Raw genomic sequence first — 46,991 nt, 5'->3', positions numbered from 1 at the left:
CTTTTGAGTATCTATATTATATCTATTAGTATCTATATTATTAGTATAGTCTAGATCTTGTCTCTTTTTGAGAAGTCCGCTTGTACCAAGAGATTCAGACGTATCAGAAACGGTATCATACGGGTTTCTCTTTTTGAGAAGTCCGCTTGTACCAAGGGGTTCAACGGTATCATACGGGTTTCTCTTTTTGAGAAGTCCGCTTGTACCAAGGGGTTTAGGCGATTTTATTGGCTCTCGCTTAATATAAACGTCTTTTGCTGTTACTTCCAAATCTGCCAAATATAATCTATTTGGTTCGTTTTTGCCTGATCTTGGATTAAAACCCATATGTTTTTGATACAAAAGGTTTGCGTCCATTAATTCGTGTTTAATCTTATTGATTTTATTATTTGACCAGTTTCGTAAATCTTTTAGTTCATTGTTTGTGTATATGAAATATACGTTGTTATTTTCGTCAACCCAATTATTGCTTAGTGAGTAACTTAGACGATCGCGTAACACCGAATAAAGTAAAATGGCACTATCGCTAAGATCCTTATATTTTTCTCCTTGGAGTAAGATCTGCGGCAAAGCGTAGAACTTTACTTCATAGGCTCTTTTAGCATTTGTAAAGTTAAAGTTTGATTGATCCATAATAAAAGCTCCCTTTCTTAACTGACACAGGCCGTCTTAAAAGAGAGTTGCTAAAACATCTGACTTGTTTTAAAATACAAATCTGATATGCTTTAACTGAATTACAAAGCGAACATTGGACGTGATCGGCTTTGTAAATTCACCGGCATGTGTCTATTCGGGTTGCCTATACGGCAACTTTTTTAATTTCTAACAACAAAAATGGACTAAATAGCATTGGTTAGCTACTTAGTCCATTGGATTTAATTTGTTTTTAACTATCCTTCACTTGTCCCATAGGACTGGTTTGCGGTATAATTAGCCTACAAATTAAGAACAATGTTCAGACGATTTTAACTTGGCGGTCTAAATTGTCTGAATCTAAGTAGCTCTCTATTAGCTACTTGTTAAACCTAAAATCCCCGATTCCTCGTGAATCGGGGATTTTTCTGTTTAGCTTGATCTCTTTATTTGGTTGTCAAATTAATCTTAGTCTAGCATAGCGCTTACTTACAGGCAACCGTATTTGGTTCAGTGCACTTTACTAGCTTTTACCTAAGCGCAAATTAATCAAACAAATAAATTGTGAATTTGCTTGTTTGATTAATTATTTATTTAATTACTAAATTGCATCTATGATTGAAGCTAAGAATTCTGAACGATTTTTAAATCCGTTTTTTCGGGCAGCCGTATCCATTTTTTTTAGTTGGCTTTCAGTAATTGAGAAGGTAACTGATCGCTTACGCTCTACTTCCTTTCGGCTGATATTTTTCAAAAATGCGACTGCATCTTTCTTGTTGTCTTTCAATGTAGTTTCGTAACTTTCTCTCATTTCTTCGTCTTTTTTATGATTGAATGAATCTAAACTCATAATCTAACTCTCCTTACTTGGTTTTATTTGCTAATTCTTGAAAAAGATGATCGGCGTGTTCTATGAACTTTTGATTTTGCTTTAAAATGGATTCATCATGATTGGCTAATTCAAATATTGAAGCGTGTCTTGCAGTAGCTTTATTAAAGAGCTCTCTTTCAGGAAATATAGTTGCGACTGTTTCATCGCCTTCTATGTGTTTTAGCAAATCGCGAGACATGCTTGTATTATGTCTAATCATATTACCGATAAAGAAAAGCTTTGCGTCAACGTAAGTTTCGCCAGTTCGATAATCAAAAAGTGATTTTCTGAATTTTTCGAGTCGTGTTTCTAGGTCAAACTTGGCATTGTAGCCATGTTCACTGGGTGTAATGGGACTAAGCAGGTAATTACTGATAGCAATAGCGTTTTTAGTGATGGTGCTAAAATCTGGGTGCGTATCAATTAAGATATAGTCATAGTCGGTTAAGCTTAATGAATCAGAGTTGTTTTTAACCCACATGAACAACATCATTTCTTTGTTACTGTTATTTTCTAGATAACTTCCTAAAACATCTAGGTCTATAAAACCGGCTATTAAATCTAGATTCGGTCCGACACTGTCAATTTTTACTTTTTGAGCATTGTCATTTTCTTTAAACGCTTCAGCGATGGTATTGTTTCGTCGTGTCTTTTCAAAAACGGTTGTTAAATTGCACTGATGGTCTAAATCGATTAATAGAACCTTCTTACCATGTTTGGCTAACCAATCACCATAATTTAAAGTCAAGGTTGTTTTACCAACACCACCCTTGATAGCAGTAAAAGTAATAATCTTCATCTTGATACCTCCTTCATCTAGCTTAATTATATCATTAGTAGACAAACAAATAAACAATTTATTAAATAATTAATTCAATGGCTTTGGCCGGCTTAATCACGTACTTCGGCAATATCAACATCACTCATTCTCGGCTGATAAGGCTTAAACTAGTCTGATATGCTTAATACTTCTTTACTGTATATTGATTTAAGAGAGCGTAAAATATCTTGTGTAAATGCATAAAAGATTTCTGAATTGTATAGAAATAGGGAATGCCTTCCCTTATGATATTTAGTAACCACAGAAAACATCACAGGAGGCATTCCCCATGAATGAACTTACCACAGAAATTATCGCTGCACTAGCCCAAAAGCAAGATTTGGACGAAGTTTTTCGTCACCACCTCGAAATTGCGATTAACCAGCTGCTTCAAACCGAATTGGCAGAGTTTTTGGGTTACGAACGCTACTCATACGCTGGGATTAACACTGGTAATAACCGCAACGGCAGTTATGAGCGCTCGTTTGATACGAAGTACGGCCAACTTAACTTAACCATTCCTCGAGATCGCAATGGCCGGTTTGAAAATCATACCTTGCCAGCCTACGGTCGGCACAGTGATAATTTAGAAACAACGGTCATTCAGTTGTATACCAAGGGAATTACCACTGCTGAAATTGCCGAACTCATTGAGAAAATGTACGGTGCTCACTACTCCCAAGCCACGGTTTCCAACATGACTAAAGCCGTCAATGAACAGGTTCAAGCTTTCCAGCAACGTCGACTGGCTTCACAATACAGACCTATCCCAAATTAATCAAAGATCTGCTTAAAATGCCGAATTTACTCACTTTCATGGACTTTCCACCAGCTATCCGGCAATCACTATACGCCACTAACCTGATTGAGAACTTTAATAAGCATCTCAAGCGCACCACCCACCACAAAGAACAATTTCCAACGGAAGATTCACTGGATCGCTTCCTGGTTTCTCAGTTTAATGTTTATAACGAGAAGTCTCTGAAGCGGATCCACCGAGGGTTCAAAGGACTCCAGGACACCTTGGAAGCATCATTTATTTAAGTTAGATACATATTATATGTACGAAGGCATTTCATTTACACAAGATTCTTGACGCTACCAATGATTTTCAAATTTATAATAATTAATAGTATTGTTAGCCATTGGTAGCCAAGCCGCACTCAACCCGAGAAATAACCCTGAAACAAGCTCTAATTCCAAAAATGACACCCCAACTAAACCAAATAATGAACCTAAAAGGCCACAATAGATAGCTAGTTTTAGTAGTATATAGCTATTTATCTTAGTTCTTATGCCACGAATAAAAAAATTCCGGTTGTTCTAAACGTGTAAAAGATGACAAATGGAAAAACTGCAACAACAATATGACTACTTACCCATTTCAAAAAAATCATAGATGATAATACAACAACTGTACTACTGATAATACTGAGCATAGTATTTCCGATAGACTGAATATTTCGTTTCATAATTTTCCCCGCATTATTTCAAAAAATAGTTACTTGATACTTGTCAAAACTTAAGGCTTGTAAAAAATACACCTATTGGTTTCAAGGCTGTCTCAATAGTAAAACTATAAAATTTGAATCCTGGCCGTTTTCACATATGTTATTGTTCAATACCCAACTGCTCTACGTGATCAAAACAACAATTTTCTAATCAGTGACTAGTAGATTATAGCCGTTTTTTCATATTAAAACGGCTATTAATTTTTATTCTTTACTGTGCTGCCAATTAACATGGTATCTTTTGCGTTGATAACTAAAGCCCTCTCCAACCACTTCATGGGTATCCAGTACCGTCACAAATGCCCGTTCATCAATCGCTTTAATTAATTGCTTCAATTGTGGAATTTTCCGCGGTTGAACCACCAAATAAATCACTTGCTTTTGATCATGCTGATAACCACCTTCAGCTTGCAAATATGTCAATCCTCTATTTAAAGAAACATCAATTAATTGGGAAATTTTTTGTCTTTTGGTAGATTGTGAAAACAACTTTCATTTTCGATTTCCTGTAACGATCATATGCAGTCAAAAATGATCGAAAAAATAAAATATTATAGAAACAGGTTTAGAGGTTAACATAATGTGACTTATCCCAAGTAACCCGCTCACTCCCTGATAAAACAACGATCCGTTATTTGGCCTTTGTGAAATTTGACAGTAGAGGAGTGGTCTAGATGAAAAATCCCCAAAAAATCAGTAAACTCACTTTGTGAATTTAACCGCCTAAACTCCTAGACCATTGCGCCAATCGTGCCTGACACCAGTCCAAAAAATCCCGTTCTGAAATCGTTGGTGTTCCCGTCAATAACTTTTTTGTGATGGGCTCCTCACCTAAAGCCGTCTCAATTAACCCAACCACTAAATAATCTGTCTGTTTCGTAACCCAATTTTGTGGTTTCGCCCCAAAGACTTTCGCCAAACTAAAAGCTTGATCCCGAGTCATGGTAGTTAGACGTCCGGTAAAAGCAATCTCACAATCTCTTAAATCAAGCATTTTAAATCATCAACTTTCTTGATTCTAATGTTGGTTTTGACTTGACGGGTTATGGTTTTCCATTCAGTTTAGAGGGAGTGACGTTTTGAGCGCAGAATTGTTCCCTGGAAACAGCTATTTGGAATAACTGAACCAGAGTGCAATTCTACGCTAAGGTTTCCCCCTAGTTCGTCGGTCGTTAACGCCCGTCGCTTGTCTGTACAATTGCGGTATTGCTACCACCACTCATTATAAACCTACGTTTTCGGTTTAGCCTACTAAAAAACGCCCTAGAAGGCGTTGATGATACGTATTTATTTTTGTTCGATCACCAACTAATCAATGGCACCAAGCCGAAGCTTCGTTTTACCACCCGCGCCGTTAATGGTCGCGCTCACCATTCACCACCCAGCCGTACAGATAGCCTTGTTGTGGTATAGCCAGACTTATTGAAGTCGCACTGGCAAACGTGTCCCCTTGGATTTAGACCCCAGCTTGTCCCCTAGGGCTTTAAAAATCGCACCGGCCATGATATAATAGTCAGTAACTTAGATGACTTTTATGTGGCGCTCACCGATTCCAGTCGGTGGGTGTTTTTTTATGTTCTATTTTATGAATTAACCATACCACTATTCAGCTTGTTTATAAACAAAAATCGCAAAAATAACAAAAGTAATTTGTAACAAGTTTCATGTAATTTGATACTTGTAATTTGTATCTTTATATTTACGTTGAATTGCTATGCTCGTTGCATTACAATGACTATGAACTAATAAGTTCAAGTCTGGAGGATCCTGTATGACCACATCGATCACGATAGGAAACTTTAAAGGTGGAGTTGGAAAAACAACAACTTGTGTAACCTTTTCTTATCTATTAAATAAAGCCCATAGAAAAACCTTATTAATTGATTTTGATCCACAAGGAAATGCTAGTGAAATTATAGAAAAAACATTTCCTGTATTCAAACAAAAAAATTCCAAAAGTTTAACTGATGGTATTAAGAATCTGGATTTATCTGAGTCCATTGCACACGTCACAGATTACCTTGATCTGATGCCTAGTGATTGGAGCTTATCTTTGCTTCCTGATATGCTTGAAGATTATAAGAAAAGTGACCGACCACTATTTTTAAAAACTTTGCTAACAAAAATTAGAAATGATTATGATTATATTTTAATAGACGTTCCGCCAACGCTATCAGCATATACAAATAATGCCGTTTTAGCCTCAGATTACGTAATTATGGTTATGCAGACTCAAGAGCAATCTTACTCAAGTTCTTTAAAATTTGTAAGCTATCTTCAAGGGCTTAGAAAAGACTATGACAAATCATTTGATTTGCTTGGCATTATTGCCTATCTGGTTAAAAAAGACGGACCTGTCGATCATGAAGTGTTGAAAGCCGCTAATCAAGCCTTTGGAAAAGCCCTATTTCATGGGAACATATTTCAAAGAGAACGTGTTAAACGTTTCGGAAAAAGTGGAATTAGAGATGAGGATATGTGGGACAAAAGGGCTTTATATATGTATCAAGTAGTATTAGATGAAGCTCTATCACGAATTAATCTGTTGGAGGGGTAGAATATGCCGGAAAAGAAAAGTCTTTTAGATCAGATTGATGCAGAGAGTCAATTAAAAGATGGCGACTCTCCTTTTAAACGAAAAGAAAAAACAAAACCATTACGAGTTAGAGAATCATTTTACAATGATATTCGAAAAATTGCCTTCGAAGAAAATACAAAAATGGTTGAGATTTTAGATGACATAATAAAGCGTGGGCTTCGAAGCTATAAAAAGAGTCACCCAGATACAGATTACAAGTAACTTGTAATCTGTAACTTGTATCTTGTAATAAGTAACTTACAATTTTAATTTAATCTGAACAAAATACGCTTACGACTCAAATGCAGGCTTTGGAATCCAGCGATGCTAACAAAGAAAAAAGTAAATAATTACGCGCTCTCAGACAATACGTTCACCTTTTAGATGTATACTTGTCCGTTTAAATTAAGCAAAATGCGTTTATATCACGTTATAAAATCAAAATTTTATTAGACAATAAAAAAACACCACTCAAATTAATGAGTAGTGCTTTTTGATATGCAATTGGCATAAAGATCTGAATAAATGGTAGATTGTAAAATTAATCCGAACGCTGTTCGGACAAAAAAGATCAGCCTTCCTTTAAAATGGTGTTTACCACAAACCCATCTTTTAGGAGCTGATCTTTTGTCTAGTATAACCTATTCCGAACGAATTAAAATCGAAACCTTTTGTGAACTAGGGCTGTCCAATATTCAAATGGGCGTTCGGCTGAACCGATCACCGTCAACAATTTCTTATGAATTATCTCGATGTCAACCTTATCAGGCTGAATTAGCACAAACAGATGCCGAATACAAGCGATCACGATGTGGTCGGAAAACTAAGCTGAGCGATGAGTTAAAGCAAAAAATTCTCAACCATTTACGTCTAAGCTGGTCACCAGGAATGATTGCTCACGAATTTAAACTAGCTACTAAATCTATTTATAATTGGCTAAATCAGGGGAGAATTGGTTTCTCCTTGAATGATCTACCTGAACGTGGCGTACGCCAACGGCGTAACGTTGACCAACGATCCAAATATAATCAATCTTTGGGGCGATCAATTGAACAGCGTCCCATGATGATTAATCAACGTAATCGCATCGGCGATTTTGAACTAGATACAGTCGTTGGTCCTCGTGGGCATAGTAAGGCAGTTTTATTAACTTTAATCGATCGCAAATCACGGTTCCTTTGGGCATACCGGTTAAAAGATCGGACGACTGCGACTGTTAATGAAGCACTAACTAAGTTCCTAACCACTTTTAATGAGAGCGTAAAATATCATCATAATTCAATGTCTAGTTCGAAATTTATAATTAGAAACCTTTTTGGGGCAAATTACATGGATACTATTTCTTAGTTAAAATATGAGTCTAGTGACTATCGGTTGAAACTAAAGCAACTTTTTTGACAACGCTTACCAACATGCTGTAATCTTATTTAATATATAACAAATAATCTATATACTCTTTTCCATATCTAAAATCATATGAATGGAGGTTATTGAAATGCCTTGGAATGAACAAAATTACCCACCATCAATGAAAAATTTGAAAAAAGTGGTTCGAAAAAAAGCTATTGAGATCGCAAATGCGCTTAAAGAAAAAAATTATGACGATAAGCGGGCCATTTCAATTGCTACGGAACAAGCGGAAAAATGGTATCAACATCGCTCTGATTTAAAAGACGACACTCCATTCAAGAAGAATTTAAGGAGGCATAGCTAATGATATCACTTTTGGAAAAACACCCAAACAAAATTACTCCTCATATACCAATAGAAAAGCCTAAAAAGCAATTACCACAAAGATTTCCAGTAAAGACTCCACCTGAAAACCCCAAAATAAATCCAGAAAAAATATACCCTGAAAAACAACCTGAAGAGCCGGTTAGGCGTGATTAATAAGCCGTTTATGTTAGATTACAAATTCCAATTTGAAGGGGGCCACATAAATCAGAGTGAATTCCCATGAGGCATACTAAATACAATATTGGAGACTACGTTTTAAATTGCAAATAATTCGGATTAAATTTGTAATCTACCTTAATCTATTTCGTTTAGTATCCTTTACTATATATAATAAGGAGGTCTCTAATGCTAGTTTTTCTGTCAACATCATTCATACCATCCAATGATAAGATGTGGTCACGAGTTGGCATAAATAAAAATCAACAATTCCCGCCATTGGCAATAGATTTAGGATGACGTTCCCTTAATTTTGAATGGTGTCCATGGTCTTAGTTAAATTTTTCTTGTTTCTGCCCAATTGATTCAATTCAGTAACTATGACAACACCACCTTAACAAATCATAATTTGGATAATAGTATGTTCCATTTGAAAGCTAAGCCTTATAATTAGCATAGGGTTAATAGCTCTAATCAAAATACCCACAAAAGGCCTGCTCAACTAACAATTGAGTAGGCCTTTTGTAGTACAAATTAATCCTTATCACAACTAACCTCAATAGCACAACAGGTATAAATAGTGCCTAAAATCCCTAAATAAATTTCTCTCACAACTGTTTAATAAAGCGGCAATCCCCGTTGTACGTGATTAATTAAACATTCAATTCTTAAAACACCTATTTTTAAATCGACTTAAACCTTCGCTGTTGCGTGCGTTTACTAATCCCCGTCTTTCGTTCAATCATCTTATAAGTCATGCCTTGTTTTCGCAACTCATAAGCAAATCTGATCTGTTCATCAGAATACGTTTTCGGTCGCCCTTCCCGAAACAACGGATCATGTTGCTTGGCATACAATTTACCTTCTTGTGTGCGCGTGACAATCATATCGCGTTCAAACTGCGCAAAGGCGCTAAATATTGTAAAGACTAATTGGCCAGTCGGCGTATTGTCAATTAAGCCCATATTCAAAATGTTGACTTTGACATTTTCTTTAAACAACTCTTGGATAATGGCTAATGCCTCGCGCGTGTTCCGTGCAAACCGATCCAACTTAGTTACAATCAAAGTATCGCCTGTTTTTAGAACGCGCAACAATTTTTGAAACTCCGGTCGTTCAGTAGTTGTGCCGGTAAACTTTTCTTGAAAGATTTTTTCTGCTCCTGCCAATTTTAGTAACTCAATTTGATTTGCTAATTTTTGATCAGTGGTACTGACCCGCGCATAGCCATATTTCATCTTTTTATCTCCTTACTTATGTCATTAAGTAATGACACGGTTCTAACCCTTTAATTATACAGTATCAAAAAAGAGGCCACAACTGTTAAGTTGTGGCCTGGCTAGTTCTATTAATTATAAAATTTGTTAGTAAACAATCAAAAATCATTGTGAAGTGAACCTAATTTATTTTGTACGAACAGCATTCAGATTAATTTTACAATCTAACTTAGTAGCTAGTTTAAATTCGTGAGCAATCATTCCTGGTGACCAGCTTAGACGTAAATGGTTGAGAATTTTTTGCTTTAACTCATCGCTCAGCTTAGTTTTCCGACCACATCGTGATCGCTTGTATTCGGCATCTGTTTGTGCTAATTCAGCCTGATAAGGTTGACATCGAGATAATTCATAAGAAATTGTTGACGGTGATCGGTTCAGCCGAACGCCCATTTGGATATTGGACAGCCCTAGTTCACAAAAGGTTTCGATTTTAATTCGTTCGGAATAGGTTATACTAGACAAAAGATCAGCTCCTAAAAGATGGGTTTGTGGTAAACACCATTTTAAAGGAAGCTGATCTTTTTTGTCCGAACAGCGTTCGGATTAATTTTACAATCTACCGAAATCCTAAAAAAAGCCCTGGGCTTCCTTGCGCAGAAGTAACCAATATCTTTGATTACATTCACCAAGAAAGCCATCACCACCAGGTAACCAAGATGTGCCGAATCCTCGGTGTTTCCAGAGCTCAGTATTATCGTTATCGATCCCCCAAACCTTCAAAACGCCGGGCCGAAGATGCGGGCTTGAAACAACGGATTCTGCGGATCTTTGCGGAATTTAAGCAGCGATACGGTGTTATGAAGATCCACCATGAATTGAATCTGGAACTTCAACCACTGCAGCTTCGGTGCAGTCCACGACGGATTTCCCGGCTCATGAAGGAACTGGATATCCACTCCGTTACCGTCAATAAGTGGAAAGCGGCTTCGGCTTCCAAAACCAAGGTTGAACAGCGTCCCAACTTGCTTAAGCAGGATTTCTCGACCACTGGTTTAAATCAAAAATGGACCGCTGATATGACCTATATTCAAACGAAGCGTGATGGCTGGTGTTACTTATCAACCATCATGGACCTGCACTCACGACGGATTATCGGCTATTCGTTCTCAAAAAAGATGGCTACTGATTTAGTCTTAAAGACCCTTGAAAGCGCGGTTAAAAATCGAACCATTACTGGGGACCTGATTATCCATACGGATTTAGGATCACAGTATACCAGCGATGATTACAATCAACGTTTAACTGAGCTATATATCCGCCACTCATACAGCCGTAAGGGTTGTCCGTATGATAATGCGCCAATGGAATCCTTTCACGCTTCCCTCAAAAAGGAATGTGTTTATCCAGTGCCGGTCTTTGAAGATTATGAAACTGCCGCTGCCGTCCTTTTTGAATATGTGCATGCTTTCTACAATAGGAAGAGAATTCATAGTTCACTGGGCTACCAGACCCCCTTACAAGTTGAAATTGCAACACTTACGAGCCAAATGGCCGCCTGATTTAATGCTTTCCAGGGTTCAAATAAGTTATTAATCGCGATTAATGATTTATTTGAGCTGTGGAAGGTAAACGCGGTTCTGAATGTCTCTTAAAATCTGTCTCAAATATTGACTTCAATCCATGTGATTTAAAGGATTCCTTAAAAACACTTTCTGGGCTACTTCATTGAAACTTATTGGGACTTTTCTTCTTCCAATAAGTCTTTGAGGACTATCACTAAATTCAGCAATCTGACTTCCAACGACCGCAATATCCTGGTTTTTATCCTCATTCATATAATTAAGCATAACTTCCATACGTTCAGGATTATTTAAATCGTCCGAATCGAAACGTCCGATATACTCGTAACTACATGCTCTAAGTCCCTCTGCAAGTGAGATTCCTAAACCACAGTTCACTGGATTTTTCACGAAAACTATTTTAATATTCCGATTACTACATTCGGATTTAAACCACTTCACCACTTCCGTCAAGTTTAGGCCAATTGGTCCATCTAATACACACACAAACTCTTTTGGAAGAATTGTCTGAGCTAATATACTATCAAAAGCGTTTCGTAATAAATCAGGACTTTCCTTACTATAAATTGACATCAGTCCTGAATAATCTTCTACCATTAACGCGCACCATCCCCAGTAAACACAACTTTGACTGTTCCTAATAACATCTTAATATCGAACCAAACCGAAAAATGTTCAATATAGTAATTATCCAGCTTACATTTCTCGTCTGGCGTAATATCGTAGCCACCATTAATTTGTGCATACCCTGTAATACCAGGAATAATACGTAACCGTTTAGGGAAATCTGAAAATTGCCGACTAAACTCCTCTGTCAGCACTGGCCGTTCTGGTCGCGGTCCTACCAAACTCATATCACCTTTTAACACATTCCAAAATTGCGGTAGTTCGTCTACTCGAGTTTTACGCATAAACCGACCAATGGGCGTAATTCGCGGATCATTCTTTTGGGCCCAAACCGCACCCGTTCGCGCTTCAGCATCCTGATACATCGACCGTAGCTTAATTACATTAAAGCTTTTCCCCATTAGGCCAACCCGTTCTTGCTTATAAAATGCCGGTCCTTTAGAAGTCAGCTTTACAAGAATGGCAAACACCAGAACAATTGGCGAACTCAAAACCGTCCCGATTAACCCGACAGTAAGGTCAAAAATCCGTTTTACAAATAGTTTCCAACCCATAACTGGCTTTCCAATCATAGTTGGAAAACGATAATCCGTTTGTGGTTGTACATGACCAACTTTAACTGTTTCATTAATTTCGACTTGCTTCACGTTGTTGCGCCCCTTCCCAATATTTGCTCAAGCCTGCTTCTAACGACCACTTCGTCGTGTATCCCAACTTAATTAACTTACCGATATTGGCCACCGAACGTTTTACTTCCCCTTCACGCCCTGGCGCCTTTTTAATCTGTAATGACGTTCCTGCAACCTTCTCATATGTTTCAATAATGGCATTTAAGCTGGCTTCATTACCATTGGCGATATTAAAGACTTCATGCTCAGTATCACTTTTCGTTATCAACCATAATGCTTGAATAACATCTTCAACATACACAAAATCTCGCGTCTGACTCCCGTCTCCGTACAAGGTAAATGGCTTCTTGTTATTGAGACAATCGGTCAAGATCGACAGCACCCCTGAATATGGCGAACTGGGATTTTGACCAGGACCATAAACATTGAAGAAACGCACACAGACAGTTGGTAAATCATAAAGTTCACCATATGCTAGTACAAAACGTTCCGTAGCATACTTATCAATCGCATATGGTGATAATGGATCAACTCGTGAGTCTTCTTTCTTAGGTAATTCTGGCAGATTACCATAAACCGCTGCCGAAGACGTAAATAGGAACTGTTTAATTGGTAAATTAGTCTTCCGAATATATTCCAACATATTGAATACTGCAGTTTGATTCACTGAATGGGTTTCAGCTGGACGTTCAATCGAATCGGCAACACTAGCAACAGCTGCTAAAAAGTAAATATAATCAGGTTGTTCTTCCTGTAACAATTGTTGCATGAATTTTTCGTTGCGAACATCTTCGACATAAATGGTGACTTCATCCTGATGCTTAACATTATGTAGGTCCCCCATGGACAAGTTATCAACTACGACAACGTCCAATCCTTCTGCAACCAAGTGGTCCACAAGGTGGGAACCAATAAATCCCGCTCCTCCAGTTACTAATGCTTTCATTTAACTCGCTCCTTCTTCTAGAACAACCAGTGCTTTCGCTGTTTTCGTGGTATTTCAATTCCGCCAATATCAATCTGTTCACCATTCAACAAATCCCGAGCGTTGGTTGCAAAACGTTCAGGATATTTCGAATTCATTTCATTTAATACTTCGTAGGCCTTGGTCATAGCAAAGCCTCGATTTTTCAGCGTATGTGCATCTGATGCGACCACCTGCACCAAACCGCACTTAACGAATTCTTTTGCAGTTCGCTGGACTTGGTCCCCAAAAGTGCCAACTAAACTCGTGGCCGTAACCTGTGCCAAGACCCCATCCTCGGCCAACTTGTATAATCGCTGCGGTTCGGCAATAATTTGAGCATTCCGTTCAGGGTGTGCAATGACCGGGGTAATCCCCTCACAAGACAATTGAAAAATCATCTCATCCAAGTAACTTGGTACCATCTCGTGAGGAAGTTCTAACAATAAATAGTGTCTACTGGTATCCATCCCCAACAAATCATCAATATTTTCCATCAACTGACCATTCAGATGTACCTCCTGACCAGGAAAAATAGTTAATGGAATATCATTTGCATCTAGCTCTGCTTGAAATGCCTTAACCGCCGCTGCCACATCACCGGCATGATTGAGATAGTGCCGATCCATATGATGTGGTGTCGCTAAAATATAGCGAATCCCGTCAGCAACCGCCTGCCGTGCTAATTCCAATGACGCTTCTAAGGAAGGTGAACCATCATCAATGGCTGGTAAGATGTGGCAATGTAAGTCAACTAAATTATTTATCTTCATCACTGTAATACCCGTAGCCACTGTTATAGCCGTAGTATCCGTGATGAGAGCTATCACGAACATCGTTCAACACTGTACCCAAAATGTTAGCTTGTGATTTCTTTAATGAATTAACAGCATCACGAACCGCTGCTTTTTGGGCTACACCTTGGCGAACAACTAAGACCGTGCCATCAACTTTATTAGCAAGCAATTGTGAGTCAGTCACCGGCAAAATTGGTGGTGCATCAACGATCACCAAATCTAATTTACGTGTTGCCGAAGTTAAGAATTCCGTCATTTTGTTGCTTCCTAACAGTTCCGCGGGATTCGGTGGCTTAGGACCACTCGTCATCACAAATAGGTTACCAATAACGGGATGGATTGCATCATTCACATTGTCCATTTGATTAGCCAACCATGAACTTAATCCCTTATGATTTTTAAGCCCGAACGTCGTGTGAATCGTTGGTCGCCGTAAATCAGCATCGACCAATAAAACTTGCATCCCTTCCTTAGCATATTCCACCGCCAAGTTGCAACTTACCGTGGACTTACCTTCACCAATCATCGCTGAAGTCACCATCAAAGTTCGTAAATTTTTGTCAGTAGCCGCAAAATTGATATTGGTTCGAATTGTTTTAATCTGCTCAGTAATGACCGACGTGGGTTCATTAATCGTCGTGAGATTAATTGGTGCCGTGGTCGTTATATTCTGTCCTTTACGTTTAAACATCTAGCACCTCCTAAACTCGCTTCATTGTTTGCGATGTTATTTGATTATCATGTGTGGGATGAGCAACAGTCAAATTTGAAACTTGTTTTTTAATTGAGTATTGATTTTGATGATTGACTAAGCCTAAACTAGTTAACCCTAAATCATCAGTTAAGAAGTCAGCGTCGTGAACGTGGCGATCAGCGAGCATCCGAATCGCTGCATAAACAAATCCTAATAGCAAGCCGACAACTAGCCCAATCAACATATTCAGTGGCTTCTTCGGTGATACTGCACCATTTGGCGTTTCAGCTGGAGCAACAATCGTGACGTTGTTAACTTTAATAATCTTTTGTACTTTATTCTTAAAACTACGAGCAATTTGATTAGCAATCGTCGCACTAGCTTTCGCATTAGTATCAGTCACTGAGATTGAGAAAACTTGTGAGTTAGCCGTACTTGTCACACTAACCTCACTTTTTAGTGTGCTTAGTGAGCGCTCAATACCATAACGCTCACTTAATTGTTGCTGAGTTGGTTTTAAAACCACTTGTCCAGCAATTAATTCCTTGTAGGTCGTAATCATCTGAACGTCAGCCTGCTGCCCAGCATACTCAGTAGCGGCATTAGTATTTTTACGGTTAACCAAAATCTGGACACTTGATTGGTACTTAGGTGTAATTACAAAGAAGGTCAGTCCTGCGGCAACTATCAATCCCACCACCGTAAAACTGACAATTGCACGCCAGTACTCACGGACAAGCCGGATAAAAAAGTCAAAATTTACTGTTTGATCCATCATTCACTCTCCAAAATTTTAACAAGATTAAAACACGTTTTAACTAACGCTATTAAATACAATCTATCATCAAATATAACACCGAATTGGTTGATTTACAATTGAAGTCCAAGAAGCGATCTCACCTATTGACTGCAATTCAAGATTTTTCATTTACCTTTTGATAGAGGGTTCCATGATAGTCTCTATCATGTTTTTTATCGGCCAAATGGTCAATCAATTTTAAGAATATTATGGTGATCATCCAACATAACCCTTATATGGTAACTTGTAAGACGCTTTGAATCTGTTTTTGAAACATATGTGTGATGCCTCTGTGGATTCCTGTTCCTTAGCCTTTTTTACTGCTATTATGAGATTTCTCGGTCCTGGTTGGATTAAACTTGTAATTTGGTTCCTATAAGGTAGATTGCAAATTTAATCCGAATTTTTTGACAAATTGGTCAGCATGACCTGATAAGGTGTTTGCCAGTCAAGTATTTTAAGTGGTCTCTGATTAATTTCGAGTAAGGTGGTTTTCAAGCCTTGAGCATTAATGTGCTCAAAATAAGTCCCCTTAGGATAAAAATAGCGTAAGTTCCGATTAAATCGTTCATTACTGCCGCGCTCAGCTGGCGTATAAGCATGGCAGTAATAGGTCTTAATACCGTATTGTGCTTCAAGTGATACTAGACCGCTAAACTCAGTGCCACGGTCCACCGTAAAACTATGCACCGGGCCATTAAAAGTTGCTAGAAACTTATTTAGGGCTTCATTAACAGTCGCTGTCGTCCGATCTTTTAACCGGTATGCCCAAAGGAACCGTGATTTGCGATCGATTAAAGTTAATAAAACTGCCTTACTATGCCCACGGGGGCCAACAATTGTATCTAATTCAAAATCACCGATGCGATTACGTCGATTAACCACGATGGGTCGCTGTTCAATTGACCGTCCTAATGATTGATTATATTTAGAACGTTGGTCAAGGTTACGCCGTTGGCGCACGCCATGTTCAGGCAAATCATTTAAAGAAAACTCAATTTTTCCTTGATTTAACCAATTATAAATTGATTTAGTCGCTAGTTTAAATTCGTGAGCTATCATTTCTGGTGACCAACTTAGCCGTAAATGGTTTAAAATTATTTGCCTTAATTTGTCATTCAATTTAGTCTTTCGGCCACATCGTGATCGCTTGTATTCGGCATCTGTTTGTGCTAATTCAGCCTGATAAGGTTGACATCGAGATAATTCATAAGAAATTGTTGACGGTGATCGGTTCAGCCGAACGCCCATTTGGATATTGGACAGCCCTAGTTCACAAAAGGTTTCGATTTTAATTCGTTCGGAATAGGTTATACTAGACAAAAGATCAGCTCCTAAAAGATGGGTTTGTGGTAAACACCATTTTAAGGGAAGCTGATCTTTTTTGTCCGAACAGCGTCGGATTAATTTTACAATCTACCATAATGATAAGTCTGTCTGTCAAAAATTTTCTCCCGCTTATGCATTATCGTCAATCTTTTCCCAATCTAATGTCACACCAATTCCCGACTCTTCTCCAGTGCCACTTCGATCGTCTTGTTCATATCATAATACTTGTCATCCGCCGAAGATTACATTCGGTTCCTGATCGGCCAGCTATTTCTTATTCTACTTCTGAAACATACACTGTTTCTTGCTTTTCCATCTGAATATTTGGAACAATGTCATGATAGATCAACTGTCGGAATGCCAACATCATCATATTGTAATCAATGTTCATCCAAAGTCGTTCGCTGATTCCGTATGCAAAGAGAAAGAAAACAGCAATAGCCATAGGGATATTATCATATTGGTACAGATCCCTTATCAGTAGCATATAAGCAACTGTAACTGCGATAAAAACAAGGATACCTGAGCATATTGCCAAATAGGCATATAAGTTGTCACATGTCCGGTTTCCAAAAGAAATACTGTGTCCCAGAATAGTGGGGCCAAGAAGTTGATTGTAATAAACAACATTAGTAATTCTGCCTGAAAAAGCCGAATCCAGTGCCTTCATTGTCTGGGAACCCGATTCCATCATATGCGCCGATACTGCGGTCAGCACAGCACATATAACATAGTTCAGCTGCATAAAAATCTGCCATCCCTTTTTCTTGAATGCATTCGGCCACTTGGCATAAAATGCAGTAAAAATAAGCAGCGCGATTGAATAGACTTCTGATGTGCGGCTTCCAGCAATTCGATCTTCAAAAACAAGAATTGCAATAAGCGCAGCATAAAGCCAGAAATGAAACTTCATGCGTGCAAGATATAAACATTCCAAAATAAGAATGAATACAAGCAGTCCAAAATGATTAGGATTCTGGAATCCCATGCTGTGGCGCATGATCGTCCCAAATGCCGATGCTGTATCAGGGGCAATTCCCGCTCGCCACAAGAAATACATCAAAACAATGGTCAACAACCGCAGAAAGACATCGTATTTTATGCATTTATTAAAATCAATATTCTTTGACACCGTAATCATAAGGATCAGCTTAAAATAGCCATAGTCCCCGACCCGGTATCCAATAAAGAGTGACCACAAAATAAGAATAAAGAAAATGATTCCTTCTTTTGCATAGTAATCATGAAGCCGTGTAAAAAATAGAATCAGCAAAATTGCGATTCCAAAGTAAGTAATATTCTTCAGATAGCCGCCGATTCCTGCAATATGCCCAAACATAGCAAATGCATAAAACGTCGTATATGCAAGCAAAAAAAAGAATGTAGTCAGCTTGTTGCGGTCAACCAATAACATAATAAAACAAACATCTCCTGTTCAATATTTAGGCCTTCTGTTTTTCTGTGCTCTGTCCTTTTCCAAGAAAATCGTTCCAAATGAACTTCCTGTTCAAAACAGCAAAGACAGCAATTGCCACTACCATTTTGACCGCGAAGCTGATAACCGTTTCATGGAAGAGACGCGAAATAATCATGCATGCAGCAAACATTACTGCCGATTTCCATAAGCTATTTAAGAAAAGCCGAACATATACACCAATTTCCAGTTCTTTTCTTGACTTAATCGTCTGCCACAGCATTACGCTGACCTCAGCAAGCACTGTTCCTATGCAAGCACCATATGCGCCATACCCTGGAATAAAAATGCTATTGAAGATCAGGTTAATCACTGCGCCAAATATTGTCGATTCTACATAGACCCGATCTCTCCTTGTAGGAATCAAAAACTGAGTCCGCACAACATTTGCCCAAGCGGTAAATGGCAGGTAGATGGCCAGAAATCTCATTATTCCGGCACTCTTTGTAAACTCCGGCCCAAACATTGTCAACGATATTTCATCAGCAACCGCCCAGATACCAAAAGTCATTGTGGTTGCCATCACCATAGCCAGCTTCATAGATGCCCTGAGAATCGGCTTATATTCGGATTTCTTGTTATTTAAAACATACGACATACGGGGAAGCATGACTGTTCCCAGCGCTGTAATAACAGAAATCGGGATACTAATGATTTTCTGTGCATTTTCAAAATTTCCAAGCTCAACTGTTGACGACAGTCCTCCGATCATTATCTTATCCATAATGGCATAGATTCCATACGCCAAGACCGGAATAAGAAGAACGAGAACCTGTTTAAAATGGCTAAAGATCTCACTCCATTTGACCCGTACAATGTGAACGTACCGATGTAAAATAAAGATAAGATAAAGCTGGCTGATCAGTGTTGCACTCCCCATGATGGCCGTGTAGACCCACAGATCGTTTCTGTTCCTAACGCAAAGGAATATAAACACTAACGAAATCACCTTAATCAGGACATTTCTTGATATCGTCAGCTTAAATTTCTCCAAGCCAAAATAAAACCAATTCACATCAAAGCATGTCGAAATAAGGAAAATAAACTGAATTGCCGCGATCTCCCGGTATCTCCTGCAAATAAAGATCACATAGAATATATAAACCGCAAGCGTAACTGTGCTCGTCACCAATTGCAAACCATACATACTGGAAAATTTTCGGTTCATCTGAGTCTGGTCATCCCGGATTCTGGCGATTTCCCGATTTCCGTAGTTGTTCATACCAAGCATTGCAGCTAGCATAAAGAAGTTGACAATCGAATATGTGTAGGAATAAATTCCTATATTGTTAACGCCCAGCACTCTCGAAATATAGGGCGTTGTAATCAAAGGAAAGATGTATATCAAAAGCTGATATACAACATTCATTATAAAGTTCTTATTATCACTATTCATTCGTCGTGTCCAGACTGTCCTTTAAATATTGAATTGCCTTATTTCGTAGAATGGGAAGTTCCTCCTCGTAATAGGAGTAATCCACCATTTTCATATAGTTAAAATACTCTCTATATTCAATCGGAATTAACCGTTCTTCTATCCCTAACTCCTTAATTAAAGTTTTTACTCTATCATCATCACCAAACATTCCACCATTCTTGATCACCCACACCGGCTTTCTAAAAATAGTAGGGAAAACAGTTCCATGGAACGATGTTGTCATGATCAAAGTTGCATTCTTAATAAGTGTCAGGTACGATCGAGGGTTCTCGATTTCCGGAAGTTTAAAGCCGGTTCTTTGCATTCCCTTCACATAAAATGTTTTTGTATTAAATGCAATCACCGGAAGATGATACTTATTCGATACGCACTGCACCAAATGGACAATATCTTTCTGGTAAGACGGCGAATAGAAAAAAATATACTTATCCGGTAAGTTCAAATTTTGATCAGCAATCTGTTCATATGCGTCGGCATCTAAAAGTAATGTCGGATCAAGTAATACAGGAACATCTTTTTCGACCAAATCCTGAAGCCACTTTTTTCCATTTTCCTCACGAATAGAGAGCGCATCAAAATCAGAAAGATATGTCTTGTACTTTTCCGGATCATCAGCATATTTCATGACATTCTTTGCACCGAAAGATGGAGCATAAGCAATTTTACGTGCATTCCTCACCCATGGTAAATAGTATGCGTCATCACCATCTTCAATTGTAATATTCCAAACCTGATCGCTCCCCGTGACTACCACAAAGTATCTGGTGTCCGTCAACTCTTCCATTCGTGAATAAGATTCTGGAGAAAGATGAAATTCGGCGTTCTTGAATTCTTCGAAACTCTCAAAATTTTTTCTTATTCTATCCTTGTATGGAAAGAGAATGATATTCTTGAGAATATTTTTTACAGAATTATTGGGCTGTGTCACACTGTATAGTTGCTTCTGACCAGCATTTGAGAAATCGATGATTTCCGCTTCATAACCTAATCGCTCAATTACCCTTTGCAAAGCAAACGCCTGCAACATTGAACCGCAATTATATGAATGATGAAATGTAATAATTCCTACACGCTTATCTGTCATAACCAATTACCTTCCCGTTTATTCTATCCACGCTCTTTCTTCCCGTTTTCTTTACATTTCTATAAAATAATATTCATTCTTTCCTGACCGGAATCTGTTTCGAATATTTCTGACTGAATTCAAGCAATCTGTAAAAATCAAAGCCTGACTATCTTTCCGTTGCTCTATTAACTTGTAACTGATCTGCACAACCTTCTCAGGATGAACTGTCGTTGGAAAGCGCAGAAAATACTGATTCATGGACTTTGAATGCATTTTTTTCATTTCCTGCGTTTTCTCTTTCCTATTTCTGATTCTGCTTATGAGGAACAGATACAGATAGACACTGTAGGAGAACGAAAAGTTGATAGCATAGTCTATTTCGTTCTTTGCGAACTGTCCAGATTCTGACATCAGCTTCTCTTCCCTCTGCAAAAACAAAAGATTTGACTTGTAAAACCTCGGATTAAATGTCTTTGTCGAAGAACTATTGTGAATCCTGTACTTATATAAGGATCGCGTTACAAATTCGAAACTTCTACACTTAATGACAGCCTCAAGGTTAAATAAGGCATCTTCCCCATTGATCAGATTACTATCAAATGCAATACGATTGATGTTCAAAAAGTTTCTATTAAAAATTTTTGAACATGGCGACGCCATGGTCGTCAGGGCATTCTCTTTTCTGATCCCAAAGATGCCGTCTACAATAGCTTTTATATTTTTGTCTTTTTTATCAAGCTTGCCAGAAAAATAAACAATATCAAAACTCCTGCCGATATTGGAAAAGACTGCTTCTTGCCACCCTTGCAGTAGTACATCATCCGCGTCAACAAACATTACATATTGCCCTGTTGACTCAGCTATACCTCTGTTTCTTGTATACGACGCACCATGATTATCGTGGTGGAGAACCCGTATATTCGCCCGCTCATATCTCCTGCACTTTTCAAGAGACGAATCTTTCGAACCATCATCCAAAAGGAGGACTTCTGTTTCAGCATTAAGTTCTGAAATAATTGAGTTCAGACAATCATCAATATATTGCTCAGCATTATAAACAGGAATGATAATAGATAGCTTGTACATCATTATACCTTTCTTCTGTGATAAGCCCTAACAGGCGCCGCAAAATACATGGACAAGAAGAATTTGATTTTCTCCTTGCCAGAGAAGTTCTTCATTTGCGGCGACATGCGCTTTAACTCTCTGTTAACTTTTCGTTCCAGTTCCGGATGCTCTTTTTTTAACAGATGTGCCCGGTATCTGGCCTCCGTTAATGTCATCAGATATGCATTCGCAGCTGTGTTATATGATGGAGTATCTTTCAATTCTTCCATAATTACCCTGTATGTTTTCAGCACACTAAACCATTTCAGATTCTTCAGGTTATAAGTTGCGCTGTTGCTCACTTGACGATAAAAATATTGTTTTCCCGAGTAAAAAACCGCTGTATCACAATACTTCATATACTCGACATTAAAGAGAAGATCTTCGCAAATCGCTGCCTTCTCATTCATTCGCAGCGAGTGCTGCTTAATGAGGTTAGCGAGGTAGATTTTTCCCCAAAAAAAGCCTTCATATTTCCCCCATAGCTGCGCTGTTGCCTGATCACCCTTGAATACTTCTGTTACTCCCTTGGAGAAGTCTGTCGGGTTGTAATCTTTTTCTTTTACAACTCCTGTGGCCGCCATCTCCGCATGATATTTTTCTATCATTTGGACTAATATTTCTATATAGCCCGGAGCGATGATATCATCAGAATCCACTGGTGCAATGTAAGTCCCAGTACTATGCTCTATTGCGTAATTCCGCGAGTATGAAACGCCATGATTTTCATTATGGAAAAACTGTATACGTGAATCTTTCGATGCATATTTCTCTATGATTTTTCCGGTAGAGTCGGTTGATCCATCATTTACAATCAATATTTCAATGTTTTTATATGTCTGTGTCTGTTCACAGACACTATCGAGGCACTGCTCTAGGTATTTTTCAGCATTATAAGCCGGAATTATTATACTAACTTTTTCCATATGCTTAATCCCCGGCTTTCAAAAATTTGTTATATTCTTTGTCATATTTTACTGTCATGGCCTTATCAGACAATTTTTTCAGTTGAAAATCTTTTATTGCTTCTTTATCGACTCTGTTAAAATTTTTTCGCAGTTCTCCCATTGCTGTGTTAAAACTCCGGTCATCATTTTGAATAGAGAAGTTCTCGCCAAGATATAAATCTTCCCCCATTCCGACCACTTCTCGATGTGATGGAATATCTGATAGGAACAGACCTAAGCCACACGACAGTGCTTCCAGCACAGAAATGGAAAATCCTTCTGATCTTGAAGCTGATGCATAAATATTGCTTATGTTGTAATAAGCCGCTGGATCGTCCTGAAAACCCAACAGCTTTACGTGGTCATCCACCATTTGCTCACAGGCTTCTCTTTCTGGTCCATCTCCAAGCAGTAATAAGTATTCATCCTTATTGTGATATTGTACAAAATTTTGTGTCAAAAATTGTACATTTTTCCTGAAAGACAACCCACCCGAAAAAACGAACACAACCGCATCTTCTGGAATATCTAGTTCTTTCCTCGTAACAGTGTGCTTTGCAATCTTTGGTTTGATACCGTTGCGGATAAATATTACATTTTTCAGATACTTCCGCATCACCTGATAGACCGACTTAGAGCATCCTACGCGGCAGTCCATTTTCTTAAGAGCATCAATGTGCATCTTTATAAAGATCTTCGCCTTCACTTTTCCATACGTCTGCACATAGTCCTCAAACATATTGTTGTGAAGGGTGGTAACCTTCCTCACAGATGTTTTAACCCTTGAAGAAAGAATGTCTGGAATGATTCCATGGGAATGAATGATGTCAAACCCTTCTCTTTTTACAAGCTCTTGGAATTCCCTGCCCTGTCCTAGTAGGCACTTTGTCCGACTAAGAGTTTTACAAGTGAATATCTGGACACCATTGTTTCTAAGATCAGCAACGATGCGTTCGTCATTACCTTTGAAAAGTGTGATCAAAGAAACGCTGTACTGCTCTTTATCCAGATTCCGTATGATATCCAAGATCACATTGCTTGGACCATTATTCGTTATGTAGTTGGTTACAAATGCGATCTTGATCATTCTTTTCTAAGCCCCTTGTAAATCATTTTCCTTATTCCGTTTGGCATGACACATACCGCTGCATGCGGAACTGCTCCTGTCAGAAAATCTATTTCTGATGTCCACCCTATACTTCTTAGCCATTTATGGAACTTCATCATTGTCTTTGCGTAATCTCTGCTACCACGCCGAAGATACATATCAGCTGGTGTCCGGACATCAACAAGCACATCAGGGATGTTTTGTGCTTTATATTCTTTTCTCAGCATTCGAACCCACAGGTAGTAGTCCTCAAACAAATGAAATGTTTCTCTATATCCTCCGGCCGATTCCACTGCATTCTTCTTGAACATCACCGCCATATGGTTCATCGGGTTCCTCTTCTTGGAGAATTTAATGATTTCCTCATTTGTGGTCGGTAAATGACGCTCACCAAAAGGCACCTTCGGATCTGTTTCAAATTCGCTGATCGTTCCACTGGTGAAGTCGATCGCTGGATTCTGTTCAAATACACGCAGTTGCTTCTCACAACGATCTGGTCTGCTAATATCGTCGCTATCCATTCTGGCGACCAGCTCATTTCGACAAATCTTCAAGCCTTCGTTTAGAGCATTACCTAGGCCGCCGTTTTTCTCCAATCTGTGAATATGCAACGCAGATTCAAACTTTTCTTGTTCTTCCCGTAGCACCGCATCAAGTTCGGAAGTTAATGGACCATCACACACAACCACAAAATCGTTTGTTGGAGCAGTCTGGATCCGAATACTTTCCATACTTGTGCGAAGGAATTCCGGGGATTCCTTGTAATACACTGACATAAGAACTGAATACGAAGTGGCCATCATGCCACCTCCAGTAATGCAGTGCTGTAGTTGTCAAAGGAAATGATGTAAGGTTTAAGATCATAGCCCCCATGAATTTGGGCATAGCCCGTTAATCCAGGGATTATTCGTAATCTTTGTGGAAATTCTGACCACTTTTCCGAAAACTTCTGTGTTAAAGTAAAACGCTCAGGGCGTGGCCCAACCAGACTCATATCACCCTTAATGATGCTCCAAAATTGCGGCAATTCATCAATTCGGGTTTTTCGAATAAAGCGACCCACCGCAGTCACACGGGGGTCGTTTTTCTTTGCCCAAACCGCGTCAGTCTTCTTTTCCGCATCATTGCGCATTGACCGCAACTTTACAATCGTAATCGGTTGCCCCATGTAGCCAACTCGTTGTTGTTTAAAAAAGACCGGCCCTTTAGAAGTTAATTTGATTAAAATGGCAAAAACGAAAATAATCGGCAAACTAATGACCCCAAAGATTGTTCCAGAAATGATATCGCAGATCCGTTTCCCGGTCAGCTGCGCTTTGGGAATTGGTTCACCAATCTCATCGACAAACGAATAATCTTGGCTGATATAACTACTCTTGTCTACCGAAACTCGCAAGGTAATCCTCCCCAACTAATGCTTAGAATAGTACTTCCAATAATTCATTAAACCATCGTGCAATGACCATTTTGGTTCAAAGCCAATACTCTTGAGCTTAGAGACGTCGGCCTTGGACTTTTGGATGTCACCCTTTCGTGCTTCCCTTTGGACAATATCGAGCTTCATTCCGGCAATGTCTTCATATGTATGAATGACGTCAATTAATGCCTGTTCATTCCCGTTGGCGATGTTATAAACAGTTGGTTCGTTAGTTTCGGTGGCGATCTTAATCAGCGCATCAACCACGTCTTCAACGTAAACAAAGTCATGGGTTTGCCGCCCATCACCATAAAGCGTAAATGGTTGCTTGTTTTTCAGGCACTTAGTAACGATTGACAAGACACCCGAATACTCTGAATTGGGATTTTGCCGCGGCCCGTAAACGTTAAAGAATCTTACAGCCACAGTTGGAACACCATACAAGTGTCCATAATCAACGGTGTAACGTTCTGCTGCATACTTGTCGATCGCATAGGGAGTTAGCGGATCAACGTGTGAGTCTTCAGTATTAGGGAAGTCTGCCGCATTACCATAAACAGCGGCTGAAGAACTAAAAAGCAGCTTCTTGATTGGTAAGTGGTGTGTACGAATGAATTCCAGCGTGTTGACTACTGATTCCTGGTTAACTTGGTGGGTATACCACGGCCGTGCAACTGAGTCGGCGACGCTCGAAACCGCCGCCAGGTAGTAAATGTAATCAAACTTCCCCTAGTTTAGCAGATTATGCATGAAGTTTTCGTCACAAACCGTGTGTTCATAAAAAGTGACTTGGTCCTTAATATCGGCAATGTTTTCCAACTTTCCCATTGACAGGTCGTCAACGATTACCACCTGGTCGCCATTAGCCACCAACTTGTGAGCCAAAAACGAGCCAATAAAACCAGCTCCACCTGTCACTAACACTTTCGCCATTTTTCAAATCCCCCTAGAATAACCAAAAATGCTTTTTTCTTATCTTCATATCGTATTATATCACATTATATCACATTATCAGAGGATGACGCAAATACTGATGGATACTGGATTGGTGTAATTAGCGATCGCTGCAATCGACCGATAAAACCATTAATGTGCAAATATTAACTATTAATTGCATCTCATATGGAATGTTGTGGTGACACCATTAAAGACCTTTATGGGTTTTTCTGTCCACTAATATGTTCAACTTAAATTTTACAATCTACCATTTACTAAGGTAATTATTTCTAATTTTCTAAACTGGACATCAAGTGTCGACATTCTTCGAAGAGAATACTAACTACTAAGTAAAACTGCCTGTTTTAAGGACGACGTCAAGCGTCTAAACTTTTTACGGCATATAGTTTCACCACTATTTAAAGTTTAGAACAAAACTAATATAGTGGATCAACTATCCCGTCGGATAATCGATTCACTATAAAGCTTAGAATGTTTTAAGGGTGGTGGCTGTCTTTTCCCTTGTGAGGTGAGGCCCATGGGAACATGGAATAATCTTCAGGAAGGTTTCACAGTCAATGAGCGTCTTCCAGACACTCTCGTTGATGTTGCTGTTTGGCACGTTTTTAATCGCGCTCCTCAGCTATATCGACAAGCACCACAAATAAAAAAGCCGCCCTGTGTAACTTTGGTAGAGGTCACAGGACGAGCTAAAATCGTTTATTAAATTTCTGCCACCGCCTTTGAAGCGGCTTGCGTGGGAAGTCCTGTTTTCGGCGGGGCTTCCTTTTTCTGTCTTCATTATAGCATGTCCTTTAAAAACTGGCTAACGTTTCAGACTTTGATCGTATTCAGGATCAGGTTGTTTGATTCCCGGATTCTTTTCAGCAAATGCTTGCAGCTGCTTTTGAGTTTGATCACTAATTTCTTGGTGCACATCGTTTAACTGATTTTTTAATTCTGATTTTTGTTGTGGACTAGTTGCTTGCCTAATTTGTTGTTGCAAGCTTTGATAGGACTGATTAAGATCCTGAGCTGATAGCTTTTTTAAATCATGCTCAGGTTCTTTTTGTGTTTCTTGTAAGCCTAATTGTTTGGTTAACCCGTCACTAAGCTCAATCACTTTGTTGCTAACTTGCTGGATTTCACTTAAAGCACTATGGATCACGGCTTTATCTTTGGCCCAGGTAGCTACATACCCGAGGGAGTAATTGCCTGTATCAACCCCAATGTTTTGCATGGCGACATATGCAACCGCTTCGGCTTGGGTTTCCTGATAGGCTCGTGGGCGATCTTTAAAGGCTGATTTTAACCCATGTAACTGACTATGCGCATATTCGTGATATAACGTCTTTAGTTTCAAAGCATTGTCGGGCTCATCGCCACCAATGACGATTTCATTAGTGCTGGGTTGAAAATACCCCTTAGCCCCATTTAGCGTCGCTAAAGGAACTTCACTGACTTTAAGGTCGGGTTGCTGGTTTAAATAATCTTTGAACGCGTTATATAAGCTTGTCACATTCTGATGATCAGCCAAATTTTCTTTGACAAAGTCTTTAGCGCTTAGGACAGGGTCACCACTAGTTTGTGCCACGTCGAAGATGGGTAGGTAACGATAACCAACAATGGCCCGTTCGTCGGTAGTATCAAGTCGCTTTTGCTCAGCAGGTGTTAATTTCTTAATAATCGGTGCCGCAATTCGAATGGACTTAGCGCCCTTATTAACGGTGCGGTTAAAATCTGTTTGCCATTGCTTAAATCCCGCGACCTGGGTCGCTTGCGGATTTTGCGCATAAATCAAATCAATGTTTCTGGCGCTATAATGATGGAATTTAGCCAAGGTATTGAGGTACTTTTTAAATTGGCCACTATCAGTTAATTTTAGGATTTGTTGTTCAGCCTGGGCAACCAATTGTGCTTTCCAGGCTTTAACGTCTGCTTTACTCGGCATTGTCTACCCCTCCTCATCTTCAAAAATATCATTCAATGTCGGCAATGATCTTATTTGAATCGAGGTCGTGCCATAAAGGGCAACGTAACCGTCAGATAATTTTTGCCAAGCTACTTGATAATAAGCGCCGTTACCAGTGATTTCCTTTAAATACTTGTAGGGTTCTTTAGCCTGCAGAACCGGTAATTCACTCCCAATGACTGCTAATTCGTTATCCATATTTATGATCTCCTTTGTTTTGCTAATCTTACCCGTTATTTAGGTTTACTTTTGGGGTTGTAAAAGTGAACCTAAATGACGGGTTCACCAACCGGAACGTAGTGCAGGGCGGTAGGCAGGTTCTAATCAAAATCAAAACTTAATTTATGGCCGTCAAGCTTTAACTTGGCGTCAAACGACTTTCCCTTTTTGCTCTTGAAACCCTTTAGTTTGCTGGTTTCACCCTTGGTGACTAAGGCTTTGATCGCAGTTTTACCAAGGGTTTTGCTGCTCCATTTCTTGGGTAAGGTAAAGTCTTCGCCTTGCTTAGGCTTCACAATGTAAAACTTCTGTTTATTTAAAACGGTCGCTTGCGGCGTTTCTAAGAATACTTCGGCGGCTTTTTGCGTTTGCTGTTGGTGATCGATTTGTTGCTTAATGGCTGAACTGCCAGTCAATTGCTCGGGGACATCAGCAATTAACTTGGCCACAAACTTCTTAATCTGGCTCAAAAAATTATCCTGAGTGCGTTCTTCGGTACTGATTTGCTGTAACGCTTGCTCCCATTTGGCTGTCATCTCTGGGCTAGTTAACAAGGGTTCGAGTTCAACCGCTTTACATAAAGTAATTCCGGCTTCACTGACGTGTAGCTTGTTCTTTTCAGTGACGAGATAGCCGCGTTTCTTTAACACTTCCAGCACATTGGCCCGGGTTGCACTTGTCCCAATGCCTTGCACATCTTTAAGAATCGCTTGGGCTTCTTCATCATCAAGCGTTTTGCCGGCGGTCTTCATTGCCGTAATCAGGGTACCTTCGGTAAAGGGGACCGGTGGTGTCGTTTCTTTTTGCAGTGTTTGCAGATTTGCTTGAACTTGGTCGCCTTGGTGAACGATCGGTAGGGTGGCTGCCTCTTGCTGGTCGGCTTTGTGATCATCAAATAAAACTTGCCAACCTTGCTTAGTTGGGACCTTACCCGTTGCTTTAAAATTGGCGTCGCCAACTTGGGTGATAATGGTGGTTTCCTCGTACTCATACGGATCAGCAAACATCGCTAACGTCGTTCTTAAAACTAAATCATAAACCTGTTGCTGTAATTTAGGTAAGCTGGCTAGTTTCTCTTTCGTCGGCACGACTTTAGTCATGATAATGGCGTAGTGTTCTTCAACCTTTTTTCCATTAACATAGCGCTTATTTGGAGTGGTATTGGTTAAAGCGACTTGTTTAGAGACTAACCCCAGATACTTCGTCAGATTAGCCACTAAATACTCAAATTCTTCATCAGTGATATAAGCACAATCGGTGCGGGGATAACTGAGTAGTTTGTCTTCGTATAAGCTTTGAATAGCCGCTAAGGTTTGGCTGGCGCTGGCGTGATAACGTTTATTCATGGCACTTTGCAGACTGGATAGTGAGAATAGTTGGGGACTAGCACGCTTTTTGCCTTGTTTTTGGACGTCCTTGATTAAACCGTCCTGCGAGCCTTTATGAACGTGTTTAGCTCGCATGAATGTCATTAGCCCTGCTTCGTCTTTAAATCGCTGATAGGGGTCTAATTTTGCGACGAATTTTTGCTGATTGGCTAAAATTTCCGCATTTAGTTCAAAATAGGGTTCCGGCTTAAAGTTTTTGATTGCCTGGTCTCTTTGATAGACCATATATAAGGTTGGCGTCTGTACTCGACCAATCGAATACACCCCGCGTACCCCGTTTTGTCTTAATAACAAAGTATATAAAGGGCTGCCATTCATTCCAATTAACCAATCGCTAATTTGACGGGTTTGGGCTTCTTTATACGCCAAATAGTCTTGGTGCCAATCACCAAGATTTTTGAATCCGGTAATAATGGCGTCTTTTTCCAAACTATTCAACCATAGCCGCTTAATGGTCTTCTTTTTAACGTCAATCTGGGCTTGGCTCATGATTGACCACGCAATATTAGAGCCTTCCCGACCGCTATCGGTGGCAACAATAATGGTATCGGCCTTCGTTAACAGGTCTTTGACGACCTTGAATTGATTTTTTTTACTAGCTGACACCACAAACTTGTATTTATCGGGAAAAATCGGTAAATTAGATAAGGCCCATTGCTGATATTTCTGATCATATTTATCCGGTGTGGCTAGTTCAACTAAATGTCCGAGACCATACGTGACAAGCGTATTTTCGGGCAAAACAGGGTCGCTAACCGTATAGTAACCCTGTTTTTTTGTGCTCTTTTGGAAGGCTTGGACGTATGAACGGGCTTGACTGGGTTTTTCAGCTAAGATAACAGTGGTCATATTCGTTCACTCCTTGTGATTCAGCTTCTGTTCTAATTCTTTTTTCCCTTGTTCAGCTGCTTTTAACCAAGTTTCACGATGCAATTTTTGTTGCTGGTCTATCGATTGTTGTTTCAAATATCGTTGATACCGGTTGATGGCTTTGAAATCTGCATAGGCTGACCAACGGAATAATAAACCACCCAGCAGTAAAATTAAGGCCATTAATGCTGTTCCTAAAAAATCGGTATGATTTGACGTGAAAAGCTCTTGGTATAAATCCATTAACATGAGGTAAATTCCCATTATATAGAAGACCATGCTAACTAAGGTATCAAAATAGTAAGACAACTTAGTCCGCCGTGAAGGTGTTGTAAAAGGGTCGGTTCGCATATCTTTTTTGGCTTTTTCCAATAACCATTGTGCGATTTTCTTCATAACTTATTTCTCCCCCTAATGGCTACGGAAATAATTTTGAAACATTCTCATAGCCCCCATACCAGCACTCTTAGTCACACCGGTTGAAGCCCAGAAATCTTTAACGGCGTCAGGTGTTTTGACAACCAGAAAGCCAAAACCAATTGAAGCAATAAACGCAATAAACCCGTATTTAGCCATATTAGTAAAACACCATACTGATAATGACATACAAAGCACTTGGCTAATAATGGAGGAATTGTAATAAATATACTTCTTCCACCACGTACCACTGTAATCAAAGCTTTCAGTCGCCATGCTCATTGCAGCTAAAGGAATTGTCAGGTTATACCAAGCCATATCAGCCACAAACACACACATTTTAATAAAGAACACGACGGTTACGACAGTGAAGATGAGCAGAAACAAAATCTGTAAGGGTAGCGAAATGCCAACATCTTTTAACCCAGGAACTTTATTCATACCGGTAATTGATTTAGCAGTAAATTTCTGATCAGAACTAAACATATACTTTAACAGGGGTAAGGTAATTGAGCCTTGAATAAAGCCCTGTAAGAACACAAAAACTGGGATCACGGCCGCTGATTTAATCCCGTCCATGATGATATTAGCCCAAGTAACATCTGTACTTTCGTCTGCCTCTTTTAGAATTGTCATCACAATACGCCCAAGGACGACCACGACTACTAACGATGTCGCAAAAGACAGGAAGATGGCATACCATGTTTTAACAATGGGCAAGCTTTGATTGGCTTGGTCAATAATGGCCTTGCAGATGTTGAATAAACCATCTAACAAACCAGACAGTAGCCATTCAAAGAAGTGTGAAATAGCTGATTGAATGATATTTGTCATTTTAAATTCCTCCTTTGTCTATTTGGAAATGAGTGAGACCGTACCAGTATCACTTTTAGCCAGTGTGTTAATTGGTGTTAGTTTATATTTGTCTGACTGCTTTTTAATCTTAAATAGACGTGTTTCTGTGCTACCTGAAACACTATTTTTACCAATGAACTTAATTTGTTCATTGCCCTTGTTTTCAATCAACTTGTAAGTATAAACTTCGCTAAAGCCCGCTTGGGTAAGTGTTAAGTTGCTTTTTGAAAACTTTGCAGTAGCGGCCATACCATTATCTTTGCTAGAAGCAAATGTCCACTGATGGCTTTGCAAATCTTGTGCTGTAGACTTTCCGCAGGCGGTTAGACCGACAGCAATCAGCAACACTGTCATCACAGCGATTATATATTTCCAATATTTTTTCATTAATATGTCCTCCATTATCCAAGCATTTTCTTATGTCTAGACTCTAATTCTTGATCGATATTATCCTGCAATTTGTCTTCTTCGTCATCGGTTGTTTGATCGTCTTTTTTGGCTTGGTGCTGTGCTTTAACTGTCTGATTCCACTTATCTACCTTATTCTTAAAGTGGGTTTCCTGGCTGGCTTCTGGTTGGCCTTGATAATCGTTTTGTGACAAGTTAACCAAATGATCGGCTCCTGGAAATAGTTTAAATTGGAACGCTTTTGTAGCTTTGACTGGTCGGGCATTACTAAAGATTAATAAGCTCTGATCTTCGGGCATACGCATAATTTCATCAGGTGTCATCAGCGAACGGCTCGTATAGCTATAACTATCGCTCTTGCTATGGCTCTCTTCCTTGCTGTGACTGGTACTTTCACTACCCGTTTCAACTTTAACGGTTGATTTACCTAACAGATCACTAAAGTATTTAGCGGTCACGTCATTAGCGGCATTCAAGCAAATTTTAACGGCATGATTACCTAAGATACTCTCGGCCTTATCCTTGCCATACAAGGCTTGTAGCTGGGTTAAGGTTTGACAAATGGTCGTCACGCCAATGCCGTACCCCCGGCACGTTGCTAGGAACTCCTCATACTTGGGAAACTTCCCTAAATTGACAAATTCATCAAGGATAAAGTCGACTTGGTGAGGCAATTTAGCGTGATGATCGGCGGCTAGTTTGTATAATTCATCAAACAATTGTGAGAAAAACAGATTGATGAAGCTTTCATAGGTATTATCCATGACCGGAATAATCACATACAGTACTACTTTGGCTTTGCCAATCTCTTTTAAATCAAAGTCTGAAAAGCTGGTAAAATTGGCCACTTCTTTGTCAACAAACTTCGAAATGGTCGCCAACAGGCTTTCAATAATGCTGGCTTTCATTTCTCCTTTAGCCTTTTTGAAACCTAACTCATAAGCGCGTCTCGCTGGATCAGTCATAGTTAGATCAAGAAACAAGGTATCTAGCGGACTATCCGCACCCTTTTCCTCGGCTTCAACGTCATTTTCTTGTAAGACCTGCGTTACGCCCGCCAAATTTCGTTGTTCTGGTGACCGGTGGTTCATGACAAACAGGATTAAAGCCTTCAAAAGCTGTCTTTGGGTACTGAACCACACGTCTTTTTTACCTTCGGCATTTTCACTTTGCACGATCTTTGTTGCCACGGTTTCGGCTTGAATATCCCGTTGAATATAATCAAAAGGATTGTAGCGATCACTATGCGCCATGTTGGCAAAGTTGACGACATGTACTTGATAACCCTGGGCTAGTTTGATACCGGCCGTCTTTTCGTATAATTCACCTTTCGGATCGGTCACGACAATGCTGTTCTCCGTTTCGTTAAACAGGTTGGTAATGACGACTGATTGGGTCTTATATGATCCAGGTCCCCCAACCACAAAGATATTCCGATTGGGTTTGGTGCTGTTATTCTGGTAAACAATCCGTTTATCCACGATCCCTAAAATCGTCCCATTCATGTTAATCTCCCCCTTTCGCTGACTTTTCTCGATCCACTAATGATTTGAGAATTTCTGCCTTGGTACTCTTGTTAAATGCTGTGGTGAGGTCTTTGGCATTGATACTAAAGTAATGGTCACTCAATTCTTTTAAATTCCCCCAGGTCGCACTCCCGTGGGTTTCAGTGTCCGCAGTTTCCCACGCTTTGTGCTTGCTATTGCGTTTCAAAGCAAAATAAATGGTGTATAGGACCACAGCGATACTGACGATAATTAATACCGGGTTCTTTTGACCCAAATACAAGTTGTAATAGTGCCAGGGGTGCAAGGCTAATTGTTTTAATACGGTTGGCATATGATCCGCAAAAGTTAGCTTATAGTGCGATAAGGCCATGACTGATCCAGCTAAAATCTCCGCTAAATACAAGCCAATGATTAGCGTTAGTAGATATGGCCAGCTGACTTTAACGCTGTTTAATAATTTGTCTTTCATCTAATCACCTACTATCTGTTTAATCCTTTGTTGGTTGGTACCGGAGTATCGTTGCTTGCCATGGATCAAGGTTGGTACTGACGTTAATTGATATTTTTGAATGTAATGCCGATTCTGCGGTTGGTTCATGTTAATCAAGACGATGTTGTGATTAATTGCGTTGTGCCAATAAATCTGATGAAAAATAGCTTGGCAATCCGGGCAATCATCGCGATAGAAGAACAACACTTTTTTAGGGTGCTTAGCTAAAGTCACAACTGATCGCTGCTTTTCTACGTGATTGACATATTGATGACCAGCAAACCCGCTAACGGCTAAAACCACCACGATTACCGCTAGGGCTTTACCAACGCGTTTAATTAAGGTCACTCGCTTTAAAACTGCTGCCTAAATTTTGTACCGCGGTGATTCGATCCGTGGTGGTATCGAAAGTCACTTGATAAAGCACCGTCGCCTTTTGCCAGTCGTTGTTGCCACTCTTACTTTCATAACTGACGACGGCCAAGCCCTTCATGTTTTTCCCCTGCTTGCTTTGCGTATACAGGTTCAGTTGATTTAACTTGGCTGAAACACTATTACTATCACCATACGTGCCTTTGTTTGAAAAGTATTGCTGATATAGCTTGTCGGAAATCAAGTCTTTCACGCCATCTTTACGCTGGCCGTAGGTCTTGGGCTTAAAGTTGTTCATGACCTTAAAGAACTTGGTGACTACCGTATTAAAGCTAAGTTCAGCCTGACTTTTGTCTTTATTATTTTGGTAGGTCTTATAACTGTCAATTTGGGTGCTCAATAACTGCTTTTGTTGGTTGGCTTTAGTCAATTGCTGGTTAACTTGGCGCTTCTGTTTTTGTAGCCGACTAATCTGCTGTTGCGCCTGCTTAACTTGGCTATGTTGATAGGCATTCGTTCCTAATGACATAATTAAGATCAAACTACCAAGTGCAATACTTAAAACCACGCTACGCTTCATTTGTTGGTTCCTCCTTACTTCTTGATTGGCCGAGCTAACGTTACATCACTACCACTTAGTAAGCTATAAAAGGCGGTGCCAAAGGTGCTTTCGTTAACCTTGTCGCCTACGCCACCTTGTTCAATGATTTTGGTGGCTTTGCCTTGCCACTTTCCTAGCAGAATGGCAGTATGCCCGTTGTTGCCGGCTCCCACACCTTGATTGACGATCACAATATCGCCGGCTTTCGCGTCATTTTCACTAATCTGTTTCAGATATTGATGGCTGCCTTTGGCGTCACTGACCATCGTGCCGGTAAACCAGCCCATATTTGCGGGTACCTTGTAACCAGCCTTATTCAGGGCTAACCAGACAAAACCGGAACAATCGGTTCCGCCGGTTTTGTTAGGATTCTTTAAATCACTGCCTAAATCGGGGCTAGGGTGGGTTTGAACATAATAGAAGTCACCTTTCATACTTTCTGCGTTTTTAACGATACTACCGCCGGAATAGCTCGGGTCACTATCGCAACCTAACTCGGTCAGATCACCGGAACTCGCATTGTCTAACGTATTACCGGCCACGGGATCACTCGCCCCGAACACGGAATACCAGTGATCGGCATACCCGTATCTTTGGCTTAGATACCATTGTTCCGGGTCCTTACTCATGCCCTCGTAATCCATTAACCAGGCTTTGGTCGCTTTGTGCACGTCCGTATACTTAAAGATCTGCTTGTTTGACGCATAGTAACTACTGTTCAATTCTTGATCGAGATAGTCCAACTGCACGCCGAGATTGGTTGCTGATTTGTTTTCTTTGTGGGCTAAGTCCTCCAACTTATCTTTTCGGCCACCTAACCACTGGGCTAAGCCCGTGGCCCCGGAACTGGAATTAACGGACTTGGGATCAAGGCGACTTTCTAGTTGTAAGACCCCCAAGATACCAGCCGCCGCTTGCGGCGTGGCACCATACTTCTGTTTCCAGTGCGCATAGATATTTTTGGCATTTTCTGTCATGCTCTTACTATCTAATTGCGTTTCTGTGGTGGTTGAATTATCACAACTGTTTTCTTGCAATTGACCAGTAAGCGCGGCAATTAGCAAGATGATTAGCAGAAGGGCGCCACCCACAATATAAGCAATCAATTTCCACTTCTTTTTCTTATATTCAAATGACAATACCTGCATTTAATCACCCACTTTGTGCTTGGCCTGATCGACTTGTTTTTGCGCTACTGATTGGTCACTCTGCGCGTTCTTTAAGTCCGACTTAGCCGAATCCACCTTCTTGTCTTTGTCCTTATCTTTACTGCCATCAATCTTGTTGGCGTCATCTAACTTCTTCTGGGCGTCGCTAACTTCGTTCTTAGCGGCATTGAGACTTAACAAGGCTTTTAAATACTTAGCTTTAGGACTGTTCACGCCGGCTAACTTGGTTTGGACAGTCTGGGCGTCTTGCGTATCGTTATGGGCCAGGAAGGCTTGTCCCATTCTCAATAAAACATCAGCGTTCGTCGTAAAGGATAATTGGTTATTAAGCGTATTGGTATCATAATTAACAATCGCTTTTTCGAGTTTCAATTGATCTTTTTGCTTACTCGTCGCCTTAGTTGGTAACTGCCAATCGGCCACTTGACTGCTATCTTGGTTGGCATAAGTCGCATTAACAACCTTGTTCAACTGACTTGGGTCAACGTTTAAGGCTTGCTGGTACTGACCATGCTTTAAAAAGACATTGACTTGCTTAGTTGCAGGGTAGCCGGCCCGTTGCATATCTTTTTGCGCTTCCGACCACTTTTGATCATTTAAAGCGGTCTGAATTTGACCGCTATATTTTAATCGCGTGACCTGGGCTTGGTTCTGGTTAGCTAAGCTTTGATACTTTCGTTCGTCACTTTTATGGACTAAGCCGACGGCCAAAACGGCCACAATCGCCACCCCGGCCATACTCAACCATAAACGTTGTTTGGTTTTCTGCTGGGCCGTTTCAACTGCCTGCCATTCGTGATAGCTCACAAAGTCCTCAATGCCGTTAACCACTTCCGTTAACTCATTTAACGACGTAGCTTTAGCTACTTGTTGTAAATAGTCGTCCGGGTGTTTGGCCAAGGCTTCTTGGGGATTGCTTAGTAGCCGTTCATAGGGCGTCCCCGTCAAGCAAAACAGAATCAGTGCTTTGTATTTGGCTAAATTGCTATGTTTATCATCATAAGGCATGAGTTCATTGGCCCGGTAGGCGTACCAAACATGTTGCATTGGGTAATACCATAGGTTGGCTGGATTCAACGCAATGTGATACTGGCTATCGTTAACCACATGTTGCGCCATAATTTCCTTGGCAATCGCTGACCGGATTGCCTTATTTTCATGTGGCAAGTCCTTTAATGATCTGACTTTATCTGGCAAGATATAAGTTAAAACAACCTTCTGGCCTTGCTCAACCACGTTAACCAACTGTAAGAAATTGGCATCAGCTTCCTTTAATTCGTTTAGCTCACTCAACTGGTCATATCGAAATTGATTGTGATTAAGCTCTAGGATCAACTTGTTTCCTTGCCGTTTGAATGTCCCAACCTCGATATTTAATAGTTGGTTTGATTTACTCATTTAAAGTCCCCCCTTCCTCTTCGGTGGTAGTTAAAGCGTCAATTTCACTGGGGGTTAAGGCCACGCGCTTTTGATAATCCGGTTGCCCGGCTGTCTCACGGTTGTATTTCTCTTGGTAAGCTTCGGGGTCGATTAATCGTAGTTCTTCTTCGGTCAATTCAACTTTCATAAAGGCGCGTTGGCTACCATAGATCATCAGAGCTTCGCCTTGTCTACGACGTTCTAGTAGCTTCTTTTCTTTATCCGAGAACGTCATACGCAATTTGGTAATCACATCATCAACGCCTTTACCGTCAAGACCAAAGAACACTTTGGTGTAGGAGTTCCCAATAATGGCTTCACCAATGTTCTGCCCGGTATCTGTCGTGCCTTCAATCACATCTTGAATTTGCTGCGTTCCGGCAATGGCCCCGGCATTGTATTTTCTAAAACGTTTGTATGCTTGATGGAAAAAGGTGGCGGCCGCTTTGTGCAAAGTCAAAAAGTGAAATTCATCGACAAACAATTTCTTGCGGCTATGCCGATCTTTGGTGATTTCGTCCCACAAATACTGGAAGGTATTCAGATAAGCCGCTGATTGGACTTCCTGTTCACTTTGTAGCGGTTTTAAATCAAAAGAAATGATTTTCCCCTTTAGGTTAACGTTGGTGTGCCCGTCAAATAGGCTATTAGAACCATGGGTATAGCTGCCTAAGATGTAGTAGAAGTCTTTAACCCGACTGAACTTGTCTGCGTCCTTATCAGCCAGTTTCTCCAACTCGTCATAAACATTGGATAAGGTCGGCCACTGATCGTCTTTAATCTCTTTTAAGCGGCTGTATTTCAAAACACCACTGTTGACGTAAGCTTGTTTAACGACATCATCAAGGATTGCCAGTTCAACTTGGGTAATCCCGGTTTTAAGGACTTCAAAGAACCCCTTTAATCGCTGAATTTTATCTTTAACTAGTAAATCAAGGTTTGTGACCGCTTCATCGGCGCTTAGGATTTCTTCGGAGAAAATTTGTAGCGGGTTAATTTTGTACTTAGCATTAGAAGTTAGGTGCAAGACTGCGCCACCCAGGGCTTCGACAATTTTGGTATATTCATTTTCTGGATCAATAATGTAGAGTTGATAGTCTTGAATGGCGTAGCGTAGGATTTTCTGAATCATATAGGTGGTCTTGCCGACCCCCGAGGTCCCGATAATCACTTGATTTTGATTTAGGGTCTTGTTGCGATCCAGCATATCTACGGCAATTAAGCTGTTGGTATCTTTGTTAACTCCTTCAATATCAGATCTAGGCTTCAAGTCCAAAATCTCCGCGTCGTCAAAGGGAAACATGCTACTGGCGACTTCGGTATTACTTTCTTTATAGGTGTAATCCCCCATGAGGTTCTCGTTAATTGGCATGGTTGACCAGAAAGCTTGAAAGGTTGCTTTAACGGGCACTAGGGGCTTCATTTGTAGTTTAATCAACGTATTCTTGACGTTTTCGGTTAAGTCATCTAGTTCTGCTAAACTGTTGGCCCGCAGATAAATGAGCATATGTTGGTACACAAATGTGGTAGAATTATCGAGGTATTTATCTAGTTGCATGTTGGCTGAATCAATATAATTTTGCAGAATCTTCTTTTTATACGGGTCGAACGTATTTAACTTCTGCGCTTCCTTATTTTGAATCGTCTTCTTGTAATAGGTAATCATTGAATTGTTACTGGCGCTGTCGATATATTGCACAATATCGATAACGCCCTTTTTGCGCTTTAACTCTGATAGCCAGTTGCCATACACCCGTTTGGGATAGTCAGCAATCGCTAACACCCGAATAAAATTCTCTCCCGATTGAACGTAGGTGGGGTACTGTTCCCAGCTAAACGGAAATAGTGAATGCAAGCTATCGCGATCAATCAGCTTGGTAAAGTCTTCAACCTCCGGTTTGGGCTTACTACCCGTTTGGCCGCTGTCGCCTTGATTACTTTCTTTTTTAGTTGGCATAAATAAATCAATGACCTTATCACCAAAACTCATCCTGTTTCCCCCCTATCCATTAAAATTGATCAAGTTCTTTAAAATCTCTTGGACTTCTTGACTAGTCAAAACTTTGGCCGTCACATCAAAGTCCGTTAACGCATTTTCAATATCCCGTTTAACCTGTTCGATCTTTTCGTCTAAATGAGTGACCGCTAGGTTTAAGCTCTTAACACTTTTGTCCTTAATTGGCACCTTAACGATTAGCAGATGTTGCTTAGTTGTCATGTTTTTGGATTCTTGGACTTTAGTAAAGTGATCCAAATAACTGGCTATGAGCTGGATTTTGAACTGTTGCTCGGGGTGATCTTTTTGTAAAGCGAGATACCGCCGTTTGAGACCATTGAGATAAGCTGTCATATTGACGGGAATTGTCGGCTCTAAGAACTGTAAGGTGTCATCAACCCCTTCACCTAACGTACTCATGAGAAAGGCGCCATAGTCCTCAAAGACGTCTTGCTGTTCGGTTTCATTAAGTAGATCCAGGTTGATCCCACTAACTTCCAAAATGCCAACGAGATTACCCGTTTTGGTAACTTCGTAATTACCATACATACCCACCACCAAGCTCATGTCATCAATGGTTTCTTTGCCACCATTGATTTTGGGCGGTTGGTAATCCCAATCTAGCCTGGCTGATTTATTGGCGGTTTTGTTCTTCCTCAAACGCATTTAGTTCACCTCGCTTCTTCGGTTTTAAATAAAACAGTTTCTGACCATTGGCATAGCGGCGTTTCAGCTTAAAGTTATCCCGCACTTTAATATTCTTCCGCGCCGCAACTGGCCTAATTGTTAAAATAGCCATGACAATCGTCATGGCTAAGACAACAATCACTATTTTTATCAGGACTAAGATCAGACCATAGGGTGGGATCGCAATAAAAATTAAGCCCACTAGTCCTGCCAGTCCCGCTACGCCAAAATCCTTCAAGGTGTAGTCTTTCCAGATCCCGTAATCTTTATCTACATTCTCTGGGAAGATAAATTCTTTTCCTTTCTTCATTTGGCAGGCTCCTTTTTAAATTAAGTGAATAGGCTGTAAACCCAAGGTAATAGCCAGATAATCGCTGCCGCTAGGGCCACTAAACCAGCCACCCGACCAACCGCGTGATAAACCTCTGATTTCTCTCGCGGATCGTCTGCGTCAGGCATTCTTTTGATAATAATAAATAGCGCCACACAAATCCCGACTAAAACGACCAACCCGGTTAAAATACCTTGAATTGTCTTACCAGCTTGGGTGAGCTTACTTTTAACTTCGCCACCGTCCGCGGCAAAAACAACCTGAGCGTTCATCAATCCCAAGTAAATCGCAGTAGCTCCAGTAGTTGCTAGCGCTTTCATTTTTCTGTATTTTGACATGTTATTCCTCCTTCCTATCGTCTTCTGATGTTCGTAATTGAATTTGTTCTGCCTGCGTTTCTTCTGGCTCACGCTGATAGAACTTATCCAATTGTTCCGCGGCAATTTGCTGGCTTGGTAATGGATATGTGGCTAATTTAACTCGGCCACTTTGGCTCGTGGCTAAGTAATACTCTTTTTCTGACTGACCAAGTTCCTGAGTCTCTAAGACATGTAAATTATGTTCGTAACGACCTAAGGCATTATCAACTTCTAAACCGTAGAAGCCTAAGAAGCCCTCCAGAAAACTCTCACCAAAAAAGGTCATTTCATTTTTGATCTGCTTATATTGATGAGTCGGTTTATCACTTACCAATTTTTCGGCCTTTTTAGCATTTTGACTGTCTTGGTGGCGATTAAACCAACCACTAAGCTTTAACGGCTCAGTCTTCAACTGGCGTTTAACGGTCTTCTTAATCATTGCTTGCCGAACTTCATCGATTGGCTGACCGTCTTGATCTAATATCGCTTGTAGCTGCTTCTGGTCAGTTAGTGCTTGGTCATCATCAACCACAATCGCCTTTTGATCATCATGAACTAGCTTGCCATTAATGCCTTGCCAGCTTTCTACTTTCATTGGATCACCTCCTTATATTGTTTGTTGGGTTAGAAATATTAAACAACTAGCTTTCCCCTAACCCGCCCGGTAAAATGGATTATTAGGAGGGTGACACCTAGAAGTTGCGATTCTAGGTGCTGATCCCCGTTAGCAACTCTACTGCTGACGAGGACGCCCTCTTTTTTTGATTGTTTCTTTATCCATTCAATGCCTTCCAATGAAATTAATTTAACTGTGCCGGTTTCCATTAAATATTCTTCGGGCATGCTATTTGGGTGCCGCCTTAACCATAAGCTTACATATGATCGGTCATGCCCTAGCTTGATAGCGGCTTGGGATAAACTAATCCATTTGTTTTGTCTTGCCACATGCAGGTAACTCCTTTCTTAAATGATTAGCTTAATTATAGCACAAATTGAACACATGTGTGTACATTTATTTTTACATTTTGATTACAAGTGCATACCCCCATCTTTATGCCGGTTCCGGGTTTGGTGTTGCCGTTGCTTTTTCGTCATTTCCCACTCGGTCTCTTTTAAGCCACGTAATTGCTGCTTTCTTAGATAGTCTGTGTTCTTCGCATATAAAATGGTTATTAAGGCTTCGTCCAAAATATTAGTCAGGTAGTTTTTCGGGCTAGTTGGGTAATAATTGATCGCTTGATAGTCCTTAATTTGAGCTTGCTTATATTGATCAAACCTCGTTGTCTGTTGTTTCAAACGGGCTTGCACAGTTTCAATTTGTTTGTGATCCAACTTAGGATCTTGGCCACATTCGCCGATAAACAGTTGCCGGGTGCCATCATGTTTTAAGACCCGTTGTAATCGGTGGTTCTGAATATCTTTTAATTCAATTTTACCTAACAGGTAATTCAAACCGGCTTGGTGTTGCTGACTAGTAAAGACTACCGGTGGCTGCTGTTGCAATTGACTAAGATCATCGGCGCTTAATGGCTTTAATTCTGGGTCATAGTAAACCACAGCGGTATAGATTTGCTCCTTGTCAATCGTCTCTAGCTTATCCAGGTCACTGTCCGGAAAAGCAGTCATTAGAATGCTGTCGTATTGGGTTTGCACCACGGCTTTAACTTCCCGCATGACCCGTAAATCTTTCACCGCTTTCGAAATGAATTCGAGTTCGTTAGGTTGATAAGCGGCTAGCATGCCCCGATCAGTATGCTTCAAATCGTCTAACTGGTGACCATGTTTGGTTAGTACCGTGGTTAATTGCTTCTCAATTGTTTGGGCCTGCTGATTAACTAACTGCCAGCTGGTATATGGCCGCTTGGTAAACGTCAATAATTGCTGGGTTAATAAGTCACTTCGAATATCCGCTAACCGTTCTGCCAATTCGCTACCCTTAAAAATCGTTTGTTCACTATTAGTTTCTTTAATCAGTTCCCGTCGTTCAGCTGCGGTTGTCTGTTCAAAATTAAGTTCCGGATAAAGCTTTTTCGTTGCTCGTTCCACCACTTTATTTAACAACTGGTTAGCTTGTGCTAGTGATGTCGTTTGCTGGTCAATAGTCAGCAGTTGCTTGGTTACATCTTCACCAATGGCATGTTTGATTAATAAGCTGTTTTTCCAATTAAACAGCATGCGCTGTTTATCATCTAAATGTTCTAAATCGACATAGGTTTTCAATTGCTGACTTAGATGACTAATTGTGTGTTTTTCAGAGAACGATAGCTCGTCAGTTAACGCGTCAAAATGTTCATGATTTCTTATCTTTTCGTCAAGATTGTGATATTTAGCTTGGGCGCTTCTTTGTGCGCTAACTTGTTGATTAAATGCTTTTCGATTTTTTCTTTGGCTGTTAATGCCTTCGTGTTGGGTAGGTGTCTCTTGAATCCCTTGATCGAAAAACGATTTTTCACTAATCCGATCCGGAATATTTTTTTGTGCTAAAGACTGATTAACACTTGTTGCCCAATTATGCCGCCACTCATTAATTTTTTCCTTTTTATCCCAATCAACCAACCAAATTTTTCTTTGTTTTGGAAACCCGCTTTTGGTTAAAAGTTGCTTGCCATTTTCATCTTTAATGTACTGCGTCTTTGCTTTTAATCCCCAACTACCATCGGGGTTAAATGGGCGATTGGTTAACATCACATGTGCATGCGGATTGTCTGGGTGATCGCGATGAATTGCTACGTCAGCTACCATACCTTGATCGACAAAATTTTCTTGCACATATTTTGTCAGTAATTCTTTCTGTTCGGATTCACTTAATTCTACCGGTAAAGCCACGTTAAATTCTTTTGCATACCGTGAGTTTGATTTACGATCGTTCTTTTCAACTTCATTCCATAATTTTTCTCGATCACTGGCCCATTCTGGTGTATTTTTGGGGGTTAAAATAAAGATTTCTGGCATAACCGAGCGGGCATAAAAATAGTGGCGGCCTTCTTGATTATCAAATAATTTTTCACCACTTCGATAAGCGGAACTGGCAATCGCACTTCGTCCTTTTCCAGCACTAATATTACTAAAACTCATATGAAATATTGCCATGTTAGTCACCTCTTTACTTTGATTCTATGGGCTTGACTTTGTTGTCGCCATCGGCGACTTCTAATACAGGTTTTTATGGGTTATAATAACATAGAATTTATTCTATGTGTAAGTGCGCATTGACCTCGTTTCACTCGGTCTTCTGATTCTCTTAACTTTAACTTAGTGTATGCCTTCCGCTTAGCTATTTCAACTTTTATCCTTTGACTTAACATTCTCTTTATGATATAGTGTCTGTGATTATTTCTAATATGATTGGAGGGATCGTTATGTCTCAAAGTAACTTAGAAAAACAAGAAGCTAAATTAAAAGCCCTTAATCAAAAAATTAAGGACGAAAAAAATAAGATTGAACAACGGCTAGGTAAACAAATCATCAGTCAAACCAATTTAGATTATGCTAATTTGTCTAACGATCAGATTAAGCTTTTAGCCAAGCAATTTTCTGAATTTTTAAAGGTAAAGTCCGTAGATCATTAGCCATACGAGATGGGGAAATTCCATGTCTAATCAATATGAATTTAAATTACGGCAATCTAAATACTATGAAAATCGGCAAGCCCGCAAAGCCCGTTCTCGCCGACTAATTCAAAAAGGGGCTTTATTAGAAAAGTACTTTCAAGCTAATAACCTCTCGGTCGAACAAACCGAAGAACTTTTAAAAACATTTGCCGATTACGTTAATGCCCATAAACCGAATAAACTCAAAAACGATCAACCTAATAACTAGGCCGATCGTTTTTATTTTCTGGATCATTTTTAGGCTTGATTTCTGGGTTCTGATCCACAAAATCTTTTAACTGTTTTTGAATTCTTTTACTAGTTTTGTCTTTAACTGATTTAAGCGCTAAGTTTGCTCTAATTTGTAATCCTTGAATGCCATTGTCATATGTCCACCGTTTAATTTTAGCCATGTCATTAGTTCGATAATAATTGGCAATTAGTTCGTTCCATTGATCCCACTTATCTAACGGCACATTGATTAGGCCTGCACCACCGTCAATCATAATTTTATTAGCACTTAAAGTCGCCGTCCTTTTGTTCCCGTCCCAAAAGATTTGTTGGCGCATATTATGATACATGACAGTCAATGCTTTATCAGTAATCGTCGTTCGTGGATCAGCCAAGATTTTTTGTAAAAAGGATTGTTCTTGTTTTTCGTTAATTAAAGGTGGTTCAAAAAAGTCTTCACTACCTAAATCAACTCCTCCTTTCCCTTGCCGTAATTCTCCCGGTACTAAGGCGTCTTCCGCTGCCACAATCTTGTTGATTTGTTTTTCCATGGTTAACGTTAAAGGGGAATTTTGAGCAGTGATATATTGCCACCCACGCTTTAAATTAACAATCGTCAAAACATCTTCAACAGGTACTCCTGCTACGCTCATACCGTCCATAATAGTTTGTGTTTGTGGCAAAGTGGTATTAACGCCTTCAAAACGAGCATTAGTATGCACTAACTTGGTAAAGTTTGCTCGGGCAAACCGTTGGTTTTCTGCAGCTGTGAATTTATACTTGTCCATATATGTTCGAGTTTTAGCCATATTTTGTGCCTCCTTTCTATTTCAGTCACTGATTATTTGACCTGTCCATGTTAAATCACAAAATGCTTTTCGTTGATAATTTGCTCTTGGCGTTTATCTAAGAGGTAAGTGGGTAACGCGTCAAACAGCTTGCGTTTATCAGGATCTGGATTATATGCCGCTTGTTCCCAAATGTCTTGAATATTGACTGCCCAGGGGTCAGCCAACAATTGATCAATTGTTGCGATTTCTTTGCTGGGTTTGGTCATTTAAAAAGCTCCTATCCCGTTTTTCTAGCTCAGCTATCGTCAATTCGGCCACTTAAGGCACCTATTTTTACTTCTAAGCGATTTTAAAGCAGTTTTAATATAATTATGCATGTAACACTTAAAACGGCTTAAATGAGTCCATATGACGTTTAATTTCAAGAACGCTCATTGTCAGTTTTCTGTTCTTCGGGGTGTTTGGCCGCATATTCTCTAGCCGCTTGTTTATTCCACCAAACGCCAAATAGGTTTTGCATGGTGCCGTACAAGTAGTTTTCCACGTTCTTGATATGCTTTTCATTGCTTCTTAGGGCGTTAAAGTAGCGTCTCAAGGCTTTAGTCATCAAAGATTTTAGTTCTTCATCGTCTAGTGGGATTAGAACGCCAATGTCCTGATGATCCTTCTCAACTCGGTACTTAGCATTTAAGATAATGCCAATGAACCGGCGCATTTGTTGTGGAGTTCGGCACCAGAAGCTAAGTAATTGCACGGCTTCGGGTTCTAAGAAAACGGGGAGCCTACTGTCTTCATCAGTTAAGAAGTCATTAGCATGGTTCACCAAATCCTTGTTTTGCTTTTCTAGTTCTGCTGGTGAGAATTGGGCTGTGGAAAAGTCCAA

General features: G+C 40.0%; 50 protein-coding genes and 5 pseudogenes. 10 read left to right on the top strand and 45 right to left on the bottom strand.

Annotation, left to right across the window (positions count from 1 at the left end; translation table 11 throughout):
- The 3 genes from RA086_RS15190 to RA086_RS15180 form a co-directional block, all read right to left on the bottom strand.
- Nucleotides 1-633, bottom strand: a 633-nt coding sequence (locus tag RA086_RS15190; protein ID WP_308704587.1) for a replication initiator protein A, incomplete at its 3' end; no start/stop codon positions are given.
- 601 nt (nt 634-1,234) lie between these two features.
- Nucleotides 1,235-1,483, bottom strand: coding sequence for a ribbon-helix-helix domain-containing protein (locus tag RA086_RS15185; RefSeq protein WP_002825834.1), 249 nt, complete (start codon nt 1,481-1,483; stop codon nt 1,235-1,237).
- 13 nt (nt 1,484-1,496) lie between these two features.
- Entirely contained in the window at nt 1,497-2,303 is an 807-nt protein-coding gene (locus RA086_RS15180) for a ParA family protein (RefSeq protein WP_105924146.1), read from the bottom strand.
- A gap of 310 nt (nt 2,304-2,613) precedes the next feature.
- Between RA086_RS15180 and RA086_RS15175 the strand changes: the two are divergent.
- Nucleotides 2,614-3,368, top strand: a pseudogene (locus RA086_RS15175) (transposase).
- Nucleotides 3,369-4,039: 671 nt separating this feature from the next.
- Here RA086_RS15175 and RA086_RS15170 read toward each other — a convergent pair.
- A complete protein-coding gene (locus tag RA086_RS15170) occupies nt 4,040-4,258 on the bottom strand; it encodes a YitT family protein (protein ID WP_261975450.1) in 219 nt (72 codons plus the stop codon).
- A 292-nt stretch (nt 4,259-4,550) separates the two neighbouring features.
- A complete protein-coding gene (locus RA086_RS15165) occupies nt 4,551-4,829 on the bottom strand; it encodes a BRCT domain-containing protein (RefSeq protein ID WP_020923847.1) in 279 nt (92 codons plus the stop codon).
- A 777-nt stretch (nt 4,830-5,606) separates the two neighbouring features.
- Between RA086_RS15165 and RA086_RS15160 the strand changes: the two genes are divergently transcribed.
- The 5 genes and pseudogenes from RA086_RS15160 to RA086_RS15140 all read left to right on the top strand — a co-directional run bounded on the left by RA086_RS15160 (nt 5,607) and on the right by RA086_RS15140 (nt 8,303).
- The gene (locus RA086_RS15160) at nt 5,607-6,392 is read left to right on the top strand and encodes a ParA family protein (RefSeq protein ID WP_308704586.1); all 786 of its coding nucleotides are present in this window, start codon (nt 5,607-5,609) and stop codon (nt 6,390-6,392) included.
- Between the two features lie 3 nt (nt 6,393-6,395).
- Nucleotides 6,396-6,635, top strand: coding sequence for a hypothetical protein (locus tag RA086_RS15155; protein ID WP_011669001.1), 240 nt, complete (start codon nt 6,396-6,398; stop codon nt 6,633-6,635).
- A gap of 405 nt (nt 6,636-7,040) precedes the next feature.
- Nucleotides 7,041-7,676 (top strand): annotated as a pseudogene (locus tag RA086_RS15150) (IS30-like element ISLpl1 family transposase); the annotation flags it as partial.
- A gap of 232 nt (nt 7,677-7,908) precedes the next feature.
- The gene (locus RA086_RS15145) at nt 7,909-8,127 is read left to right on the top strand and encodes a DUF2188 domain-containing protein (RefSeq protein WP_010579558.1); all 219 of its coding nucleotides are present in this window, start codon (nt 7,909-7,911) and stop codon (nt 8,125-8,127) included.
- A complete protein-coding gene (locus RA086_RS15140) occupies nt 8,127-8,303 on the top strand; it encodes a hypothetical protein (RefSeq protein WP_179291136.1) in 177 nt (58 codons plus the stop codon). The genes RA086_RS15145 and RA086_RS15140 overlap by 1 nt, the downstream gene beginning before the upstream one ends.
- 686 nt (nt 8,304-8,989) lie before the next feature.
- Here RA086_RS15140 and RA086_RS15135 read toward each other — a convergent pair.
- Both RA086_RS15135 and RA086_RS15130 read right to left on the bottom strand, forming a co-directional pair.
- Complete coding sequence (locus tag RA086_RS15135; RefSeq protein WP_020923829.1) at nt 8,990-9,544, bottom strand: recombinase family protein; 555 nt, start codon at nt 9,542-9,544, stop codon at nt 8,990-8,992.
- A 207-nt stretch (nt 9,545-9,751) separates the two neighbouring features.
- Nucleotides 9,752-10,045: pseudogene (locus tag RA086_RS15130) on the bottom strand (transposase); the annotation flags it as partial.
- A gap of 26 nt (nt 10,046-10,071) precedes the next feature.
- Between RA086_RS15130 and RA086_RS15125 the strand changes: the two are divergent.
- Nucleotides 10,072-11,082: an IS3 family transposase gene (locus tag RA086_RS15125; RefSeq protein WP_308704584.1), complete on the top strand. Its 1,011-nt coding sequence runs from the start codon at nt 10,072-10,074 to the stop codon at nt 11,080-11,082.
- Between the two features lie 114 nt (nt 11,083-11,196).
- Here RA086_RS15125 and RA086_RS15120 read toward each other — a convergent pair whose 3' ends face one another.
- The 16 genes and pseudogenes from RA086_RS15120 to RA086_RS15045 all read right to left on the bottom strand — a co-directional run bounded on the left by RA086_RS15120 (nt 11,197) and on the right by RA086_RS15045 (nt 26,432).
- Nucleotides 11,197-11,700, bottom strand: a complete 504-nt coding sequence (locus RA086_RS15120; RefSeq protein WP_308704583.1) for a glycosyltransferase — start codon at nt 11,698-11,700, stop codon at nt 11,197-11,199.
- Nucleotides 11,700-12,377, bottom strand: coding sequence for a sugar transferase (locus RA086_RS15115; RefSeq protein ID WP_308704582.1), 678 nt, complete (start codon nt 12,375-12,377; stop codon nt 11,700-11,702). Before RA086_RS15115 ends, RA086_RS15120 begins: the two co-directional genes overlap by 1 nt.
- Entirely contained in the window at nt 12,358-13,305 is a 948-nt protein-coding gene (locus RA086_RS15110; RefSeq protein ID WP_033608512.1) for an NAD-dependent epimerase/dehydratase family protein, read from the bottom strand. The genes RA086_RS15115 and RA086_RS15110 overlap by 20 nt, the downstream gene beginning before the upstream one ends.
- 17 nt (nt 13,306-13,322) lie before the next feature.
- A complete protein-coding gene (locus RA086_RS15105) occupies nt 13,323-14,096 on the bottom strand; it encodes a tyrosine-protein phosphatase (RefSeq protein WP_308704581.1) in 774 nt (257 codons plus the stop codon).
- Nucleotides 14,083-14,811 carry a CpsD/CapB family tyrosine-protein kinase gene (locus RA086_RS15100; protein ID WP_308704580.1) on the bottom strand — a complete coding sequence of 243 codons (729 nt, stop codon included), beginning with the start codon at nt 14,809-14,811 and terminating at the stop codon, nt 14,083-14,085. The genes RA086_RS15105 and RA086_RS15100 overlap by 14 nt, the downstream gene beginning before the upstream one ends.
- A gap of 10 nt (nt 14,812-14,821) precedes the next feature.
- Nucleotides 14,822-15,592, bottom strand: coding sequence for a YveK family protein (locus RA086_RS15095; RefSeq protein ID WP_308704579.1), 771 nt, complete (start codon nt 15,590-15,592; stop codon nt 14,822-14,824).
- A 414-nt stretch (nt 15,593-16,006) separates the two neighbouring features.
- Nucleotides 16,007-16,936 (bottom strand): IS30 family transposase, encoded by a 930-nt coding sequence (locus RA086_RS15090; RefSeq protein ID WP_308704578.1) that lies wholly within the window; start codon nt 16,934-16,936, stop codon nt 16,007-16,009.
- Between the two features lie 280 nt (nt 16,937-17,216).
- Nucleotides 17,217-18,356: a hypothetical protein gene (locus RA086_RS15085; RefSeq protein ID WP_308704577.1), complete on the bottom strand. Its 1,140-nt coding sequence runs from the start codon at nt 18,354-18,356 to the stop codon at nt 17,217-17,219.
- Nucleotides 18,357-18,384: 28 nt separating this feature from the next.
- Entirely contained in the window at nt 18,385-19,812 is a 1,428-nt protein-coding gene (locus tag RA086_RS15080) for a flippase (protein ID WP_308704576.1), read from the bottom strand.
- Nucleotides 19,805-20,938 (bottom strand): polysaccharide pyruvyl transferase family protein, encoded by a 1,134-nt coding sequence (locus tag RA086_RS15075; protein WP_042254336.1) that lies wholly within the window; start codon nt 20,936-20,938, stop codon nt 19,805-19,807. Before RA086_RS15075 ends, RA086_RS15080 begins: the two co-directional genes overlap by 8 nt.
- A gap of 51 nt (nt 20,939-20,989) precedes the next feature.
- Nucleotides 20,990-22,009, bottom strand: coding sequence for a glycosyltransferase family 2 protein (locus RA086_RS15070; RefSeq protein ID WP_136846374.1), 1,020 nt, complete (start codon nt 22,007-22,009; stop codon nt 20,990-20,992).
- Nucleotides 22,009-22,953, bottom strand: a complete 945-nt coding sequence (locus RA086_RS15065) for a glycosyltransferase family 2 protein (protein ID WP_308704575.1) — start codon at nt 22,951-22,953, stop codon at nt 22,009-22,011. Before RA086_RS15065 ends, RA086_RS15070 begins: the two co-directional genes overlap by 1 nt.
- Before the next feature lie 4 nt (nt 22,954-22,957).
- Nucleotides 22,958-24,061, bottom strand: coding sequence for a glycosyltransferase (locus RA086_RS15060; RefSeq protein ID WP_308704574.1), 1,104 nt, complete (start codon nt 24,059-24,061; stop codon nt 22,958-22,960).
- Nucleotides 24,058-24,882 carry a glycosyltransferase gene (locus RA086_RS15055; protein ID WP_226458016.1) on the bottom strand — a complete coding sequence of 275 codons (825 nt, stop codon included), beginning with the start codon at nt 24,880-24,882 and terminating at the stop codon, nt 24,058-24,060. The genes RA086_RS15060 and RA086_RS15055 overlap by 4 nt, the downstream gene beginning before the upstream one ends.
- Nucleotides 24,882-25,478: a sugar transferase gene (locus RA086_RS15050; RefSeq protein WP_308704573.1), complete on the bottom strand. Its 597-nt coding sequence runs from the start codon at nt 25,476-25,478 to the stop codon at nt 24,882-24,884. The genes RA086_RS15055 and RA086_RS15050 overlap by 1 nt, the downstream gene beginning before the upstream one ends.
- Nucleotides 25,479-25,493: 15 nt before the next feature.
- Nucleotides 25,494-26,432 (bottom strand): annotated as a pseudogene (locus RA086_RS15045) (GDP-mannose 4,6-dehydratase).
- A gap of 581 nt (nt 26,433-27,013) precedes the next feature.
- Between RA086_RS15045 and RA086_RS15040 the strand changes: the two are divergent.
- On the top strand, nt 27,014-27,103 hold the full coding sequence (locus tag RA086_RS15040) for a putative holin-like toxin (protein ID WP_021353390.1): 90 nt from the start codon (nt 27,014-27,016) through the stop codon (nt 27,101-27,103).
- A 158-nt stretch (nt 27,104-27,261) separates the two neighbouring features.
- On the opposite strand, the gene RA086_RS15035 is transcribed toward RA086_RS15040, so the two are convergent.
- The 19 genes from RA086_RS15035 to mobQ form a co-directional block, all read right to left on the bottom strand.
- Entirely contained in the window at nt 27,262-28,386 is a 1,125-nt protein-coding gene (locus RA086_RS15035) for an ArdC-like ssDNA-binding domain-containing protein (protein WP_308704572.1), read from the bottom strand.
- A 3-nt stretch (nt 28,387-28,389) separates the two neighbouring features.
- Complete coding sequence (locus RA086_RS15030; RefSeq protein ID WP_027823051.1) at nt 28,390-28,605, bottom strand: hypothetical protein; 216 nt, start codon at nt 28,603-28,605, stop codon at nt 28,390-28,392.
- A gap of 122 nt (nt 28,606-28,727) precedes the next feature.
- The gene (topB, locus tag RA086_RS15025; protein ID WP_308704571.1) at nt 28,728-30,863 is read right to left on the bottom strand and encodes a type IA DNA topoisomerase; all 2,136 of its coding nucleotides are present in this window, start codon (nt 30,861-30,863) and stop codon (nt 28,728-28,730) included.
- Nucleotides 30,864-30,869: 6 nt separating this feature from the next.
- The gene (locus tag RA086_RS15020) at nt 30,870-31,280 is read right to left on the bottom strand and encodes a hypothetical protein (protein ID WP_308704570.1); all 411 of its coding nucleotides are present in this window, start codon (nt 31,278-31,280) and stop codon (nt 30,870-30,872) included.
- A 15-nt stretch (nt 31,281-31,295) separates the two neighbouring features.
- Nucleotides 31,296-32,135 carry a conjugal transfer protein TrbL family protein gene (locus tag RA086_RS15015; RefSeq protein ID WP_308704569.1) on the bottom strand — a complete coding sequence of 280 codons (840 nt, stop codon included), beginning with the start codon at nt 32,133-32,135 and terminating at the stop codon, nt 31,296-31,298.
- An 18-nt stretch (nt 32,136-32,153) separates the two neighbouring features.
- Nucleotides 32,154-32,543: a hypothetical protein gene (locus tag RA086_RS15010; protein ID WP_308704568.1), complete on the bottom strand. Its 390-nt coding sequence runs from the start codon at nt 32,541-32,543 to the stop codon at nt 32,154-32,156.
- A gap of 14 nt (nt 32,544-32,557) precedes the next feature.
- Nucleotides 32,558-34,069 carry a VirD4-like conjugal transfer protein, CD1115 family gene (locus tag RA086_RS15005; protein WP_308704567.1) on the bottom strand — a complete coding sequence of 504 codons (1,512 nt, stop codon included), beginning with the start codon at nt 34,067-34,069 and terminating at the stop codon, nt 32,558-32,560.
- 1 nt (nt 34,070) lies between these two features.
- A complete protein-coding gene (locus RA086_RS15000) occupies nt 34,071-34,541 on the bottom strand; it encodes a hypothetical protein (RefSeq protein WP_008212995.1) in 471 nt (156 codons plus the stop codon).
- Nucleotides 34,542-34,910, bottom strand: coding sequence for a thioredoxin family protein (locus tag RA086_RS14995; protein ID WP_308704566.1), 369 nt, complete (start codon nt 34,908-34,910; stop codon nt 34,542-34,544). It lies immediately after the preceding gene.
- The gene (locus tag RA086_RS14990; RefSeq protein ID WP_108910198.1) at nt 34,897-35,514 is read right to left on the bottom strand and encodes a SadB/YajI family lipoprotein; all 618 of its coding nucleotides are present in this window, start codon (nt 35,512-35,514) and stop codon (nt 34,897-34,899) included. The genes RA086_RS14995 and RA086_RS14990 overlap by 14 nt, the downstream gene beginning before the upstream one ends.
- Nucleotides 35,515-35,528: 14 nt before the next feature.
- Nucleotides 35,529-36,683, bottom strand: a complete 1,155-nt coding sequence (locus RA086_RS14985; protein ID WP_308704565.1) for a phage tail tip lysozyme — start codon at nt 36,681-36,683, stop codon at nt 35,529-35,531.
- Complete coding sequence (locus RA086_RS14980) at nt 36,684-38,102, bottom strand: conjugal transfer protein (RefSeq protein ID WP_308704564.1); 1,419 nt, start codon at nt 38,100-38,102, stop codon at nt 36,684-36,686. It lies immediately after the preceding gene.
- Nucleotides 38,095-40,113 carry a VirB4 family type IV secretion system protein gene (locus RA086_RS14975; protein WP_308704563.1) on the bottom strand — a complete coding sequence of 673 codons (2,019 nt, stop codon included), beginning with the start codon at nt 40,111-40,113 and terminating at the stop codon, nt 38,095-38,097. Before RA086_RS14975 ends, RA086_RS14980 begins: the two co-directional genes overlap by 8 nt.
- A gap of 12 nt (nt 40,114-40,125) precedes the next feature.
- On the bottom strand, nt 40,126-40,785 hold the full coding sequence (trsD, locus tag RA086_RS14970; RefSeq protein WP_308704562.1) for a TrsD/TraD family conjugative transfer protein: 660 nt from the start codon (nt 40,783-40,785) through the stop codon (nt 40,126-40,128).
- Nucleotides 40,754-41,116, bottom strand: a complete 363-nt coding sequence (locus tag RA086_RS14965; RefSeq protein WP_003625636.1) for a hypothetical protein — start codon at nt 41,114-41,116, stop codon at nt 40,754-40,756. The genes trsD and RA086_RS14965 overlap by 32 nt, the downstream gene beginning before the upstream one ends.
- A 20-nt stretch (nt 41,117-41,136) precedes the next feature.
- A complete protein-coding gene (locus RA086_RS14960; protein WP_216747858.1) occupies nt 41,137-41,475 on the bottom strand; it encodes a CagC family type IV secretion system protein in 339 nt (112 codons plus the stop codon).
- A gap of 1 nt (nt 41,476) precedes the next feature.
- A complete protein-coding gene (locus tag RA086_RS14955; protein ID WP_308704561.1) occupies nt 41,477-42,091 on the bottom strand; it encodes a hypothetical protein in 615 nt (204 codons plus the stop codon).
- A gap of 38 nt (nt 42,092-42,129) precedes the next feature.
- Complete coding sequence (locus RA086_RS14950) at nt 42,130-42,441, bottom strand: hypothetical protein (RefSeq protein ID WP_308704560.1); 312 nt, start codon at nt 42,439-42,441, stop codon at nt 42,130-42,132.
- 84 nt (nt 42,442-42,525) lie between these two features.
- Nucleotides 42,526-44,586: a MobQ family relaxase gene (mobQ, locus tag RA086_RS14945; RefSeq protein ID WP_308704559.1), complete on the bottom strand. Its 2,061-nt coding sequence runs from the start codon at nt 44,584-44,586 to the stop codon at nt 42,526-42,528.
- Nucleotides 44,587-44,837: 251 nt separating this feature from the next.
- On the opposite strand from mobQ, the gene RA086_RS14940 reads away from it, so the two are divergent.
- Nucleotides 44,838-45,065: a hypothetical protein gene (locus RA086_RS14940; protein WP_187344019.1), complete on the top strand. Its 228-nt coding sequence runs from the start codon at nt 44,838-44,840 to the stop codon at nt 45,063-45,065.
- Nucleotides 45,066-45,087: 22 nt separating this feature from the next.
- Nucleotides 45,088-45,315, top strand: a complete 228-nt coding sequence (locus RA086_RS14935; protein ID WP_407659104.1) for a hypothetical protein — start codon at nt 45,088-45,090, stop codon at nt 45,313-45,315.
- Here RA086_RS14935 and RA086_RS14930 read toward each other — a convergent pair.
- The 3 genes and pseudogenes from RA086_RS14930 to RA086_RS14920 form a co-directional block, all read right to left on the bottom strand.
- Entirely contained in the window at nt 45,305-46,126 is an 822-nt protein-coding gene (locus tag RA086_RS14930) for a Fic family protein (protein ID WP_308704558.1), read from the bottom strand. The two genes, RA086_RS14935 and RA086_RS14930, sit on opposite strands and share 11 nt — an antisense overlap.
- Before the next feature lie 50 nt (nt 46,127-46,176).
- A complete protein-coding gene (locus tag RA086_RS14925) occupies nt 46,177-46,374 on the bottom strand; it encodes a hypothetical protein (RefSeq protein ID WP_308704557.1) in 198 nt (65 codons plus the stop codon).
- Between the two features lie 155 nt (nt 46,375-46,529).
- Nucleotides 46,530-46,991: pseudogene (locus RA086_RS14920) on the bottom strand (replication initiator protein A); the annotation flags it as partial.

The organism is Lactiplantibacillus brownii (assembly GCF_031085375.1).
Classification (GTDB): domain Bacteria; phylum Bacillota; class Bacilli; order Lactobacillales; family Lactobacillaceae; genus Lactiplantibacillus; species Lactiplantibacillus brownii.
The sequence above is the reverse complement of the archived record's forward strand: the minus strand, read 5'-3'. Positions and strand labels throughout refer to the sequence as shown.

Coding starts and splice junctions, on each gene's coding strand:
- RA086_RS15185 (WP_002825834.1), bottom strand. CDS start 1,483: ATGAGTTTAGATTCATTCAATCATAAAAAAGACGAAGAAATGAGAGAA.
- RA086_RS15180 (WP_105924146.1), bottom strand. CDS start 2,303: ATGAAGATTATTACTTTTACTGCTATCAAGGGTGGTGTTGGTAAAACA.
- RA086_RS15165 (WP_020923847.1), bottom strand. CDS start 4,829: ATGCTTGATTTAAGAGATTGTGAGATTGCTTTTACCGGACGTCTAACT.
- RA086_RS15160 (WP_308704586.1), top strand. CDS start 5,607: ATGACCACATCGATCACGATAGGAAACTTTAAAGGTGGAGTTGGAAAA.
- RA086_RS15155 (WP_011669001.1), top strand. CDS start 6,396: ATGCCGGAAAAGAAAAGTCTTTTAGATCAGATTGATGCAGAGAGTCAA.
- RA086_RS15145 (WP_010579558.1), top strand. CDS start 7,909: ATGCCTTGGAATGAACAAAATTACCCACCATCAATGAAAAATTTGAAA.
- RA086_RS15140 (WP_179291136.1), top strand. CDS start 8,127: ATGATATCACTTTTGGAAAAACACCCAAACAAAATTACTCCTCATATA.
- RA086_RS15135 (WP_020923829.1), bottom strand. CDS start 9,544: ATGAAATATGGCTATGCGCGGGTCAGTACCACTGATCAAAAATTAGCA.
- RA086_RS15120 (WP_308704583.1), bottom strand. CDS start 11,700: ATGGTAGAAGATTATTCAGGACTGATGTCAATTTATAGTAAGGAAAGT.
- RA086_RS15110 (WP_033608512.1), bottom strand. CDS start 13,305: ATGAAAGCATTAGTAACTGGAGGAGCGGGATTTATTGGTTCCCACCTT.
- RA086_RS15105 (WP_308704581.1), bottom strand. CDS start 14,096: ATGAAGATAAATAATTTAGTTGACTTACATTGCCACATCTTACCAGCC.
- RA086_RS15100 (WP_308704580.1), bottom strand. CDS start 14,811: ATGTTTAAACGTAAAGGACAGAATATAACGACCACGGCACCAATTAAT.
- RA086_RS15095 (WP_308704579.1), bottom strand. CDS start 15,592: ATGATGGATCAAACAGTAAATTTTGACTTTTTTATCCGGCTTGTCCGT.
- RA086_RS15085 (WP_308704577.1), bottom strand. CDS start 18,356: ATGTTATTGGTTGACCGCAACAAGCTGACTACATTCTTTTTTTTGCTT.
- RA086_RS15080 (WP_308704576.1), bottom strand. CDS start 19,812: ATGAATAGTGATAATAAGAACTTTATAATGAATGTTGTATATCAGCTT.
- RA086_RS15075 (WP_042254336.1), bottom strand. CDS start 20,938: ATGACAGATAAGCGTGTAGGAATTATTACATTTCATCATTCATATAAT.
- RA086_RS15070 (WP_136846374.1), bottom strand. CDS start 22,009: ATGATGTACAAGCTATCTATTATCATTCCTGTTTATAATGCTGAGCAA.
- RA086_RS15065 (WP_308704575.1), bottom strand. CDS start 22,953: ATGGAAAAAGTTAGTATAATAATTCCGGCTTATAATGCTGAAAAATAC.
- RA086_RS15060 (WP_308704574.1), bottom strand. CDS start 24,061: ATGATCAAGATCGCATTTGTAACCAACTACATAACGAATAATGGTCCA.
- RA086_RS15055 (WP_226458016.1), bottom strand. CDS start 24,882: ATGGCCACTTCGTATTCAGTTCTTATGTCAGTGTATTACAAGGAATCC.
- RA086_RS15040 (WP_021353390.1), top strand. CDS start 27,014: ATGAGCGTCTTCCAGACACTCTCGTTGATGTTGCTGTTTGGCACGTTT.
- RA086_RS15035 (WP_308704572.1), bottom strand. CDS start 28,386: ATGCCGAGTAAAGCAGACGTTAAAGCCTGGAAAGCACAATTGGTTGCC.
- RA086_RS15030 (WP_027823051.1), bottom strand. CDS start 28,605: ATGGATAACGAATTAGCAGTCATTGGGAGTGAATTACCGGTTCTGCAG.
- topB (WP_308704571.1), bottom strand. CDS start 30,863: ATGACCACTGTTATCTTAGCTGAAAAACCCAGTCAAGCCCGTTCATAC.
- RA086_RS15020 (WP_308704570.1), bottom strand. CDS start 31,280: ATGAAGAAAATCGCACAATGGTTATTGGAAAAAGCCAAAAAAGATATG.
- RA086_RS15015 (WP_308704569.1), bottom strand. CDS start 32,135: ATGACAAATATCATTCAATCAGCTATTTCACACTTCTTTGAATGGCTA.
- RA086_RS15010 (WP_308704568.1), bottom strand. CDS start 32,543: ATGAAAAAATATTGGAAATATATAATCGCTGTGATGACAGTGTTGCTG.
- RA086_RS15005 (WP_308704567.1), bottom strand. CDS start 34,069: ATGAATGGGACGATTTTAGGGATCGTGGATAAACGGATTGTTTACCAG.
- RA086_RS15000 (WP_008212995.1), bottom strand. CDS start 34,541: ATGAAAGACAAATTATTAAACAGCGTTAAAGTCAGCTGGCCATATCTA.
- RA086_RS14990 (WP_108910198.1), bottom strand. CDS start 35,514: ATGAAGCGTAGCGTGGTTTTAAGTATTGCACTTGGTAGTTTGATCTTA.
- RA086_RS14985 (WP_308704565.1), bottom strand. CDS start 36,683: ATGCAGGTATTGTCATTTGAATATAAGAAAAAGAAGTGGAAATTGATT.
- RA086_RS14980 (WP_308704564.1), bottom strand. CDS start 38,102: ATGAGTAAATCAAACCAACTATTAAATATCGAGGTTGGGACATTCAAA.
- RA086_RS14975 (WP_308704563.1), bottom strand. CDS start 40,113: ATGAGTTTTGGTGATAAGGTCATTGATTTATTTATGCCAACTAAAAAA.
- trsD (WP_308704562.1), bottom strand. CDS start 40,785: ATGCGTTTGAGGAAGAACAAAACCGCCAATAAATCAGCCAGGCTAGAT.
- RA086_RS14965 (WP_003625636.1), bottom strand. CDS start 41,116: ATGAAGAAAGGAAAAGAATTTATCTTCCCAGAGAATGTAGATAAAGAT.
- RA086_RS14960 (WP_216747858.1), bottom strand. CDS start 41,475: ATGTCAAAATACAGAAAAATGAAAGCGCTAGCAACTACTGGAGCTACT.
- RA086_RS14955 (WP_308704561.1), bottom strand. CDS start 42,091: ATGAAAGTAGAAAGCTGGCAAGGCATTAATGGCAAGCTAGTTCATGAT.
- mobQ (WP_308704559.1), bottom strand. CDS start 44,586: ATGGCAATATTTCATATGAGTTTTAGTAATATTAGTGCTGGAAAAGGA.
- RA086_RS14940 (WP_187344019.1), top strand. CDS start 44,838: ATGATTGGAGGGATCGTTATGTCTCAAAGTAACTTAGAAAAACAAGAA.
- RA086_RS14935 (WP_407659104.1), top strand. CDS start 45,088: ATGTCTAATCAATATGAATTTAAATTACGGCAATCTAAATACTATGAA.
- RA086_RS14930 (WP_308704558.1), bottom strand. CDS start 46,126: ATGGCTAAAACTCGAACATATATGGACAAGTATAAATTCACAGCTGCA.
- RA086_RS14925 (WP_308704557.1), bottom strand. CDS start 46,374: ATGACCAAACCCAGCAAAGAAATCGCAACAATTGATCAATTGTTGGCT.